Origin of the sequence: Tannerella sp., from assembly GCF_052170195.1 — a bacterium.
GTDB lineage: Bacteria > Bacteroidota > Bacteroidia > Bacteroidales > Tannerellaceae > Tannerella.
The window spans coordinates 57,672-115,342 of record NZ_JBQNAZ010000001.1 but is presented as its reverse complement, the minus strand read 5'-3'; the positions used below and the strand labels follow the sequence as shown (position 1 = coordinate 115,342).

The following is a 57,671-nucleotide window of genomic DNA, read 5'->3' as shown; positions in this document are numbered from 1 at the left end:
TTACCCCCTTATCTACAAACCCGCATGGATGAATCAGGGAAAAATAAGACAAATCGGTCAGAATATTCAGGGCGAACCCGTGCATGGTCACAAAACGACTGCTTCTGACTCCTACGGCACAAATCTTGCGAGCTTTCGGTGTATCAGCATCAAGCCACACCCCGGAAGCACCGGCCACACGTCCGCCTTTCAATCCGTAGAGTGATAAAAAACGAATGATCGTTTCCTCCAAACGATCAATATATGCTTTCAATCCCAAACCGAACTGCTCCAGATCGAACACAGGATAGCCGGTAATCTGCCCCGGTCCATGATACGTGATATCCCCTCCCCGATTCGTGTGATAAAAAGAAATGCCGCGCTGATTCAACCTCTCTTCAGAAACAAGCAAATTCGTCTCCTTGCCATGCTTCCCCAGCGTAAAAACCGGTTCGTGTTCGCAGAAAAAAAGTACATTTTCTCCGCTTGCACCCCGTATTTTTTCCGTAATTAAGCGATTAAATGTATTTGTTTGAACGATTAAGGCTTTTTCGTACGAGATACGCCCCAAATCGCAGAATGTAAATGAAGGGGCGATCATTCGGTAAGTATTTCGGTTGACTCACGGCTCACTGTATCCGTAGGCTGAGGAGAGTTCGTTTCTTCTTGTCCTGCAATTCCTTCGGAAAAAGGTGTTTTTTTCTGTCCTTGATCCGTCTTTTTTCCGTTCATCTCCTCCGCTTCGGCTTTTATCGGACGCCGATATCCCAACGGTACATTTTCAACTTTACGCATCAGGGACAATATCTCACCTTGCCGCTGTAACATATAACCGGACGGACTACCCGGATTCCGTTTCCGCGGATTAGGCAATGAGGCCGCAATAAGCGCAGCCTCACCCCGTGTCAACTCGATAGCTGACTTAGAAAAATATGCTCTTGAAGCGGCTTCGATCCCATAAATCCCTTTCCCCATTTCAATCGAGTTGAGATACACCTCCATGATACGCTCCTTTCCCCATATCAGTTCGATCAGCACCGTAAAATACGCTTCAAGTCCCTTCCGAAAATAGGTCTTGCCCGGCCACAGAAACACATTCTTGGCCGTCTGTTGTGAAATCGTACTGGCTCCTCGCCGGCGACGTCCTTTCTCGGCTTCGTTCATGGCCTTGCGGATTTGCTCCCTGTCAAAGCCGTGATGTGTCATAAAAAGATTATCCTCGGAAGCTACTACTGCCAAAGGCACGGACTGCGATATTTTTTCGATCGGTACCCACTGATGTTTACGTGGAGGAGCCGCCTGTTCACTCGAACGAATAAACATCAGCGGTGTATAATAAATCGGCACCCATTTGTAGAGAACGACAAGGAAGATGCTAAATAAGAACAGGAACAACAGCGTATTCCTGCCCCAAACCAGCAGGCGTTTGACAGCTTTCATCGGAGAAAGACGCTTACCGTAACCGATCGAGCGAACGTACCAATGCTTCGTCGGCCCCGATTTCGCGAATAGCTAAATAATTCAGAATTAGACTTACTAAAGGAAAAGCAACAGCAATCCGCATGCTGAAATGAAAAGGTTCGGATACATCTGCGATCTTCCAAAGAGAAAAGGCAAACAGCGCGTAAAAACCAATAATCAGCAAGGTGTTGAAAACACAAAGACGGATTTGCAAGATCCGTTTCTTATAGAGAAATACCGTGACCAGTGCAAGTAAGGAGATAATGGCCGACAACGCCATTAAAGCCCATGTCGGATAAACCAACTCCTGAGGGGCTACGGTCGTGCTCATTCCCGAAGCATCAAAGGTATAAAACATTCCCCCCGACTGAATAACGGCCAACGGCAAAAACACGACAGCCAAATTCAATGCGGCGACAATCAACAGATAGACGGTTTGAATACGCTGAATCATCAGAAATTATTTTTTTCTCTTGCCGGATTCCTGTGATATACCTTATCTTCAGTATATTCTTGAGTAGCAATAAGCGTAGGTTTTGGCAATTTTTCGTAGTAACGAGAGATTTCGATCTGCTCACGATTCTCGAACACTTCTTCCAGATTGTCGTTGAACGATGCGAACTCCTGCAGCTTTTTTTCTAAGTCCTGCTTCATTTCGGCAGCAATCTGGTTCGAACGTTTAGCGATAACCATAACCGTTTCGTACACATTATCTTCATTACCGTGACATAATTTAATCATGTCGCGAGTGACGGTTGTCGTCGGAGCGTTTGTCTTGCGATAATCCATAATTTTATCCTATCAAAATCTATTTAAATTAATAACTTGTCGTAATTTGAGAGTTAGCATGGTCGAAGAACTTCTGTACCTGCTTCATATATTTTCCTTCCGGAAATTCATTCTTGTAATTGTAATACTCGTCGACCACGTCGCGGTAACGACCTTGCAAACGGTCTTCCACACTGACGACTGCCAATTCATACTTGGATTTAATTTTAAGAAATATCAAATCCTCTCGATATTTGGAATAAGGATAGTCACGCAAAGCATTATCAGCCGTGATGACACACGAACGATAGTTGTTCCCCATATACGTCCCCAAGTCATAATACAACTGTGCGGCAAGTAACTCTTTATATGCGAGTTTCTCCTGCAATTCGAACAAAATTTCCTGAGCCTGTTTGGCGCGTTCGCTCTGTGGATAATACTCCATATAGAGTTGCATCTGTGAGATCGCTTCATACGTTTGCGACTGATCGAGGCGCGGATCGGGTGAGTCAAGATATAACCCGTACCCCGAATAGAAACGCGACAATTCTGCAAACTCTCCTTTGGGATAGGTGTTATAATATGTCTTAAAATATTCGGAAGCTGTCTGATAATCTTTTTGTCCGTAATAAGTCTGTGCCAAAAGATACAATGACTCTTCAGCATAGGCAGATCCTTTAAATATCGGTACGACCTCTTCGAGCAGGGTAGCCGCCTTAGCATATTTCTTTTCGTTGAAATATTTCTTGGCATACGAATACTTCAACTCATAGTCCGTACTTTTCAACAATTTATTGTACTCTCCACACGAAGCGCACAACAAACCCGTTATCATTAGATAGATAATCTTTTTCATCTTCCTGCATTTAGCCTGCAAAGATAATGTATCTTCCCGAAACTCCCCTCTTTTCGAACGTTAATATTTACAACTCGTACAAGTCGCTGATAGACGTCAGTTGAGATTTGTGTTCCATCAAAACCTCGGCGCATTCTTCAAGATTATCCGGACGAATAATCACATATCCTGAAGGGCCTTCCGAAAAAGCATACATGTATTCGATAAAAATTCCTGCCAGCGTAATGACATCCATCAAACGTCCGAGTGCCCCCGGTTGATTCGGACAACGAAGTCGAAGAACATCCACCTCCGTAACTGCATACTTATGACGACGAAGTATATCAAGCGCCCGATCCGTTTCATCGACGATCAGGCGCAAAATACCGAAGTCCGCATTCTCGGACACGGAAAATGCCGTCATATTAATTCCTTCCTGCCCCAATAATTTGGCGACTTGCGTAAAACGCCCCTGTTTATTTTCCAGAAAAACAGATAATTGCCCGATTAACATAATAAAATCTATTTTAGTTCGACTATCGTTCGTTTCGTTCTCAAAAAAACCACACATCAAAAGTTTCCGGACAAAAAAAGCTCAATCCCTTTCCGTATGGATTCCAATCCAAAGTCACTTTCCTTCAATTCATTTCGTGGTATCCAAAGTAACTCCGATGCATCATCGCGTGCAATCGGGAGAGACGAAACGGATACCTCACAACGGAAGAACAGATCGGTAGTATGTACCCAAAACCCCGAATAAAGATAACGATTGGGTAATGAAAATAAATAAGTAGTACGTATTACATCCAACCCTGTCTCTTCACGCACTTCACGCACAACACCTTCTTCAGCTGTCTCGGAACAATCACAAAACCCTCCCGGAAGATCGAGAGTGCCACGTGCCGGCTCTTGCGCACGCCGACAAACCAACAACTCATCACACCCATTCAGGATAATGGCCGCCGTCGATGCCGCAGAATTATAATAATACACAAAGCCACAGCCTTTACAACACTTTGACTTACCATCGTGCACTACGAAGTCTGATGTCCCACATTGAGGGCAATATCTAAAATCTTCCAGTGGATGAACATTCATTTCCGTCATTTTTGTTACAAACTTACAGAAATTTTCTCTCATCCGGTAATTTTTGCAAAGAATATAGCTGTAAAATTTATAAAACAAGTATTTATTCTCATTCTGACATCTTCTCCAACGCAGTTTATCGCAATCACACTTCTCTCGCAATTACATAATAATTAAAAACCTACACACACAACTTTCCCAAAATTCTCCAATATATTATTTTAAGATTCTAAAATGAATATCCGTGTTTGTACCTAAAAGCTCCATTAAACTATTTAATAACAATAATTTGGATGTATGGATTGAAGCAGGAAATAAGTTTCTGTATATCAGCAATATATAATTAATTTTGAGCATATATACGGACATTCATTTATTCTAAAAACGAAGCAGTCATTATATTTAACCTTAAACAAACTTATCTCATTCATGTAGATGAAGACATTTAAGATTGCATAAAATTACAGATTAATCCAAGACAAACTCTTTCTCCGCATTCGTTGTATTATTCTAAAATTCCAAAACAAAACAACACAGATTTACATATTTATCATCAATCAATTAGAGATAAAAATCATACTATAAGGAGGATAATTACAATATAAAAAACACCCTTAAAGCACATGAAAAGATAAAAAAACCAAAAAACAAAACGATAACCAAAAACAACAAAACACAAAAACAATGTTAAAAAACAGATAAGACAAAGCGTATCTATAAAACAAACATTAAAAAACAAGACAAAAAGTCGTTTTTTACGTCTTTTATTTGGCAATGCAAAGGTTTTTTTCTGACATTTACGAAAACTTTTTATAAAGACATGCGATCTAATCCATCACAAGAAAGCACTATATACACGCTCTTTATAAATAGAAAGCGTGCGGATTTAGCAAGCTTATGTTCGCTACCTTATTCCTATGTATTAATCAATGACCTGTTAATATAAGAAATATATGAATCTAAAACCGACCAGACCAATGAAAAAGTATGTATTTATCATTTGCCTTTTGATGTGCTTTTGCCATATCAAAGCACAGGAAACAGAAAAAGAGTCCAAATTCAAACTGTCTTTTTCCGAACGTGTCCGCCTGACGACTATTGACAAAGCCATTACATTGGACAAAGACAAAGATGTTTTAACATTCACACGATGGCGGACATATCTGGGTGCGGAATATACTCCGAATGCACATTTGGGAATGAAACTTGAGTTGGGTAATGAGGCCCGTATCTGGATGTCTCCTTCATCCAAGAAAACAACATTGGACGAAATCTTTATCAATCAATTGTATGTTAATTATCAAAACGTTGCCAACTTACCGCTTGATATCCGTCTCGGACGGCAAAACATCATGCTGGACGAAGGGTTTATCTGTATCGACGGCAATCCGTTGGTGGGTTCACGTTCAAATTATTTTAATGCGCTGAAAACGGTCTATCGCTTCAATGATCGGAATAAACTAACAGCATTTTTCACCTATAACACCAGGAAAGAAGAATTTCTTCCTATTCTCCACGAGAAAGATCCATATCAGCTTCTGGAAGAACAAACAAACAGTGGATTAGGAGTACACCACAATTCGAAGATCAAGCAGCTTGACTGGTCAACTTATTATTTTTATAAGAATTATCTCAAGTACGATGCACTGCCGGAAGCTCATACTCATACGGTGGGTACCAGATTATCTTTGCCGTTTCTGAATAGTTTCTCTTTCACCACAGAATTTGCTTACCAGTTAGGGAAAGTTGATCAGTTCAACAGACAGTCTTACGGAGGATATTCTCGTTTGGATTATAAATTTGAAGAATCTATTCCTCTGCTTGACTGTATATCGGCTGGCGCATTCTATCTGAGTGGAGACGACCCCAAAACAGAGAGAATAGAAGGATGGGATCCTCTCTGGAGCCGTTGGCCGAAATGGAGTGAATCGTACGTGTATACGCTGATCGCTGAAAATAAAGGGAAGGCAGGCTATTGGTCGAATATCAATGCAGTTAATCTCGGCTTTGGCGCTACACTCGCCCCGAATGTAAAGTTTAATGCCGACTATTTGTATTTATCAGCACCCAAACCTAACGAAACGGCTTTTTGTTCGGGTGGAGGGAAAACACGAGGCAATTTATTCATCATGAAACTCAGTTACCAGATTCATAAGAATTGGGCAGGACATTTTCTCTTCGAACACTTTACTCCCGGAAATTTTTATTTCAATGGTGCCGATCCATATAACTGGGCTCGATTTGAGTTGAAGTACACATTATAATTCAATTATTTGTTTCGATAGTTAAAAAATTACGTGGTTATGAAAGTAGGATTATTTATTCCCTGTTATGTTAATGCCGTCTATCCACACGTTGGTATTGCGTGTTACAAACTGCTTACAAGTCTTGGAATAGACGTTGATTACCCCCTCGGACAAACCTGCTGCGGACAGCCGATGGCTAACGCCGGATTCGAAGGAGATTCGTTAACGTTAGTCAAACGCTTCGAGCAATTGTTTAAAGACTATACCTATGTCGTAGGTCCTTCGGCCAGTTGTGTGGCTTTCGTGAAAGAAAACCATCCCCGTATTCTGTCCGAGCACGGTGAACACGTCTGCGAAACGAGCAAACACATCTACGACATCACGGAATTTCTCCACGATGTCGTGAAGCCCGAGCGTTTCGCTTCCCATTTTCCGCATAAGGTCAGTCTGCACAACAGTTGCCACGGAGTACGAGAGCTACACCTCTCTTCCGCTTCGGAGCTGACAGTTCCCTATTATAATAAGATTCGCTCTCTACTCGAGAGAGTGCCGGGCATTACTGTCTTAGAGCCCGAACGCGTGGATGAATGTTGTGGCTTCGGCGGAATGTTTGCAGCCGAAGAACCCGAAGTATCCGCCTGTATGGGACGCGACAAAGTAAAAGATCACATGGCAACCGGAGCCGAATACATCACCGGCGCCGACAGCTCCTGTCTGATGCACATGAAAGGTGTTATCGAGCGCGAACACTATCCGATCCGTACTATCCATTATTTAGAAATTTTATCCGCACAGCTATGAGTACTACACATGCCAAGGCTGCCAAAGCCTTTTTATCCGACAAAGTGAATGCCGAATGGCACGACAAAACGTTATATATGGTGCGTACAAAACGCGACCGCCTCTCACATGCAATCCCTGAATGGGAAGATCTCAGACACGCCGTACGCGATCTCAAACTTTACAGCAACTCGCATCTGCCGGAGTTGATCGAGGAATTCGAAAAGAATGCGACAGCCAACGGCTGTCACGTACATTACGCCAAAGACGCCGAAGAGTATCGCTCAATCATCGAAGGGATTCTTCGTGACCATGGGGCACACAAGCTGGTAAAAAGTAAATCGATGCTTTCGGAAGAATGTCACTTAAACCCATACTTGATCGAAAAAGGATACGAAGTCATCGAAAGCGATTTGGGAGAACGGATTCTTCAACTTCTGGATGCCAATCCGAGCCATATCGTGATGCCGGCTATCCACCTTAAACGCGAAATTGTCGGTAAATTGTTTGAAGAAAAATTAGGCAGCGAAAAAGGGAATTTCGATCCCACCTACCTGACCCATCAGGCGCGCAAAGCGCTTCGTCAAGATTTTCTGAATGCCGATGCCGGTATGACCGGCGGCAATTTCGCCGTAGCCTCGACAGGTGAAGTGGTTGTTTGTACAAACGAAGGAAATGCCGATATGGGAATGTCGTGCCAGAAGCTGAATATCTGCGCTTTCGGAATTGACAAGATTATCCCCGACCTGGAATCACTGGGCATCTTCACGCGCCTGCTTGCACGTTCGGCAACGGGACAACCCATCACGACATACACCTCACATTTCGGACGCCCCCATACAGGAGGTGAACAGCATTTTATCATTGTAGATAACGGACGCAGCAAGATTTTGGGCATGCCTCAACATCGCAAGAGTATGAATTGTATCCGCTGCGGAGCATGTATGAATACTTGTCCGGTATACCGTCGGAGCGGAGGATATTCCTATTCGTATTTTATTCCGGGTCCGATAGGTATCAATCTCGGTATGCTTCATGACCCGCAGAAACACAGTGGCAACGTCTCTGCCTGTTCGCTTTGTCTCTCATGCTCATACGTTTGCCCAGCCATGGTAGACCTCGGCGAACAGATTTACATATGGCGGCAGAAGCTGGATGGATTCGGACAAGCCAATTCACAGAAGAAGATGATGAGTAAAGGAATGCAATTCCTGATGGAACGTCCGTCTCTGTTCCACTCTACTCTGAAAATGGCTCCTATCGCCAATAAAATGCCACGCTTTGTTCTGTACAACGGGTTGAACGCTTGGGGAAAAGAAAGAGAACTGCCGCGCTTTGCCAAGCAGTCGTTCGAAGCATGGTGGAAACAGAATCATCAAAAGAGAAACACTAAAAAAGAATCGAAATGAACAGCAAAGATTTTATAATTAATAGCTTGAGGGAAAATATTAAGGAACGTTTCCCACGTCCTGAAGTGAACATTTCACATGTTGTTTACCCTGATAAGCTCAAACAGTTTATGGAGATTTCGGCCGGAGTAGGCGGTCGTGCCGAAGTGCTCGGCGAAGGCGAATCGATTGACGATGCCGTGCGGCGTTTGTTCCCTGATGCAGGGCGTATCGCATGCAATCTTCCGGAAGTCACTTGCGCCACGTACAACCCCGATGATATCGATACGCCGGCGGAATTAAACGGAACCGATCTCGTAATCTGCCGAGGAATCTTCGGTGTATGTGAAAATGCTGCCGTATATTTTGAACAGGAATACTTACAACGCGGCATCTATTTCATTTCCGAATCCTTGCTGATGCTTCTTCCGAAGGATCAACTGGTCGATACCATGCATGATGCTTACCAACGTGTTCCGAAGGAACATCCCCGAGAATTCAGGGGCTTTATGTCCGGTCCCTCGAAAACAGCCGACATCGAACAATCGCTCGTTATGGGAGCACACGGACCGCGTCAGGTTACGGTATTACTTATTTAATCTGCTCATTTATAAACCCAATTAAATAAATATGTCATGAACATTTTATTATCTGTTTTCCCGATTCTGCTCTTGTTCGTACTGATGCTCGGCGTGAAGATGGCCGGACACAAGAGTGCATTCCTTACCCTTGTCGCGACATTGCTGATCGCATGGCTGGCCGCTCCCGCTCTTGGATTCGCTCCGGAAAATTATACTCAAGGCGGAGTAATGTGGGCTTTTGTCGAAGGCATCCTGAAAGCGACTTTTCCGATCTTGATCATCATTCTGATGGCTATTTACAGCTACAACACACTGCTTGAAAGCGGAGAGATAGAAGTCATCAAAAAGCAGTTCACCTCACTCACGAATGATCGAGGAATCATCGTGCTTCTGCTCGTATGGGGGTTCGGAGGACTTTTGGAAGGAATGGCCGGATTCGGAACAGCCGTTGCAATCCCTGCTGCCATCCTGATTGGCTTGGGATTCAAACCAGGATTCAGCGCATTGGTATCGCTGATTGCCAACAGTGTGCCGACAGGGTTTGGTGCGGTAGGCGTACCGGTGATCACATTGGCCAACGAGGTAGCCCCTTCGGGCAGTGCTACACCGGAAGCTATTTGCGACATTGCCTCGAAAGTGGTCATACAACTATCGCCTTTGATGCTCCTTATTCCATTCGTAATCCTTACGCTCACTGACAGTTCGCCCAAAAAGATCCTCAAACACATCCTGCTTTCTCTATGGGTAGGCGGTATTTCGCTGGTAGTGCAATATATCTGCGCACGATATTTGGGCGCAGAGACGCCGGCCATCCTCGGAAGCGTGGCAGCTATTTTGGCGATTGTCATCTATGCGCGTATTTTTGCCGGAGGACACGAACCTACCTCAGCTTCGACAGACGAAAAACCTATTACCTTGTCGCGGGCTTTACGAGCATGGAGCGTTTACGGCTTCATTCTGTTCTTTATTGTCATCAGCGGACCTTTGGTGAAGCCGATCAATGAGTTTCTCCGTACACACCTTGTAAGTCATGTTCATCTACCCATCTATGCCGAAGGAAAATATTTTTCGTTCGGATGGATATCGAATGCGGGGTTAATGCTTTTCCTCGGTACGTTTATCGGAGGAATGATCCAAGGCGTTTCGGCAAAAAAACTACTTGTCGTGTTAGCGCGTACCGTGAAAAATCTGAATAAGACAGTGATTACGATTATGAGCCTCGTTTCCATCGCATCGGTAATGAACTATGCGGGCATGATCGGAGTAATTGCTTCGGCGCTTGTCTCCGCTACGGGTGCTTACTATCCGTTGTTTGTTCCGCTGATTGGAGCCATCGGTACATTTGTTACAGGTAGCGACACATCGTCGAATATTCTGTTCGGCAAACTGCAAGCCAATGTAGCTTCTCAACTGTCGTATCCCGACCCCAACTGGTTGGTCAGCGCTAATACGGCAGGAGCAACGGGTGGAAAGATCATTTCACCGCAAAGTATTGCTATCGCAACGGCTTCGTGCAATATGCCGGGACGCGACGGAGAGATTCTTCGCAGTGCACTTCCGTATGCCATCGGCTATATTGTTCTGGCCGGACTGATGGTTTATTTTGCCTGTTGAACGAAGGGATTTCACTTATTAAAGAATTTTCTTTCTAATTAGGCGATGTATCTTCGGAAAAAAGTATTTACTTTGCAGCAGTATGATATGCAATATTTAACAGACTGAACAAAAAAGATTTAATGAACGATGTAAAAGAATTGGTTTTCGTCGCTTCTCATTTGAAAATGCGGCGAAAACCAATCAAATAATAAGGTATAAGAGCAAACTAATTATAAAAACGAATCTCATTCAAAAAACCGATTAATCATGAAGCAGAAACTTTTAATCAGAGACTTAACATTGAGAGACGGACAACAGTCGGCTTTCGCAACACGTATGAATCAGTCGCAAGTCGACAGAGTGTTGCCCTACTACAAAGATGCCAATTTCTACGCCATGGAAGTATGGGGAGGAGCCGTGCCAGACTCGGTCATGCGATATCTGGGAGAGAACCCGTGGGACAGACTTGAAAAAATTAAAGCCTCCGTTGGTAACGCCTCGAAACTGACAGCTTTGTCGCGTGGACGTAACCTTTACGGTTATGCACCCTATCCCGACGAAATCATCGACGGTTTCTTCCGTAACGCAGTTGCATCCGGGTTGGATGTGATGCGTATCTTCGACGCACTGAACGACGTAGATAACGTAAAATCGAGTGTAAAATCCATTAAAAAATATGGCGGCATGGCCGATTGCGCCGTGTGCTACACCGTAGATCCCAAGTATGACGATGAGCCAAAGGCCGAAACGAAAAAAGGAGGTTTCTTCAGCGGTCTGTTTGGGAAGAAAGAAGATGAAGCTCCGAAACGTGAGCTGGTGTTCACCGATACATACTTTGTGAACAAAGCGAAAGAGATGCTGGCTCTCGGCGCCGATATGATCACGATCAAGGACATGAGCGGTCTGATCCCGCCTTCGCGCGTAGCTACGCTGATCCCGCTGTTCAAAAAACACCTGAATGTTCCGATCGATTTCCATACGCACTGTACACCCGGATTTGGTTTGGGCGCTGTTCTGACAGCGATCTATCACGGTGTCGATATTGTGGATACGAATATCTGGAATTTTGCAGGTGGACCAGCTGCCCCCGCTATCGAGCTGATCTACATCTTCTGCAAGAAACTCGACATCGAACTCGATGTAAACATGGAAGCTGTGGCAAAGATCAATCAGGAATTGCTGGGTATCCGCAAAGAACTCGATGCGTTCGATGCCGTAAAACAATTCCCGAAACCGTTTAACCCGCTGACCGATACGCTTCCGGCAGAAATCGACCGTGAGTTTGACAAAGCCATCGAAGCTGTACGCAGCAACGACGAGCCGGCCTTGCTGGCAGCTTGTCATGCCATCGAGGCTTACTTTAACTTTCCGAAACCGAATAATTTGGTGAAGGATGCCGAAATCCCCGGCGGAATGTACACGAACATGGTGGCACAGCTCAAACAGTTCAACTCGCTCGACCTGCTCGAAGAAGCTATGAAGCTGATTCCGAGCGTACGCCTCGATGCCGGTCTGCCGCCGCTCGTTACCCCCACCAGCCAGATTGTGGGTGCGCAAGCCGTTGTATCGGCCTTGAACATCAAGAACGGTCGGCCGAAATATGCCAACCCGTCCAATCAGTTCATTGCATTGGTGAAAGGGGAATACGGAAAAACTCCCGTTCCGGTCGATCCTGCATTCCGCGAACAAATCACCGGCTCTCCGGTAGAAACACCCTACGATACGTCAAACTATAAACGTCAAGACAATCCCGTTCTCGAAGAATTCGGAGGCGTGCAATTGGCCAAAGACGAAAAAGACGGTCTGTTGATGGAGTTGTTCCCTGCCGTAGCCAGCGGATTCCTCCGCAAAAAACGCGAAGAAGAATTCAATGCTCAGCCTAAACAGGCTGCCCCTGCCGAAGAAGCGAAATGCGAGACGAAGCAGGCAGCCGCGCCGACAACCGAAAAAGTGGTGAAAGGACATGTAATGGAATGCCCGATGCCGGGGAATATCTTGCGGATCATAGTAAAAGAGGGAGATGTGGTGAAAAAGAACGACAGTCTGCTCGTCCTCGAATCAATGAAGATGGAGAACGACATCACTTCCGACTATAACGGAACGGTACTTCGCATCTACGTGAAACAAGGCGACGCGATACAGGCCGGCGCCCCCATGATCGAAATCGGATAGGATAAGCAACACGTCTCTGCAAATTATTTTAATTGATTAACAAAGGCGGGAAAGTCAATTGAATGGCTTATCCCGCTTTTTATTTCTGCCTGATCAGTCTTCTCCGGCTCAGTCCGACTTGCATCCTCTATAATACCAACATCTTAAGCCCCCCATAATTTCTGTGTAGTACAAGATAATAGTGATATGAAAATCATTGCTTCACGCATGGATCTTTTTAAGAAGGAAAGAAGAAAAAGGAAAAATAATGTCATTTTGTCAGCTTAATTACTTTTCGTTACGTATTCGTTGCTTCTTCGTTCAACATACCAAGTAGAAGACGTGCTTTTCTACCGATAAATTGTCAAGGATATCGATAGAACAAATTATAATCTTATCGCGGGCAATTTCGAAGTTAGTCATGGTGACAGTCTTATTTGTTTATTGAACTATAAGAGTGCCCTATGATTCAATCACATTGCACCGTCTTTTAAATATTTATACAGCATCTATGCTCAATTCATTTGAAGCAGTCGATTCAGTTCTTCGGCGTGAGTACGGCAATAATACATTACGTAAACGATATAGGGGACAAAAAACAGGATACTCCATAGCAATCCTTTCGCGAAGGATTTATAATCTTCCGTTTTGAACAGCACATAAAGCGCCCATAATATGTTTAGCGTCATTGTAATGTGCGAGAGTTGAGCAAAAATATTGGCTCCGCTCCAAGTGAAGGTAAACATGCCCATGGTGCCGAAATAATACATCGGCAAGAGGGCCACAGGAAGCCATATCACTTTCTTTTGCCGCAAAAACAGCAGGAAACAGAGCAAATACATCAAACCCGATGGCGAACAGGCGTTAAACATCGCCCATTGCAGGAGGGTTACGTTCAATTCCGATAAAAAGTACCAAGTGCCGCTAAGTGTCAGCAACAGCAACAGCGACGCCAACACGATTCCGATTGTTTTTTCTGTTTTGCTAAGTATCATAACGAAAATCATCTATTGTTTTGCATTTCTTGCAAATAGTTTGTTCTTTCCTCTTCGTTCAGGTATTTGATTTGCCAATCGTTTACAGGCGAGTAGGTTTCGGAGATATAAACGGGATTTTCATTCGGACAGGTTACCGAAGGGTTGCTTTTCAGATACTTCCTCAGCTCGCCGGTATTCCGAAAGATGCGAAAACGTTTGTCGCCCCGTTTATAGGTAAGAGCATAGATGCCGCACAATCCGCCGCTTATAATCTCTGCGGCCTTTAAATACAGCATAGCCGTTTCGAATGAAGCGAAAGGCATAAAACATCTCGCGCGCTTCTCTCCCGCCACATCGACGCAAACAATACGTCCGCAAGAGGAACAAACGTATTGTCTGTGTCGTTTTAAACAATCTTCCGCAGCTTTGAGCGGTGTAATACGCGGCAGCGGGCTGTAACATTCTCTACATCGTGTTGTGTTCATACGAGGTTCAAAACAGGGTTATTTTACAGGGATATAAATTTCCGTTTTCAGTTTTTCAGGAGATGTTTTCCGGCAATCGTTGAGGTATTTCTCGAAGGTGAAGGTATTGCGAAGTTCATAACCGCTTCCGGTCAGCCACTTGTCGAAAATCGTGTCGTACACATCGCTCAGATGGTCGTACGAACCCTGATAGGTGAATACGGCGTACTTTCCGCCCTCGATCTCCTTAACCCCCACCTCGCCGAAAGGCTTGGCAGGTTTGTGGACGGTAAGGCATATATCGGAACGTTGTTTATCGCTTTCGGTAACGTTCGGGGTGTCGTGCGAAATGCAAATAGCCTCTATGCCTGCTGTAAAAAGCTTGTTTTCTTTCACAAAAGCCCAAAGTTTGGCGTAAGCCTCGTCGTAATTGAGCGTTCCGTAAGCTCCCGTAAGAGCTACATAAATAATCTGCTTTGGAGGCAAATCAATGATTTTGGGAGCCTTCAATTTCATTTCGGTAAAAGGATTTTCTCGTGCCATAAGATGTAAATTTTTATTGTTTCGATATTCGCTGGGGCTTACGCCGTAAAATTTCCGGAACGATTTAGACAAGGACGAAGGCATTTCGTAACCTACATTTTCGGCTATTTGCTCAATCGGCAAATCGGAATAACGAAGCAAAACGGCCGAAGACTCCACCCTAAGGCGGGTGACATAAGCGGCAAGCGATTCTTTTTTAAACGCTTTGAAGATACGATGAAAATGAAATTCCGAGAAATTGGAGATCCCTGCCAGGGTCTTCAGATCTATTTTTTCGTCCAAATGGCTGTTGATATACTCGACCACCTTGTTGATACGTCTGATGTAATCTTGTCGAATCGTTTCCGCTTGCATTCGCTGTCGTTTTTATTCTATGGCAAAAATACAACCGGTTTTTAAAATGTTGCTTTTCCTGTCTTGCTAATTTGTTTTCTTTGAGAGGGTACAACAGAGTTCTATTTATCGGGCTATGTTGGGCGTGGTTGTTGTACGGACACAATGAATTGGGCCTGTACGGGATGATATGCTCTTTATGTTGTTCATATGAGAGCACATAGTTGTTTTATTGTTTTTTTCGGAAAGCGGAATGCTTTGTGGATATTAATTCTGTTTGTTTTTCCCTTTTCACACATTGCGAAAATCACAGTCGACCAGATGGTCATTGACCATTCCGACGGCTTGCATAAATGAGTGGTAATTTTGATGCTACTTGCTTTTAATTTTATCAATCCATTCTTTAAAGTGTAGATTTTTTTCGCAAATATTATATAATCCAATGCTTTCTACGAGCAGGTTTCCATAAACTATTTTATCGTAACCGGATATAATCTTCTCTAATCGATGAGAAGGACTTGTCAATGGCGAATCATTAATCATTTCTGGGTCTGGGAATTGTTGTAATATTTTTTGAATTTTATTTTTTTTACATTCGTCATCAACAAAGTTACTATCAAAAACTTCATAATTATTAAACAACATGGCTTCAAATTCGTGTAATTGCAAATAAGGAATAAACCTGTCTCTCAATGAGGAGTCAATAGCATCTTTCATTGCTTGTTCGCAAAAATCTACTTTTTGGCGAATATTGTTTATTACATTGGCTTCCGTTTGTTTTGGAAAAGTATTCTCCTTGCGACCATAATAATCTATCATTGTTGTTACAAAGGCGTATTGATTCGATTTAAGTGATTTTTCCACAAGACTCTTCACTCTTTCCCAGTTACAATTGCCGCCCAAATTTCTGGCTTCTATTCTATATTCATTATAACCTAAATAAGTGTTTAGCAGCTTGCAAAACTCGACTTCGGTTTCCCCTTCACAAATGATAATAATTACTTTCATTCTTCATTCCGATTTAAAAGGGTTGCCCAGAGTTAATGATATTTTGTTTCCACATATCACCGACAGCATATTCATCTAACCAAACAGAAAGGTCTTCTTCTTTCAGCCTTTCAAAATGGCTTTCGCCATCTACACTGTCTACAGTAATAATATCTTCAGCCCGAAAGTGATTGATAAGCTCTACTGATTGAGTGGCCATAATAACTTGGCAATCTTTATGGGAGGCTGATTTAACCAGTCCGGCTAATTTTGCAATAGCAAAAGGATGCAGACCTAATTCAGGTTCATCGATAATTAATGTTTTTGGCAGTCGTGGTTGCAACAACAAAGTTGCCAAGGCAATAAACCGTATCGTTCCGTCCGATAAATCATAGGAACTATAAAGTTGCTCACTGTGCTTATTCTTCCACAATAAACGAATATTGCCGTTATTTTCATTGGGGATTAGTTGGAAATCTGAAAAATAAGGTGCAACAGATTCTATCGTTTTAACGATTCGATGATATACGATGGGTTGTTCTTGTTTGATTTTATACAACAGAGCTGCTAAATTACTTCCATCGCTATATAAAGAGTAAATATCCTTGTTAATGTTCGACTCCTTATGAAAAGGCGAATCTTTTCCTGTGTCGTGAAAGTGGTATTTCTTTACTTCAGAGAGGTAGTTTTTTATAAATTCCGCTCTCGGAGCAGTTTCTCTCTGTAGGTTTGTTTCTGAATTATAGTTGGAGATATCCATTGGGTTATTATAATATGGATTGTTATCATACCACAAACCTTCTTTTTCAAAAAGAAATTGTCCCTGATTGTTTCCTAATGTAAAAGAATATCCATTTTTGTTGAATTTCAAATAACATTCAATGTTTTTTGTGATTTTAATTCCTTTATGCAGAAACTTTTCTACTCCTCCATTCAGAGCAGTGTAGCCCTGTAGGTTCTTATTGTAAATATTTTCCAGGAAAGAAAAAAAGGAAAGAAAAATTGATTTACCACTACCATTTGAACCTATTAAAATATTCAAAGGTGCTAATTCTAAATCTAATTCTTTTATAGATTTGTATCCCTTTATTTCTATTCTATCCATAGTTTATTTATCTGCTTTTATAGCGCTTAGTATTGAGATAAAACTCTTGTAATTGCATCATATATATTATGCTTTTTAAAGCATGTCGAATCACTCTGCAAAGTTAAAAGAATCTTTATAAAGGAGGTCATATTTGTTCGAAAAAACATAAACCATAATTCACTTATACATAAATTATCTTCATAATTTCCTGCTTTGTTACGTCAAATTGTCGGGGGATACTTTTTCACATATTGCGAAAATCACAGTCGAGCAGATGGTCATTGACCATTCCGACGGCTTGCATAAAGGCATATACAATGGTTGAGCCTACGAACTTAAAGCCTCTTTTCTTCAAATCCTTGCTTATCTTGTCCGAAAGTTCCGTTTTTGCGGGCACTTCGCCTATTTCCTTCCACGAATTAACAATGGGTTGATGATTGACAAACGCCCACAGATAATTGCTGAACGAACCGAAGTCCTCACAGACTTTGAAGTATGCCTTTGCATTGACGGAGACCGATTTTATCTTTAATCGGTTGCGAATGATTCCCTCGTTTTGCATCAGTTCGGCTTCTTTTCGGTCATCGTAATTAACGACAATCTCAGGACGAAAATCGTCGAAAGCTTCACAAAACGCCTCCATCTTGTTTAATACGGTTACCCAGCTTAGCCCGGCCTGCATGCCTTCCAATATCAGCATCTTGAACAGCTCTCTGTCGTCGTAGACGGGAATTCCCCATTGGTTGTCGTGGTAGGCTTGTTCTACCGGATGCTTTGTTGCCCAATCGCAACGTTTGATGTTTTCTTTATTTTTTATTTCCATGAAACAAAGGTAATCTTTTTTCCATAAATCGAGTAGATATGCAATTCATTGCGTATCTACAACAAATTTTATTCGATATGGAGATTTTCTTCCTTCACGAACCACATCTGGCAAGTTGCTCCGGAGGCGAAGGTAACAGGGCGGACAAAGCGGAAACCGTGCTTTTCGGATTTTATACCGTTGATCCAGCCCAGATCGATTCGGCAAATGAGGGGTTGAAGCTCCAATCTGTTCAGACGTTTCAATGTCTCATAAAAAAGGCATTTTTTGATGCATAAAACATAGCCGAAATCATCGTCAATGGGTCGTTCAAATTCGAAACTGTCGCCGAAATAGCTTTGTTCCCTCATTTTTGAAGATGCAACCAATGCTTTGAAGGGATTCGGGGCAGTGTCGAGCATCTTTTCCGTTCCCTCAACCATAAAAGAATAAGTGAGAGCGTTAATGCTTTCTTCTGTCCATAACAAAGACTTTTCAGGGCAAATGTCAATTTCTAAAAAGGCTTCGTAGAGCGAAGCGACCAAAAGTACAAACGAAACATGTCCACGATCCAAATCATTATTTATAAGCGATTTTACTTTCTGAGAATTAACGGAAAAACGCTTTTCAAAAATTACTTTATACTCTTCAAAGAGAGTTTCTTTCAGTTTGTTTTGGGCTTTTATATATTCAAACGCTCCGTTTTTTATCCATTCGAAAACGTCTAAAGGCGAGAGACTATACCCCTCATAATAAATATTTTTGCTTTCCATACATTCATTTTAAAATTATGGCGCAAAAATAAAAAGCCGTGGAAAATGAAAAGTTGCGAAAAGGCAAGTTATTTGGACGATTTCGCCCGGCTAATCGAATATTTGCTCATTCCGAGCATCGAAGCAAGGTCTTTTTGCTTTACTTTTTTGATGAAATCGGGATATTTGAAAAGTTCTTCGTAGCGGTCTTTGACGGAGTGGTTTTGGAACAGTTCTATCACTTTCGTCAAATTAAGAATCGTTTCTTGTTGATTATAGAACAGGAACTTAGAAAACCAATCGTACCTTTCAATCAGTAAATCTATATGATTTTTATGAATTTGCAGAATTTCGGTGGCTTCGGTGGCGATAATCTCATATTGCGAAGGCGTCCCACGTGTGAAACTCTCCAATTCGGTAAAAAAATAATCCTCAAACGCAATCCATCCTGTGCGTTCCTCGGCAGCATCGTTGAAATAATAAATTCTTAACACCCCTCTATTTACATAATAATAATGCTTGCAAACACTTCCCATCGATAGCAACACTTCGCCTTTCTTCAGGGATTTAGATATACAAAACTCCTCCAAATCCGATTTCTCTATCAGGCTGTCGGGAACGGCTGAATGTATGTAATCGATAAATTTTTGCATTTTACTTCCCCGTTAAAGGCATCAATGTCTTAATCGACTTAAAGCTTCCGATAAAGAAGTCACAAAGTTTACTTGCGTACCTTTGTTACTCTCGCAGATAAAGGCTTCGAGGCTACGGTTCGTATATTTCGACCAGTCGCCAAACATCTTCCTGGCGGTTATCTCACCCGCGTCGGCACATTGGTCTACGACGTATTGTACAAAATCAGGATTACAAGCCATAATATACAGGTTTAATGTTCTTTGTTTCCAATATTATTCCGCCTCCACTGTTCGTATGATAGCTTGGTGAAGTGTTCCGTGCGGCAGTCGTCCATCAGCGGCACGGGCTTGTTATGCTCAGTGTGGTGATAGACGAATCCGCATTTCTCCTGTGCTCGCTTTGATTTCTCGTTGCCATCGTAGTACCCGCACCAAACGGCAGTTTGCCGTAAGTCCTCAAAAGCATACCGAAGTAGTTCGTTTACGGCTTCCGGTATCAAACCCTGTCCCCAATAGGGTTCGCCAATCCAATAACCTATTTCGCACTCATTGTCTGCCATCTGTGCGCTTTTGATTTCGCTTTTTTCGGTCATTATTCCGACGCTGCCGACAGTCTCGCCCGTTTCTTTCAGTACAACGGCATAAGTTTCAGGGGCAGAAAGGACTGTCTTTATTATTTCACGACTGTTATCAACGCTTGTGTGTGGTGGCCAGCCCGCAATGGGACCTATATTTGGATTCTGTGCATACTTGTATAGTGCTTCTGCGTCGCTTTCTTGCCATGCCCGCAGTATCAGGCGTTCGGTCTGTAATATTTTGTTTTGGGTCATTTTTATTTCAATTGTTTAATTAATTCTCGATAATAGTTTCAAGGCTTCGGTCGGTGAAGAGGAGAAGTTCACCGTCTTGCCTCTGTTGCTCTCGCAGATAAAGGCTTCGAGGCTACGGCTCGTATATTTCGACCAATCGCCGACAATGACTAACCGAATGCGATAGTTGGAGAACTTCTGAAGAATCTCGCCCGCCATTTTTGTTTTGAGGTCGAAGAAATCGGGAGTTATATTTTTTTCGTAGAGTATTATCCCATCGTATCCCTGATAATATGAATCACCTAATACGTTTAATGCATCCTCGATATTGCTAATTATCAGGTTGTCCGAATTGATTTCTGCAATTTTTATATGGCCTGTATGGTGTGTATCAAATCTCATTATTGTTTCACTTTCTGTTTTCCGGGAAACAAAGGTAGGTAAAATCTCGGGGATTTTATCTAAATTTGCTTCCGTGAGTTTTTCTAAAAAGAAATCTTTCTTACAACTTTCAAATAACATGATTAAACAACAGATAAAATGAAAAAAAACATTTCTTTCCTTTCTATTACTCTTCTGATGTTACTCTCTTCGTGTTCTTTGCAGAAGAAAAGTACAAAAGAGGAAATTTACGCGCAGATTGAGCTGGGGAATCATACCCTCGCAAGAGAACAGATTGATCGTATCATGCAAAACGAGCAGCTTACCGAAGAAGAGCGAAAGGCCTACCTGTTTGCCCTTGACTCGTTGCACAGAGTGGAGCTGGATTTCCGGAAGACAAGAGCCGAGGTGGTCGATTGGATTAAAAAGAATTGCGGATTCATGCCTTCCGATTCGCTTTTGGATGCATGGGAACAATCGAATGTGTTGGAGTTTCGGACAATTGACGGAGAAAAGCGTTATTTCCGTAATGCTGCGCCCAATATTTTCAGAGTAGATTCCGCGGCACGGGAACTCTCGAAAAACGCCGCCCCCCGGTCGGATACACCTCGCGATTCGCTCCTGATCGATGCTTTTACAAATAAAACGGCAACCGATACGAAAGGGAAATACCTGCTTCCGAAGAGAACCATCCGTCTGCGTTATACTCTCACGGTCGAACCTAATGCGGTGACCGACGGTGAAACGCTGAAAGTATGGCTTCCCTTTCCCCGAAAAGATATAGAACGGCAGACAGACGTTAAACTGTTGTCGACGACACAAGGAGAGTACACCTTGTCGGACGACCGTACCGTCCATACAAGTCTGTATATGGAACAACAGGCAGAGAAAGATCAACCGGCCGTCTTCGGTTTCGAGGCCGAAGTGACGTCGCGTGGCGAATGGTTCGATCTGTCGGAAATTACGGTGAAGCCCTATAATGAAAGGAATGAACTATTCATGACCTACACGGCCGAACGGGTTCCACATATCCGTTTTTCGGCGGATATTCGCCAATTAACCGACAGCATCACGCGCGATGCCCGTACGCCGGTCGAGACTTTACAGGCCGTCTACGCCTATATCACGGCTCATTACCCGTGGGCGAGCGCGCTGGAATATTCGACGATTGCCGATATACCTGCCTATGTGATCAAGAACCGCAAGGGCGATTGCGGGCAGGTCGCCTTGCTGCTAATTACGATGTTGCGTTATAAGGGAATCCCGGCTCGCTGGCAGAGCGGATGGATGACGCATCCGGGAGAAGTGAATCTGCACGACTGGGCGGAAGTCTATTTCGAAGGTACGGGATGGGTACCGGTCGATGTGTCGTTTGGACGTGGCGGACCTGTAGCGATCACTCCCGGACGATTCTTTTTTATGAGCGGTATCGACTCGTATCGGCTGTATATCAATTCGGACTATTCGGGCGCGTTCTATCCCCCGAAAGAGTTTCCGCGAAGCGAAACGGTCGATTTTCAACGAGGCGAAGTGGAATCCCGCCATGGAAATCTTTATTTCGACCGATGGGAGTATGATATGGAAATCACGTATCGGTAAAAAAAGGTTGGTTAGACATACTGCGACTAAAAAAAGGACGCGAGGAGCGCGGGGAGGCGTTTCAAAAAAACGTATCTTTGCGATGTGGAATTAAAAAACAACAGGAACTATGAATAGAATCAACAGAAGAACAGCCATCAGGACAGTATTGGTCGGCGGTGCGGCTCTTGCAGCCGGCAGTGTGGAAACGATGGCGCAGACAAAGCGGAAAGACCGGACAGCGGCAAAAAAAGAGCCCCTCAAAGGAAATATCCGTCACTCCGTAAGCAAATGGTGCTTCGGCGATTATCCGCTCGATGAGTTTTGCGTGATATGCAAAGACCTTGGCATCGAATCCATCGAACTGTTAGACCCGAAGGACTGGCCGGTCGTTCAACGTCACGGTCTGACGGTCGCCATGGCGCAAGGAGCCGGATTGGGAATAGACCGCGGATTTAACGATCCGTCGCTGCACGACGAACTTGTGGCGAGCTACGAGAAAGTGATCCCAATGGTGGCCGATGCGGGATTGAAAAACCTGATCTGTTTCTCCGGACGGCGCAACGGCGCGACCGATCTGCAAGGATGGGAAAACTGCGCCAAAGGACTCGGGCGCATTATGCAGACAGCCGAGAAGTACGGCGTGACCGTGTCAATGGAGTTGCTTAACAGCGTAGGCCACAAAGATTATCTGTGCGACCATACGGTTTGGGGCGCGGAACTGTGCCGGCGTGTCGGGTCGCCCAATTTCAAGCTGCTTTACGATATTTATCACATGCAGATCATGGAAGGCAATATCATCGACAACATCCGCAAGTATCACGAATATATCTCCCATTTCCATACGGGAGGTAATCCGGGACGTGCCGAAATCGACGAGACGCAGGAACTTTACTATCCGGCCATTATGCGGGTGCTGTTGGAGATCGGGTATAAAGGTTTTGTCGGACAGGAGTTCGTGCCTAAACAACCGGACAAAATCGCTTCGCTCGAAAAATGTATCCGCATTTGCGACGTGTAAGAAATAGAACCGTCGGTACGTGGAGAACGTTGAGCCTCTCTCAGTGTGCCGATATATCATAAAGTGTACGATTTATATTATAAACGAATGAACATCAAATATTTTCCAATCATCATATCAGGCTGTTTGTTGTGGGTGATGACGGCCTGCACATCATTGCCGAAAAGCGGCGTACTGTTCGACGGTAAAGATGCCGACTCGTGGGAGACTGTGGGTGATGTTTCCATAGAAGAAGGAATCCTTACGTTGCGGGGCAATCAGGCACAGGCCGTACTGAAGAACGGTTGCTATCGTGATTTCGATCTTTCGATCGAAATGCGTACCCTCTCCGGCGGTAAAGGATGGGTAAAATTTCATACGCTCTCCGATGCGAGCAAAGGATATGCCGTAGCCATCCATAACGACTGTAATGATAATGTCTGGTGGCGTATGACGGGAAGCCTCATGAGTGTCCGTAACCTGACGAAGAGTTTTGTAAAAGATGACGAATGGTTTAAGATGAATATCCGCGTGCAGGGCCGATCCGTTCAGGTACGGATTAACGAGGTGCCGGTAGTCGAGTACGTGGAACCGGCTAAGCCTTACCGTGTAGCGCCGAACGAGGAAGCGTTACTCTCCGAAGGAACATTTGCGATCGTGGGTAACGGAAGTGGTGAGATACAGATTCGGCATATCGCAGTGGAGGAGACAGAAACAGATCCACGCACCTTGGAGGCACTGGCATCTGCCGCGCTCGACGAGCAGAACGATGAAATTATCCGCCTGCATCAGGAAGATTTTCCGGTGCTTGACTATCATGTGCATCTGAAAGGCGGCCTGACCAAAGAAGCTGCCGCAGCACAGTCGCGCCGGTTAGGTATCAATTACGCCATTGCTCCCAACTGTGGTATCGGGTTTCCGGTCAGTACAAACGAACAGATCTTTGCTTATATCGACACAATGCGCACTCAACCGTTTATCCTCGCCATGCAAGCCGAAGGACGCGAATGGCAAACCACGTTCTCGCAAGAGGCACGGGACCGATTCGATTATATCTTTACCGATGCGATGACGTTTACCGATGATCAAGGACATCGGACACGCAGTTGGATCAAGGAAGAAGTCTTTATCGATAACGAAGAAAAATACATGGACATGATGCTCGACCGCATGTGTGCCGTACTGGAGGAGCCGGTCGATGTTTATGTCAACCCTTGTTATCTGCCGGATCAGATGAGCGACCGGTACGATATGTTTTGGACTGAAGAGCGCATGAACCGTTTCGTCGAAGCATTGACAAAGAGCGGAAAAGCGCTTGAGATTAATGAGCTCTACCGGATTCCGAACAAGGCTATACTAATGAAGGCCAAGGCCAAAGGTGTGAAATTTACGTTCGGAAGTAATAACGTAACTCCCGATGTGAGTAAACTTTCCTATAGCTTGCAAATGAAAAAAGAGTTGCAGCTAAAAGCCGAAGACATGTATAAACCGCGAATTAAACAATAAAAGAAACGAATGAAACCGATTACATTATTTTATCTGAAGAACTGCCCGTTCTGCAAAAAAGCGGAAGCGGCGATCAGCGAACTTCAAAAGCAAGACCGATACAAGGACATTGAAATCAACCGGATCGAAGAATCCGTACATCCCGAAATTGCCGACAAGTACGATTATTACTATGTCCCGACATTTTACATCGACGGAAAGAAAGTACACGAAGGCGGTATTTTTCCCGATGAGGTGAAGGCGCTTTTAGAAAAAGCATTGGAAGCGTAGCAGCCTGTTTCGTCCGGAAACACAGTTCAAAAATACCGGTGTGAATCTTTCCGGCTATGGCCGGAAGGATTCTTGCATTGAGCTGTGCTTTCCCGTTGCGACGGAAGATTGGAAAACATTACGCTACGATTTTTCAGGAGATCATGACAGGGGTATCTCTTCTTTTTACCGACAGATAAACGTCCGTACAACTCCGTCTCCCGGTTCGACCATAGTTATGGCGAAGCCTTTCTTTTCAAGCAGCTCGATCAGCGGAACGGGTGGAAAAGGAGTGAGCAGTTCCATACATTCTCCGGCTTGTAAGCGGTTGGCTTCCTTCATTACAAGCTCTTTCGGATGTTCTCCTTTTTCGAGCACGGGGCGTACATCGAGGGTAAAAGTGATCGTTGTGGGGGCTTTTCCAGCCAACGCTACGCGAGCGTTTTCGCTTTCGATAAGCGAGTTTTCGTCCGAAATGGATTGTCCCGCCGCTTGACGCAACGTATTGACCATCTCTACGATATTTGCATTCCCTACTTTGGCTGCCTGCCGGAGCGAAGTGACTTGAGCAACCGTGCGACGCAGGACGGGATTCTTCAGTGTCGCAAAGGCGGGAGAGAACTGAAGGAGCAACTCCTCCAGTTCGGGGTAATGCGTCAGCAGCTCGCCCACCTTGGTTTCCGGTGTAATCAGCGGTTTATTTCTGTGCATAAGACAAGAGCCGTTGATCGCCTTCGAGAAGGCGAAGTTGCGTAATATCTTGCGTTACTTCCACCACCCCCAGATAGTCGCCGTTTTTGTTGCGCACGGCAGTATATTCGATGTAGATGAATCGTCCCATGAAATTCGAGAGCCAGAAGACAGCCTTGTTCTCTTTGCCATTCTTGAAATCAGTCAGAATCTGTTCGACGATGTGTACGCTTCCGGGCGGATGACACATGCGCACGTCGCGTCCGATAATGGAACGGTTACGCTCGAACACCCGGTTGGGGCTGTGCGAGAAGAAACCGACTTTATCATCCTTATCGACGAATGTAATGTCGATAGGCAGATGAATGAAGAGTGCTTCCAACTCTTCGATGCTGAATACACCGGACGAGAGGCGGATGGCATCAGCCGTGATGTATTCCTGTTTTTCGATCTGTACGCCGTCGGGTCTCCACTCGTCGGTAGGATCGAACAGACAGTAACCGAATTCGGCTGTTTCCTGATAAATCTTATACCATTCTTCGTCGGTAAACGTATCCATGGCCATGGGCAACAGGATTTCTTCTTCTTTCATGATCATGCCGGAAATCATCTCGATTGCCGGATCAAGTACGAGCTGTACGATCGAATTCAGTTCCTCGGCGCTTCGGAAAGGAGTCGCCAGCGCTTCGAAGGAGCCTTTGAGCAGTTCGCGTATCTCGTCGTGCTTACCCCACATCACCTTGGGAGGCCCCGTGATCTGATGCTTTTCCAGATACGGAAAAATAAGATATTCTTTTCGTTTATAATGCTTGTCGATGTCGGCCAGACTGTTGAAGACGGTACGCAGTTTCAAGGCTTGGTCGACCACCTGCGCGTCAGTCAGCTGCGCGGCTTCGTTCTTCAGCACCTCGTACCGGTCGAGTTGCTCGCGGATAGCGCGGTTCTCACGCTTGAACGTATCGACCGGATGTCCCGCGGGGATCGGCTTGGCGCCGTGTTGGTCGATACTTCCGTCGAGTACGGCCGTATGCAGGTCGCAAAACGCGAGAATCTCATCTTCGCTCAGTGCACCACTTTCAATCAGCTCCTGTTCTACTTCCACGACTTCGTTGTACGGAATCGAACTCAGTACTTCTACGAGACGATTACGTAAGACATCAGGGTTGTCTCCTTCATGCAACCGAAGGAGCAAATGCCGCAACATCTCTTTGCGTTGCGACGAATTATTGATGAATTCACTCATGATTTTTTTAGATATGTAAACGGATTTGTATGATTTTCTGCGTCGAAGAGCTTATTTATTCCTCGCCGCGGATCATCGTTAATAACATTTTGAAGCGTTCTATGGCCTTCAGCGCATGCGGATGATTGGCCGGCATGATGATGCAGTCGCCTTTTTTTAATACGTGCGGCACACCGTCGATGCGTATCTCGACTTCACCGTCGAGCACTTGCACAAAAGCGTCGAAGGGCGCCGTGTGTTCACTCAATCCCTGTCCTTTATCGAACGAGAAAATCGTGATGTTTCCCGCCTGGTTTTTTGTCACCTGTTTACTGATCACGCCGCCCTGCGTGTAATCGACCGAGGCCTCGAGAGCTATCACGGTCGCTTTGTCGAAAGTTGTCATCGTATTTATTTTATAATTCGTTTTACAAGCGCAAAGATAGCTCGATCCTTACTCTGAAAATGTAATCTATGTGACAGTTGGGCGGATTTTTAGGAAAAATTCGGGTTAAAAAGAAAAAAACAGATACCTTTCCGGCAAGGTCAGGCATCTGTTTTTGGGGGAAGCATCAGAATCCCGGTGTAGTCTGTTTGAGTAGTTCGTTCGAGGTCAGCTGATTCTTGGGAATCGGGAAGATCGTATTGTCACGCGTATCGACCGGCTTATCCCACCATTCGTTACCATAGCGTTTCCAACGGATCAAGTCGGTACGGCGGTGACGCTCGCCCAGAAATTCGCGTCCCAGTTCGTCGACGAACTCATCCTCCGTCAACTTGGCAGGGTTAGCCTCATAACTGTTAGCAGCCCATTTGTCGGTGGGGAAATTACGCTTCCGCACGGCGTCGAGCATTTTGGCCGCACCTGCCTTGTCGTTCTCGCGGAACATGCACTCGGCTACGATATAATACATTTCAGCCAACCGAATTTCAGCGACCCAGTTGTTTTGGAACAAGTTTTTGCTTTCGGACAACCACGGAAATTTTATCAGGCGTACCCCGGAATTTTCTTCACCCATATTTACATGTGAACCTTTCGAGGTCCCTTCGGCACCTTCCGAAAAACGACCAACCTGATCGACATAACTCAAAGGTTTGCCATTGTATTCTTCCGTTCCGTTCACTTTCTCGTCAGTAAAGCCATACCCCTTTTGAGCATCGAAGGCATACTGTTGACCGATCAGGAAGAATCCGTCGTACGTGCCGTCGGCATTCGTGCGGAACGGCTGTTTACGCCGATCGTCATTGCTGAACTTTTCGTAAGGTCTGCCCAATTTATAGGTATATGGTTTCCCCTCTAAATCGCGCGAAGGTGTCAGGTGGATGCCGTTCCAACCTCCCCACGTGTTGCCCAGCGAATAACGTGCCTGATAGTGCATCATGGCATTGTACATCCAACTGAATTCATAAACATTTCTCTTATGCGGGAATACCCACAGATTTTCGGGAGATCGTCTGTCGGTCAATCCATCGGCAAACGGTCCGCGATAATCCTCATCGAGTTTATATGTTCCATACGCCCCGTCGATAATATCCTGTGCTACCTTACGGGCATCGGCATAGCGATTCTGGCCGATCCATGCCTCGGCATTCAGGTATAACCGAGCCAGTAATGCTGCAGCTCCGGCCTGCCCGAATCGTCCTGCCATCGTTTCTTTTGGCAGTGCGGGAATACTCTCCTTTAGCTCTTTTTCAATGTAGGTAAATACTTCTTGTGGCGAGGACTGTCCTACTTTCGTCTTCGTATCCATTGGGATTGGAACGGAACGAAAATAGTCAATCAGAAAGAGATAGAACCAACTCCGCAACGTACGCAACTGAGCAATGTAATTCTGCTTGTCGGCATCAGTCAGACCATATTTGACAAAATCAAGCCCCGTAAAGTCAGCAATATAATTTGTACACTGTCCGATACCTTGATAGGGGCCTACCCATCCGCCGTTGATAATTCCTTCTTCCTCTGTCCATGTATGTCCGTGAGCACGTATCCACTGACCTCCGTCGTATCCGTGCTTGCCTTTCTGTGTCCAGACAAACTGATCGGCAGTCAACTCCTGCAGAATCCAGCGTGAGCCGTCCCAACCGCACCAGTGTCCATGTTCGAAGGGACGGACAAGAGCAGCTTCAATCGAATTTTTATCCTGATAATAGTTTTCGGAAGCAATGTTCGAAAAGATCTCTTCCTCCAGATCCGTACACGCCAGTGCAGCCAATCCCACACCTGCGATCATTAATCCTTTACTTATATATTTTTTCAACATGGTAATTCTGTTTTATAAGATTAGTATGAAATTTGAATACCGAACGAAAGATTCGTGGTAGAAGGATAAACATCCAAATTGCCGATCCCCGGCTCCAGCCCGACGATATTTACCCCTGCCGGGTCGATACCGGAATATTTCGTCAAGGTAAATACGTTCCGTGCCGTAGCATAGATACGCAGATTTGAAATGTATTTGCAATTGACTTTCGGTGTATATCCCAGTGTAATGTTATCGAGTTTAAAGTAGTCGCCGTTTTCAAGGAAATAATCGACGATCTGCTTTTCTCCCTTAATCTCAGCGTTGCGTGTATAGGCATCGCGGATAAGATTCACTTTAGGCTGAGCTGTCAAACCGTAATACATCTGATACAGATTAAGAATCTTATAGTCAAATTTCCCGCGGAAGAAGAGCGACAAGTCGAAGTTTTTATACGTAACGGTATGTCCCCAAGACACTTCCCATCGAGGCATCCCATGTCCGAGCGGTACACGATCTTTATCGTTTTTCTGTGAAGCCAGTTTCTTTTCTCCGCCTACGATACCTTCTTTCCAGATCATGATCTCACCCTTTTCGTTTACACCGGCATACCGGCCACCTCTGAATGTACCGATCTCCATTCCCTCACCGAGAATCTGTGCACGTCCGGGATTACCGGGCGAAGGTAGATCATACACGTCGCGGTCTTCTCCTTTAAATTCGTCGTTCGACCATGAGTCGATTTGCGTTTTAGCCCACGACACGTTCAAGTTCGTCGTGTAATTGAATGTCTTCGTCTGAATAGCGTTGTAGTTAAGCATTAACTCTACTCCGCGTGTACTCGTAGAAATCACGTTGGTGTACATTTTATCATGCAGATAAGGTGGTACCGATACATCATATTCATAGATCAAGTCGTTGCCTTTACGAAGGAAAAAATCAAGGCTACCCGACAGACGTTGTCCGAGCAGAGCATAGTCCACACCCAGGTTATACGAGATCTGTTTCTCCCAATGCAGGCTCGCGTTAGAGTTATTACCCGGTCCCCAAACCTGAATCCATTGTCCGTTCCGATCCAGATATTTTCCAAATCCGCTATAGAGCGAAAGCGAGCTGTACCGCGGGAAGCCCGAACGACCGGTTTCACCATACGACAGACGCAGTTTCAGATCATCCACGATCTCCATTTGCTGAAAAATGGGCAGACTGCTTAGACGCCATGCCGCCGAAAGCGCCGGGAACAATCCCCACTTATGATCTTTTCCGAACTTGCTGTTTCCTTCGTAACGTAGCGAAGCCATCAGCAAAAGAATATCTTTATAATCATAATTCAAACGTCCCAGAAAAGCAATGTTCTTTTCTTTCTCTTTTTCCGACCACATACCGAGACGGCCTTCTTTCGTGTTCCATTGGCCGGTTCCAAGGTTGTTATACTTCAACGCATCCGATGGGAAATCCATATTCTCAGCACCGTATTTTTCCCAATTAAATTCTTGATAAGAATAGCCACCCATCAGTTTGATATTATGTACATCCTGAATCGTTGTGTAATAGTTGGTGATCCATTCGAGGGTGTAATCTTCCCACCTTTCAGACTCAAGGCGTGCGCGTCCTTTACGACTGTTGGATATCGACTCCTGATGCGTAGACGGATACCATTCGTAACGTTTTAAAAAGCGTCCCTGACGTGCCACCTTTAACTCCGTATTCAAGTTCGAAAGTATATTCAAACGGGCCGTAAAATCGATCGTACTGTAATCGTTTTTGCCGAAGTTGTCGCGGTTTTTGAGCCTGTCGACGGGATTCCATGTGTCATATCCCTTCAGAAAAGTGTATTTGCCCGGATCTTTCGGATCCATCACCGGTATTGTCGGGTTGAGTTTGACAGCTTGAGAAAAAGCATTATAATCCGTATAATCTTCCTTCGTCGTACGATACGACAGGTTACCGATAATATTCAATAATCCTTCCAGCGTAGTATGATTAAAATTCGCACGTACACCGTATTCGCGTCTGGCTGAAGCAATGTCGATCGCATTCTTGTCTTTGTAATCGGCCGAGATGCGGTAGATTGCATTTTCGCCTCCTCCGCTCAATGAGATGTGATGCGTGTGTCCGAAATTATTTTTGCGGATCAGTTCGTCGTACCAATTGGTGCGAGCGCCACGGTCTTCGTCTCGCTTGTTTTGCAGAAACTCTTCGGCCGACAGGACATCGGGTTTTCGGTATACTCTATCATGTTCGATGTAAGTATCGTACGAAATAGAAGCTTTACCCGCTTTCCCCTTTTTGGTCGTAATCAGCAAGACACCATTTGCTGCACGTGAGCCGTAGATCGCTGCGGCCGAACCGTCTTTCAGCACGGTAATAGATTCGATGTCTTGATTCGCGATCTGTCTCAGGTCTGCCCCGGGCATACCGTCTACCACCACCAGCGGAGCACTTCCCCCTTTAAACGACGTAGATCCGCGCACCTGAAAGTTATCCATCGGATTACGGTTCGGGTCGGAAATAGCATAATTCGAGATTGTCACTCCCGGTATTTTCCCGTCTATCATCTGTAACGGGTTATTGGCTGCGCCTTGTAGAAAGTCTTTACTCGTCACAGTCGTTACGGCCGAAGTCAGGTTGCGGCGCTCCTGCGTACCGTAGCCTACAACGACGACCTCATGCAGCGCCGCAATATCTTCTTTCATAACAACCTCAATCACCGTACGGTTATTTACCGGTATCGTTTCGGATTGCATACCGACATACGAGACATGCAACTTTCCGTCCGATGCCACGTTGTTCAATGTAAAGTTTCCGTCCACATCCGTAATCGTACCCAGTGAGGTTCCCGATATCTGAACCGAAACACCGATTAACGGCTCTCCTTTTACATCTTTCACATTACCGCGAACGGTAATCTGTTGTGCAAACACACTTACGGGAAATGTCCATAACCAAATAAACATCGCCCACTTCATCAGCTTTAATGATTTTCGCTTTCTCATTCTTTCATTTTTTAGACTTGTTAAACAACTTATTATTCTCAATATATGTGCTCTTTATTTTTTATTGTTAAATACTCTTTACTTGCTTGCCGACTGCGGAAAATACGGTTCTTTTTTATAGGTGTTAAGATGATCCCCTCCGAATCGATATTTCTCAATATAATCAGAGGTTTATATGTGTATATTTCATCTTTTGGGTACGATTTAACCATTCGAACAACCATCTTTTTGTATTTATCTTGGCCAATACAAGATGTGAGAAAAACTATTCCTGCATTATACCGATGCAAAAATAAAACAAAACAAGGATATTTTGAAGAATTTTCTCATATTATAGAACATAATTTTGACAATGAGCTGTTGCCAAAGTTGTTTTAATGACAAGCCGTATAAAAAGCACACATTATTTCTCTTAAGCTTGGAAACATGTGTTAATCTTTTGTAAATAAGGGATTACTTCTTCTTTTTCCGTTTCGGATTGGCAGGGAACCAGCCTTTTTCCACACGTCGAGCTTGTTCGAAAATCTCGATAATAGACCAGAAGCACGAAAAAGCGACAACTCCCGCCAAGGTCGATAAGAAAAGATGGTCGAGCAAAACCGATACTCCCGTCAGTGCGAGTCCGGCGACTAAAAACGCCCACCAGCACCCCGTACCGAAATAATATTCAGCTTTGATGACAATCGGATGAAAAAGTCCGATGATAAGAAACGTTGAAATACCCGTTGTTAACCCCCAAAGGTTGTATGCAGTAAGAAATTCCATGAAGATTTCCGATTTTAAAACGCGATGTTAAGTTTTACGCCGAACTGCAAAGGTCTGCCCCTTTGCATGAACGACTTGCCGAATGATTTGAAATAGAAAGCCGAATAGTCCGTACCCGTCAGGTTCTTTCCCCATACCTCGAACGAAACGATGCCTTTGCGTATGCCGGCTTGTGCGTGCACGGTCGCATAAAACTTCTGTGAGATATCATTCTGTTCCGTCCAGTAAATATCTCCCGCGCCGTTACATTGTGCCGCTGCGAAGCATTGGTCTATCCAGCGATGCTTCAACGATTGAGCGTATTGCAGACCGATGCCGAACGTGTGACGTGGTGTATATGGGATATAACGGCCGGCGAAATCGGTACGTCCGTCGTGATAATCGCGAAACGTAGCATGCGTGTAGCCGTAGTTCAGGTCGGCTGTGAGCGTGTGCGTCAGAACGGCGCGTAACGATCCTTCTGCGCCATAACTCCGGGCTTTTCCGGCATTCGTCAGGATACGTCCGTTTCCGCTGGCCACGAATTTCGTAACCTGCAGGTCTTCGATATCCATATAGAAAAAGGTGAGCTCGGCATGAAGATGATCGCGTATCAGCTCGCTTTTTACTCCCAGTTCGTAATTCCAGCTCGTCTCAGGACGGTATGTGATCACATCCTTAACAGGCATCAGCTCGGTTTTCGGAATCGACGGCATAAAATTTCGGAACATGTTCATCATATCATACTGCATCCGGGCTTGCATGATGTCTGCCGACATCTGTACATTGTATCCGCCCGTTTTATATCCTTTCGATGCCGAGAGGTAGGTCACCGTGCGTGGAGAGCACTCGTATTTTATCGATACCTTCGGCAATACCTGCCATAAGTCCGACGATATCGATTCGTCGACTACCGAAGCCGGATAAAGGCTGCTGATATCTTTCGGTTCGGGGATTCCGGGTGGCTTTTGCATCGTCAGGTGCATTTTGGATTTGGCGTTGTAATGCAGTTTTTGCTTTTCATAATCGATCCGGATTCCTGCTGTCAACGAAAGTCCTTCGACGAACAGGTTCTTATACGTCGATTGATGATACAGTGCCGCGCCGCACGAGGGCATGTCGAACGTGCTGGGCATATCGATGGATCTGTCCGTAATAACGAGCGAGGGCATCTCCGGGTTCATCGTTTTCAACCGGTCGAAAACAGATTGCAGATTTCTCTTGATGCCGTCTTCTTTAAATTCGACCGGTGCTTCCGTACGCAGGCCGGTATAAAATCCATATACTCCGATCGACCACTGATAATGCTTGCCGCTACGGCTCTTGAGAGAAAATTCCTGACTGACGGCATGCTGTTTCTGTAGCTGATTCAATACAAAAATCGAAGCCGGCGAAAAGTCCTGATCCATCTTCATATCGTCGTCGAAATACTGATAACCGGTCGTCGAAGCGAAGAGGATTTTTTCCGTTTCATGCGTTAGCGAAAGGCTTTGGTTGAGCATTGTCCGGCGATACGATGAAGGGTCATTGATATTTACCGATGCCACGTTTCCTGTCTTTTCGTCGTACAGTCCGTAAGGGAAAGCACCTTGATCGGCATATTCGCCCGAGAGCGAATAAAGGGCTTTCAGACGGGGATTGATCTGCCAGTGCAGTTTCAGATGTCCGCCGGCTGTTTTCTCGTCGTCGGCTTTTTTTCCTGTGTAAACATTTTCAAAAAAGCCATCCCTCCGACTGTAATATGCTCCTATCGATAATCCGAACGAATGTCCCGGCTTCATATAGTGCGATCCTTTAACACGAAGCTCTCCGTAATTCCCATACGAAACCGAAAGCTTCGTGCCCTGATAGTGGAGGGGCGAAAGCGTATGTATGTTGATAATCCCTCCCATGGCATTGCGGCCGTAGAGGGTGCCTTGCGGACCTCGCAATACCTCGATGCGCTGGATATCCGGCAACTCAAAATCGAATGTGCTCTTATCCGGATAAGGAGCATGATCGACATATAAACCAACTGTTTGCCCGCTACTTCGTGCACCAACCCCTCGAATATAAATGGCCGATGTCAGTTTGGCCCCATAGTCGGGAATATATAGATTCGGAACAAATGTGCGAATATCTTTCAACGATTGCATTTGACGACCTTTAATCTGTTGGGGGGTAAAGATAGAAACGGCACCCGGTAACGTACGCAGATCATTCGTTTCTTTCATCGATGAAGTGATGACTATTTCATCGATATTATACGTTTTCAGCGTATCGGGTTGAACATTCTCCTTCTCTGCCCATACCGACTCCACCGACATCCCCATACACGCAAGCCACACCAGCCAATAAAATTTCTTCATCCTTAAACTTTTTTGACTTGCAAAGAAATATAATAATATCTGTTACGACAATCACTACATGTAGTGATTTTTTACTTTTTGTCTGGTCGTATTTTTTTATACAGTTGTCTGTTTGCATGTTAAGGATTTAATGAGAGAACACGAAAAACCTCATGCTATCCTTACATGCTTCTCTTTATTTTTCAGTCGGGTAATTAATTGGGGTAAGTTGATTTTTTTCAGCTTCAAAAAAAACAGTTCATATTTTGTCGCATTCCTCATCTCGATTCTTTCCGACATTCTTTGTCTTATCGTCGGCAACAAAGATGTTTTATTACTTACAGACAACGGGATAGTTCCCTGAGCGAAAGAGGATTTTCTGATTGCTTCCATCCAATGACATTATCACGATGCCGAAGTCCATCATATCAGTTCTTCTCGAAGAAAATAAAATAGACTGTCCGTCCGGTGTTATTTCAGGATTCTCATCTCGATATTCCGCCTTTGTCAACCGAGTCTGTTTGCTACCATCCACATTCATAATAAAGATTTCAGGTTTGGCATTTTCCCATGACACATAGACGATTTTACGCCCGTCCGGTGTCCATTGTGGATTCTGATTTCCATGGGGGGGCCAACCCGGCCACCTTCGTGGCGAGACCGTAAAAGTAAGTTGTTTCTGATTTCGTCCATCACTATCGGCTATAAACAGTTGCGCTTCTCCCTCGCTCCCTTGAGCAGAATATACGATTTTATCTCCTTGTGGAGACCATTTCGGAGAAGAACCATTATGAATAATCAATTGACTGTTGCCCCCGCTGATATCCATTTTATAAATAGAATGACAGGCTTCCGTCGAAGCGCAATAAGCCATATATTTTCCATCCGGAGAAAAACTCATCGTGCATATATCGCCTTTTGTTTTCAATGATTGTCGCGTATTTTCCGTCATATTGTACAAGATCAAATCGTGCTTTCTAAAGCCTTCACCCGAATACTTGACATACGCGATCTGCTTGTCATCAGGCGACCAGGCAAGATGGCCGAATTGTGCTGCTTCGGTTGGACCTATATGATCGATTAAAGAGAGGCCTGTACCGTCCGTATTGACGATATACAATCCGTATTCACTACTCATTCCAACGGAATTGTCCGGATTAGTCCACGTTTTGAAATTGACGGAAGTGAACAGTAATTTTGTCCTGCTGTGAGAACACACGGGCTTTTGACATGCCACTGTTTTATCAACTATTTTTCGCAATCCTCCTCCTGATTTATCCATAGTACAGAGACTCCATACCGAACTACCGTCAGTGATTCGGGCAAGGAATGCTATTTTTGCATAATCCGAGGAAGGAACGATAGGAGTTTCGTCGTTCGGATTTTCAACCATGTCGCATTGGGAAAAGGTAAAAAGGCATCCCATGCAGATTAAAAAAGATGTAATTTTATTCATAACCTTTTGTTGTTTAAGTCTGTATTAATATTTAATTTCTTTTTACGGATTTCAGTTATCCCTCAAATATACGCGTTTGGTTTGTTTTATACAAATATTTTTTTTGCTTGATATTGTTAAAGTGTTGTATGATTAAGTTTTATATGCGTAAAAACAGAGAGAGAAAATGTTGGAACTATTGGAGGAAACGGTCATTATTTTGCAGGTTTTTGGAAAACTTGGTCGAAGGGGAAAAAAGTAAAAGCAACTTTTTTACAAAAGTTGCTTTTACTAAGATTTTAATAGGTATTAGTTTCTAAGGCAAAAAGATTGTTTAGGTTATCACACGCAAAATAACGGCGAATCACACTAATTCACAAATAAATTATTATATTATAAAACATGTTTTGGGACTTGTTTATTTCCCAAACCCTTTTTCATTACTCGTATTTCAGTGGAATCTGACAGCCATTCCCCGTACTGAATCAATGATTTGTCCATTGCAGTAAGCCAAAACCCCGTTGACAAAGGTCTTTTGAACGGCATGATGAAATATTTGCCCTTCCATGGGCGACCACCCGCAATGATACAGGCTGTTTTCGGGTAAAACAGTCCACGTCGTGTGCGGATCGACTAATACAAGGTCGGCATAGTATCCGGGACGAATGTATCCGCGGCGGTCGATACCGAAGAGGCTCGCCGGATGATGAGACATCTTTTCCACAATTTTTTCGGGTGTGAAGACACCTTGATAGGCCAATTCGAGCATGGCTGTCAGCGAGTGTTGTACCATCGGTCCTCCCGATGCCGCCACAAGGCACGAACCCGCTTTTTCAGATAACAGATGTGGAGCGTGATCGGTTGCTACAATATCAATCGTGTCGTCCGCTACAGCCGCACGTAAGGCTGTGCGATCGGCCATGGTTTTGACGGATGGATTCCATTTGATGCGATTACCGTAGGCCGCATAATCTTCGTCGGAGAACCATAAATGATGGATGCAGGCTTCGGCCGTGATCTTTTTTTCTTCCAGTGGTTTGCTGTTATCGAACAGCTTAAGTTCTTTCGCTGTCGACAGATGCAATACATGCAGACGTGTCCCCAATTTATCGGCTAACTCTACAGCCTCTGACGACGAAGCATAGCACGATTCTTCGTCACGTATTTTGGAGTGGAAAGAGGCTTCCAATTCCTCACCACACCGGTTGATGTAAAACGATTTGTTGCGCCGGATGATCTCTTCTTTTTCTGCATGGACAGCAATCAGCAGGTCTGTTTCTCCGAAAAAACGACGTAGCGTATCCGGACGATCTACTAACATATTACCGGTCGAGGAGCCTAAGAATAACTTCAACCCGGGGAGCCTTGTTTGATCAAGCTTGTGAATTTCTGTAAAATTATCGTTTGTGCCTCCGAAGAAAAACGCATAATTAGCTACAGAAGTCTCAGCCGCACGTTGCATCTTCCATTCCCATTCGGACAAGGTGACTGTCTGAGGCTGCGTATTGGGCATGTCCATGTAGGTCGTTACTCCTCCGGCTACGGCCGCACGGCTTTCGCTGGCAATGCAGCCTTTGTGTGTCAGTCCCGGTTCGCGAAAATGTACCTGATCGTCAATCACGCCGGGCAACAACCATTGCCCCGAAGCATCCATGATCATCGCTCCTTTCATGTCTGCCTCCGAAGGGAGGCTCTCTCCTTTGTAAATTGCTGAAATAAAACCTCCTTCAATCAGCACCGAACCGATGTATGAGCGCCCCTCGTTGATGATTGTGGCATTCCGGATCAAGGTTTTCATGATGCTTCTGTCTTTTTTCCGTGATCGATAGCTGCATGATTCTTCTTCTGCGGATATTTGCGAAAGAAACCTCGCCACTTCAGTTTCAATACTCCGAATAAGGCTTCTCCGAAGATGGATGTGTTCATTTTCGAGGTGCCTAACACACGATTTACAAAGATAATCGGCACTTCTATAATTTTGAAGCCGCACCGGTAGGCCGTATACTTCATCTCGATCTGGAAAGCATAGCCTTTAAAACGTATCTTGTCCAATTCGATGGTTTCGAGCACTTCCCGACGATAGCATTTAAAGCCGGCTGTTGTGTCACGCACTTTCATACCGGTCACGATACGCACATAAGTAGAAGCATAATATGACATGAGCACCCGTCCGAGCGGCCAGTTCACGACATTGACCCCATTGCAATAGCGCGAACCGACTGCTACATCGGCTCCCTGTTCCGTACAGGCTGCATACAGCCTCGGCAGATCATTCGGATTGTGGCTGAAATCGGCATCCATCTCGAAAATGAAATCGTAACGATGTTCTATCGACCATTTGAAGCCGCATATATATGCTGTTCCCAAACCTTGTTTGCCGGATCGCTCAACGAGATGCAACTGCTCCGGAAACTCGTTCTGAAGTCGTTTAATAATCGCGGCCGTGCCATCCGGCGAGCCGTCGTCGATAATCAGGATATGAAATGCTTTCTCGAGGCCGAAAACGGCCCGGATGATGTTCTCGATATTTTCCTTCTCGTTGTACGTCGGAATAATGACAATGCTATCCGTTTTCATACATTATATTTATATATGCTGCGAAATCTGATGCCTGAACTTTTTCAGAGGAGGCGTTGTTTTTATTTGCTTCACAAAGGTAGAAAATAATTTTTGAAGGCCTACGGATTGGAAGATATTTGTTAAAATTTTATTTTCTTACTCGGCTTACTCTCGTTATGAAACCGGTCGAGGGCTGTCACAACGTACGTATATCTACCCGTAAGGTCTGATATAATACGGTAGGATGGCTCGCTCGTCACGGCAAGAATGGCAGAGGCTCGCCCGGTGTCGCACTTTGCATTTTGAGCAAAACGGTAAACGACGTAACGGAAGACTTGTTCCGGATGACCGGAATGTTGGGGAGCATCCCATCGCAGTATGATCCCGTCGGTAGCACGTTCGATCCGTACATTACGCACGGCATTGGGGGCTTGGGCGTGCATGTGTGTATAAGGAGGGATCAACGCCGGATAGCGGTGCCAGATACGTTTCAGGCTGTCTACCACTCCACCGTTGTTCCAAAGCAGTTCATTGGCTGGCCAGAGCACATGCCCCTGTACGTGTTTCGACTCGCGTTCTTCGAGCATCTTGGGGGTAAGCTGTCGGGCTTCCATTGTGCGCTTCACGCTTTGTCCGATATAAAGCGGGACATGGGTTTTCCGATTATCCCACCAGCGAATTAAGGTTGTATAATCGGCCGATTTATGTCCGATCTCCCAATAGAGTTGCGGTGCACAATAATCGACCCAGCCTTTTTTCATCCAGAGCAGGACATCGGCATACAGATCGTCATAATTTTGCAGTCCGCGCGTGTCGCTTCCGTGTTTGTCCGAGCTTTTGTTGCGATAAATTCCGAAAGGACTGACTCCGAACCGTACCCATGGTTTTGTTGCAGTGATGGTCTGCTTCAGTTCTTGAATGAGACGGTTCACATTGTCGCGCCGCCAGTCGTTCCGGTTACTGAGGGTATAACCTGCCGGTTTGCCGTAGCGTTCGAAGCTCTCGGCATCGGGAAATTCTTCGCCTGCTACCGGATACGGATAGAAATAATCGTCGATATGAATCGCGTCTACGTCATAGCGATATACGATATCTCTTACCACTTGTCGGATAAATCTTCGGCAATCCGGAATCCCGGGGTCGAAGAGTGTCAATCGGTTGTACTTTACAAACCACTCGGGATGAGTGTTGCAGATGTGCGTATCGGCAAAATCCGTAAAGTCGGTGGTTCCGGCACGATACGGGTTCAGCCACGCATGAAACTCCATTCCACGGCGATGACAGGCGTCAATGAGGAACGCCATCGGATCAAAATCCGGCTCGTCCGGGGCAACCCCTTGCGTACCGGTCAGAAAACGGCTCCATGGTTCGTATTCGGAAATATAAAACGCATCGGCTTCAGGACGTACCTGAAAAAGGATCGCATTGATGCCGTAATCTTTCAATCGGTCAAGCCGTTCATTCATCAGTTCGCGGAAGGCTTGGGCCGAGAGGGTACGGTAGTCGTTCTGATGGACTGTCTGAATCCATGCTCCGCGAAATTCCCGTTTGGGATACAGCAGCTTCTCCTGCTTTATCATCCGTGAAGTACCGCATGATGAACAGAGGACAAGCAAGCCGAACAGAAGAGGGGAGAGAGAAAGTTTGATATTCGATAGACGACAGTTATTTTTCATTGTTTGCATGTTTTTGTATTCGATGATCCGAGGGTGATTTTTTAACGATAAATCATGTTTTTTGTTTTGTTTCCGATGGATTCCGATTCGATCGTTTCGATGGGATGAAATCCGCTTGAATCACTTCTTCCAGCCCCTTACGCAAGTTGTATGACGGTTCAAAACCGAGCGCTTCGTGTAACGGTTGCACGTCACAAATCCAATTGCGCTGTTTTAGAATATTATACTTGTCGGTATTGAGGGTCGACGGACGGTTTCGCAAACGGCTGATTCTTTCGGAGCAGAAACATACGAGATACGCGAGTCTTAATGGAATACGCGCATGAAAAACATGTTTCTTCCGAAGCAGTTCCTGTATCAATCCGGCAAATTGCGTATCGGTATGGACATCGCCGTCGGCAACAAAGAAGTGGCGGTCTACGATCTCCTTATTTTCCAATGCGAGAAAAACGGCTTTGGCCAAGTCTTTCACATAAATAAATGTGAGCCGCTGAGGGATTTTTCCAACTTTAAAGTCGAATCCCGAGCGGATACTTGCGATGGCCATTCCGTAATCTTTGTCGCCCGGCCCATAGACGCCGGTAGGTCGGAGAATGATATAGGGGAATGCTTTCTGTTTTCGCACATAACTTTCGGCCAGCAATTTACTTTTTCCGTAAATGGTATCCGGTCTCTGCGGATCGTCCAGCGAGATGGGGCGGAATGTTTGCTCATCACCTTTGCCATAGACACTGAGACTGCTCATCAGCAAGAATTTTTTCGGATGTTCACCGGTTGCAGCCAAGGCTTCGAGCAGGCGGCGTGTGTTTTCGGCGTTGACCTCGAAAAAATCGGCCGGATGCACGGCTTTGGTCAGCCCCGCGTTATGCACGACAAAATCCCATGCTCCGTACACCGAGATATGCTCCTGCAGTTGTTTGGTCAGCATGTCGACATCGTTGTAGCAAAGATCAATACAATGTATTTGGTTTTTCGGCAAACGGTCCAGCGAGCTGCTTTTACGCACACCGGCCCACACTTCGTAGCCTCGTGCGAGGGCTTCCTGAACGAGAAAACTCCCGATGAATCCGCTTGCTCCTGTAATCAATATTTTCATCGGTACAAAGATAAGCACTTTTAGCCTACAGAAACAAGATAGGCTATGAATATTTTGCGGTGGTCTGCCACTCCGGTATATCGGCTGGTGCGGCTTTGATGGGTTTCACAAATGATCATATCGTTTAAAAACAATGGTCGGAAAACATCGTATATTTTCGTTTTAATTCATATATTCGCCGTCAGATTAAAAAATATATGCCGCGAAAACAAAAATACCAGCGTATCAAACGCCGCGATAACTATTCAGTATCGCATTAATTTTCTGCGATAAAACATAACGAAAGCCACTTGGTATCGCTTTCTTTTTGACGATGTGGCTTTCCTCTGATTTTTTACTTGTCTTTCTAATCTAAAACTTTTAAATATTTCAAACGAATATGGAACTTCCTTTTTCAGAGTCCTACCGTATTAAAATGGTAGAAACCATCAGAAAAAGTTCGCGTCCGGAGCGTGAACGATGGATTAAAGAGGCGAAATATAACCTCTTTATGTTAAAAAGTGATCAGGTGTTTATCGATCTGCTTACCGATTCGGGTACGGGAGCGATGAGCGACAGGCAATGGTCGGCCATCATGTTGGGCGACGAGAGTTATGCCGGAGCCCGCTCTTACTATCAGATGAAGAGTGCGATCAAGGACATTCTCGGGTTCGACTTCTTTTTCCCTACCCACCAGGGTCGTGCAGCTGAGAATGTGCTGTACTCGGCAATTATCAAAGAAGGTGACGTGTTGCCCGGCAATTCGCACTTCGACACCACCAAAGGACATATCGAGTATCGTAAAGCGACGGCGCTCGACTGCACCATTGACGAAGCGGTCGATACCCAGCTCGAGATACCTTTTAAGGGGAATGTAGATGTAAGAAAGCTTGAAAAAGCACTTCAGGCAACTCCGAAAGAAAAAATTCCGTGCGTAGTACTTACGGTGACAAACAATACAGCCGGAGGACAGCCTGTTTCGATGGAAAACATTCGTGATGTGTCGATGCTCTGTAAAAAATACGGTATACTGCTGCAAATCGACGCGGCGCGCTTTGCCGAAAATGCATACTTTATCAAGACGCGCGAAAAGGGTTACGAAAATAAAACGATTAAAGAGATTGTGAAAGAGATGTTTTCATACGCAGACATCATGACGATGTCATCAAAAAAAGATGCGATTGTTAATATGGGCGGTTTTGTGGCATTCAAGTCCGAAGAGTTATGGAGACGATGTCAGATGTTCTGCATCATGAACGAAGGATTTATTACCTATGGCGGCATGAGTGGCCGTGATATGAATGCATTAGCTGTTGGTTTAGACGAAGGCACCGAGTACGATTATCTTGAAACACGCATCAAGCAGGTGGAATACCTCGGCTGCAAGTTCGACGAATACGGTATTCCGTATCAGCGACCGGCCGGTGGACATGCTATCTTCATCGATGCGAAGAAAATCCTGACCCATGTTCCGAAGGAAGAGTTTATTGCACAAACGCTCGGTATTGAGCTTTATCTCGAAGCAGGCATCCGAGGGGTCGAAATCGGTGCAATCCTTGCCGATCGCGATCCGGTGACACACGAAAATCGCTATCCGGGATTGGAACTGTTGCGTCTTGCGATTCCTCGTCGTACTTATACGAATAATCACATGGATGTGATTGCCGTAGCATTGAAAAACGTATATGACCGTCGCGAAGAAATCAAACACGGGTATCGCATCATCAAAGAAAACCCGATTATGCGCCATTTCACCGTCGAACTGGAGAAAGTGGAGTCGTGAAAATGAATATTTATATTCATACTGAATAGACGTAATTCAAGGAGACGGTGTGTCGTAACGGTCGAACGGATTCGTTGCTTGCGAAATGTAAACTCGGTTATATACTTTAGCACGCCCCATCACTCTCATCCTTAATATCTTGTGTTTCAAGCATGCTTACACACCTAAAGAGGGTGTGCCCAAACATTGCGTTTTGACACACCCTCTCTCTCAAAATACAAGTTAATAAAGCTATTCGTTTTTTTGATTACAAAAAATAAGATCAATACCCGGGATTTTGTTTGAGAGTTCCTCTCGACAAATCGATTTCACTAAGTGGTATTGCCCACAGATAGTCTCGTTCAGGGTTAAATTTCCGCTTCTCAATAAGCATTGGTTCCCTGTCCGTACTTCTTTTTCCGTATACCGGCTTAGTTACGGCAGCTTCGGTCGTTTTCCAGCTTCGGGTGTCGAACAAGTACATTCCTTCAAAGGTAAATTCCAGACGACGTTCCAAACGGATCGCTTCGCGCATCTGATCTTTTGTCAATCCGTCAGGTAAAGTCGGAAGTTTTACGCGTTGCCGCACTTTGTTTACCGCATCGTACACTGTCTCATCAGGAGTGCCCAGTTGTTCGTTGCGTGCTTCAGCATATGTTAGCAGTACTTCAGCATAGCGGATAAAGATGAAGTTCGTCCATCCGTATTCGTTTTGCCCGTCGTTTTTGGGGTTGATGTATTTACGCATCGTATATCCCGTTCGAGAATGTCCATCTTTCTTCTCAGCCACATACTTTTTATCGACGATCTCTTGTCCGTCCCAAAGAATCGAAACAGTCAGACGCGGATCACGATTTTCGAAGGGTTTTTCCGGATTATATAGCGGTGATTCCTTGATTGATTTTCCATCGGTACACGGATATGCATCTACCAGATCTTGAGTAGGTGATAAAGCTTCCCATCCTCCCATCACGACAGGAGCAAAGAACTGGTCAATCAAACTGCCGAGGTTACGGTCAGGGGCCTTTTCCATATACTGTCGGTCGAAGATAACTTCGGCATTGTTTTCATGCTCCGGCAGGAACAAGTTTTCATAGTTATCATATAGCTTATATGCATTTAAATCAATCACCTCTTTGCACGCTTTCTCGGCTTCAGCATAGTCGTGGAAATAATAAGCGGTGCGTGCTTTCAGTGCCAGTGCAGCACCTTTGGTAGGACGTCCATAGGCCGATTTGTCACGCTTGATCGGTAGTACGGCTGCTGCTTCGTCGAGTAACCGGGAGATATAAGCATATACTTCCTTCTCTGTTTTACGTTCGGGAACAGCTTCGTTCAGTTGTAGCGGATGATCCAGTATCGGTACGCCGCCCATGTATTTTACGAGTGTAGCGTAGAAAAACGCTTCAAGGAACTTTATTTCGCCTGTCAGTGACTGCTTAACATCGGCCGACATCGTAACTCTGTCGATGTTCTCTTTATATATCAGACAACGTCGGATGCCCGAATAGGCATCATTCCATAATTGCAGGAAATGCGCATTACTTGCAGTAGCTGTACCTGCCGAGAGAGCTCCTTGTTCAGCAAAAACGTGTACAGGAACGGCATTATCCGTATAGCAGTCTGTCATGATCGTATGGTTCTCCGTTTGTACGAGATAACGGAATGTACCAATCAGGAATTTGGTCGCGTCTTCTTCCGTTTTCCAGAAAGAAGCATCCGACTGGGCATCACGGGGCGCCCGTTCCAGAAAACTGTCGTTACATGCCGACAAACCAAGTGTCAGGCACAATGCAAGAGATATACTCTTGTAGTTTATATGTATTTTTTTCATTAGTTAATTCCTCCTTTTTAATTAGAATGAGACATTCAGTCCAAATGAATAGCTGCGCGTCATCGGGTAGTATGTACCGCTTTCGCCTGTATCTCCCGCCGGTGACTCGGGGTCGGCACCTTCGAATCGGGTCAATGTAAAGACATTATCAATGCTGCAATATAACCTGACTTTGGAAACACCTTGTTTTATCAGCCAATGATTCGGTAATGTGTAACCCAGTTGAATATTACGCATCTTCAGATACGATGCATCTTGTACCCAGAACGAAGAAAGTTCGTTTTTCGGCTGGTTTTTTTCAGAGTTTTTAATACTCAGACGAGGGAAAGAACCGTTCGGATTCTGCGGTGTCCAGCGATCAAGATGTTTGTCTGTTACCTTTCCACTGTTATAGAAAGCATAACGTACCTCTTTTTTTACCAGTCCGTCTACAGCAGCGGCACCTTGTAAGAGAGTTGAGAAGTCGATACTTTTATATTCGAAGCCTAACCGCAGACCGTAATTGATTTTTGGGAAGTAGCTGCCGATAAGTTTCCGGTCGTTTGCATTGATTACGTTATCGGGCTTTCCGTCTTTTCCGCTGATGTCACGGTATTTCAGATCGCCCGGAACAGGAGTTCCCATCGTTTGGCGTGCATGATTTTTAATTTCTTCTTCGGTACGGAATATGCCGTCGGATACATAGCCATAGTATGCCCATACAGGGTCACCTACTGATCGGCCTCCTTTGATATCTCCGCCTTGCAGGTCAGTGATTTCGTTATGCACGTAGCTAAAGTTGAAGTTCGCATAATATTTGAAATCTTTATTTGCTTGCCCATTATATCCCAATTGTGTTTCAAATCCGATATTACGCACTTTTCCGGCATTCTGCATCGGCGGGTTTACTCCGGCAATTCTCGGGATAGGCAGGTTCAGCAGAATGTCTCGCGTATCTTTGACAAAGAAATCGCTCGAGAACGTCAGCTGGCCGTTCAGGAATCCGGCATCGACTCCCACATTAATTTGGCTTGTCTTTTCCCATGTGATGTTTTTGTTGGCCATGGTACGGGAGATGGAGATACCCGGTGCCAGCATATTACCGAAGCTGTAAGTAGGCGAGAGGCTGGAACGACTCTCGGCATACACGTATTTCTCGTAAAATGCGTAGCTTCCGATTTCCTGGTTGCCGAGTAATCCCCATGAGGCTCGTAACTTCAAGTTGTCGACCCAGTCGGCACGGAAGAATTCTTCTTCCGAAAGACGCCATCCGAGCGATACGGACGGAAAAGCTCCGAAGCGTTTGTCTTTTGGGAAGCGTGAAGTGCCGTCGTATCGTAGATTAGCCTCGATCAGGTAGCGGTTGTCGTAATTGTAATTGATACGTCCGAACACAGACCGCAGTGCATATTCCGTTTCATAACCAGCTGTTTGTTGTGTTGTGGCATCACCGGCGTTGATTTGATCGAGTTGGTTGGACGAAGGCAGATTTTTTCGCGATGCTCTCAACACGCGCCAGTTATTGTATAGCTGCGAATAACCCAGTAATCCGCTCAGAGTGTGCTTGCCGAAAGTCTTGTTATAATCGAGATAGGCTTGTAGGTTGACCTCGAAATTTTTATGATCTTCGTTTGTGAGCGAATTCTGCTTCGACTGAATCGGCTTATCCGAGTCAGCCGTATAATATTGCATGGCATGTTCGAAGTCATGCATATCAATCAGGTAAGAGGTTACGGCTGCATTTCCTCTGAGCGTAAGTCCATCAATGAGTTGGTAATTGAGAGAGACGTTTCCATGCATATTCGTGCGGTAAGCCGTTGAAGTTCCGCCTTTTCGTGCATAAGCTACTGAGTTGTGCTCGTTCTTGAACAGGCCGTAGTTCCCGTTTTTAAACTGGATAGGGGTCACCGGTGTTTCACGGAAAGCATAATGCATAATCGTCTGCATGCCGGCAGCCGGCTCAATAGATCGACTGCGATAAGCCGAGAGATTCAGACCGAGCGATAGTCGCTGTGTTAGGTCGGCATGAAGGTTGGCACGTACATCGTACTTATTGTACGAGGTGTTTGGGATCAGCCCTTTCTTGTCGTGATATCCGAACGAGGTGGAATAACGCACACTTTCGCTTCCTCCCGAAATCGATATGTAATGATTATGAAACATTCCGTTTTCGCTCAGTAGTGTGCCCAGCCAATCACTGTCGGCATAGTGGTCAGGGTCGGATCCATCTCTGAATTTCTTGAGTTGTTCGTCTGTATAAGGGGCAGCAGCGCCGTCGTTCGTATTCGCTTCGTTAAAAAGCACAGCAAAATCATACGCATTCAGGAACTTCGGTAATCGCAATGCTTTTTGCCAGCCAACGTAGTTGTCGTATGATATCTTGGCTTTGCCTTGCGCTCCTCGCCGTGTGGTAATCAGGATCACGCCGTTGGCAGCACGTACTCCATAGATCGACGAGGCGGCGGCATCTTTAAGTACGGAGATGCTTTCAATATCATTCGGGTTGACACTGTTCATGGATGATTCCACTCCATCGACAATGACCATTGCTGAAGCTGCCGCATCGTCGTAACTGTCGCGGATAGTACCGATACCGCGTACGCGCAGCAGGCCTGCATCGGCACCGGGTTGTCCGGTATTTTGTACGATCGTTACCCCAGTCATCTGACCGGCCAGCATGTTGGCCACGTTCGGAGTCGTACGATTTTGCAGCACGTCGGAGTTGACCGAAGATACAGCGCCGGTCAGGTTGACTTTCTTTTGGGCGCCGTATCCTACGACAACGACTTCTTCCAGCAGTTTCGTGTCGTTTTGCATTACGACATCGATCACTTGACGACCGTTCACTGCTACGCTTTGTGGCTGCATTCCCACATAACTAAATTGCAGAGTGGCATTTGCAGGTACATCATTGAGCACATAATTTCCCTCCAGGTCAGTGACAGTCCCGTTCGACGTTTGGTTTTGTACAATGACTGTGGCCCCGATCACCGGCTCACGATTGGCATCGGTGACCGTGCCCCGCACCGTCGCCGTTTGCGCATAGATACTCGAGGAAAGTGCCCACAGACCGCAAAGCAGCCATCCTCGCCATAAACACATTACGTTTTTTTTCTTCATTACGATTTTAATTGTTAAATAATACGTTTGGTTTAAAAAAATACTGTTATTGTTTTACGTTGCAAAAAAATATGCGGATAAGAAGATGATTTCTTTCCGCATATTTACTACTACTTATTCCGTTCTCATGGCTGTAAACCTTCTTGATCTCCGTCGCCTCCTTCTTTCTTCAAGGTGCGGTTGCTTTGCCGCGCCTCTTTGATGAGCTCGTTCAGATCGTGATAAAGGTCTCTCCATTCCGGCACATTCTCCATGGCCGAAACGAGTGAGAACAGATCACGCAAAGACCGTTCCAGATTGCGGCGGATGCCCGATGCCGAAGCCTGCTGCCGCAAGGCCGAATTAGCATCCGTCTGCTCGGCGCTGATTTTCTCGAACGCCATCTGTGCGTTTTTCAATGCCGTGTACTCGTCCAATAGCCCGAGTATGTTCAGATGAACCGTGTTCTCGGGCCGATCCATTCGTTTGAGCAGGGTCTGCATAACGATATTCTGATCGGCATACGAGAGATTGTTGACATCGCCCGACTCCTCAAAAATCGTCAGCAATGCCCGTGCAGCCTGTCCGCGTGCCGTATCGGAAAACACCGTCAGTCCCTGGAGCATCCGGCGGAAAGCACGATAAAGCCGGTCGCGCACTAAATCTGCTTGTGCCACCGGATCGCCCAACCCGCTGTAGATGTTCTTGACCAGCACTTGCTGATAATGGTCATTGTTCGTTTTCAATACTTCCAGCAGTGGATTATCTTTGAGCAGTGTGGCAGCGTAGACCGACGACACGGCGATAACCCGATTGCTCAGATTGCCTAATACTTTGGTAGATAGCCTGCCGTAATTGATACGTAACATCGTTTCAATGGATTAAGTGAATAAATAAACATTGTATATGACATCCGTTCCGATCGGAATGGATGCGTCCGTAAAGTTCGCGGAAACTTCCGTTGGCAGCCGGAAGTTTGGGCGAGAGGAGCGGAAACCTTCGACGAGAATCGAACATCCCGGCGACCTTCGCGGAGACCGTTCGACGAAAATCGAACATTCCGGCGACCTTCGCGGCGACTTTCGACGGAAATCGAACGTCTCCGAGACTTTCGCGGCGACTTTCGACGAAAATCAGATGTCTTGGCAACCTTCGCGGCGACTTTCGACGAGAATCGGAGCCATTCGGCGGAGTTCCGATATCACTTGAAGGTTTCATTATCATCGTTTCTTTTAAAAGTAAAATACTTGCGCAATTGCCTGTAAAGGCGGTGTTCTGCATGAGTTTATTTTTTGTTATCCCAGCACATCGTGCATCTCTTCGAGGAAAGTTTTGTAGTCGTTGAGGCAGTACCGGATGACTTCGTAAGCTTCCTCGCACCCGTAGGTATGCGTAATTTCGACTCTTCTCTTTTCGCCGGGCATATCTTTATACGTCAGGAAGTAGTGTTTGAGCCGCTCGGTAACGATGCTGGGCAGTTCGCTGATGTCGTTGTAATTGCTGTACGTAGCGTCGTTTTTAAGTACGGCGATGATTTTATCGTCGGCTTCCGAGCCGTCCAACATCCTCAGTCCGCCAATGGGACGTGCCGAGGCGATGATATCGCCGTGCGCGATATCTTTTTCGGTCAGGATGCAGATGTCGAGCGGATCGCGGTCGCCGGAGATATTCTCGCGTTTAATCTGTTCCATACAATGCTGGGCAAACGAATCGCCACAATAGCTTTGCGGGATGAATCCGTAGAGCGCCGGCACCACGCTTGAATAACGCTGTGGGCGGTCGATGCAGAGAAACCCGTTCACTTTGTCCAACTCATACTTGACGGTGTCGGTCGGTACCATTTCGATAAATGCCGTGACAATTTGCGGCGCTTCCTTTCCCACTTCGATGCCGTGCCATGGGTGTGACCGGTAGCGCAGTCCCATTAGACGTGTGATGGTATCGTTCAGTTTATTATACATAGCATTTGAATGTTTGTTAACGCAAAGATAACGTTTTTTTTTATCCCTGCGCATTTTTCTTGTTTTTTTGTGGGGAGTTGTTTTTTTGTGGGGAAACGGCATAGTTTTTCAATGGTAGCCGCCTCCCTCACATGCAATGATTCACTACGTACGTTAGCGATCCGATATATCGCTACAGCCAGGCTCGATTCTGTTTATCTGTAGAAGCATATTATTTTACAACTATTTTTTGTGATATACTTTTTCCTTCTGATCGGACAGTTACGATATATACACCGGCGGGAATCGCAGGTAGCGCAAGGGTTGTGGTATAAGGCACAACAGTTTGCCGGAAAACTTCCGTTCCATGCATGGAATATACCCTCACCGAACGATTTGTTCCTTCGTCCCCGATATGTAGAGTACGCCCATCGGGCAATACGAATACCTGCGTATCGTTCCTGATCAGTTTGTTTCCGACTGTTTCCCAGATAAAAACCCTGTCGTATTTCGGTGATTGATAAATCAGCTTATCGTCCTGATAGAAAGCCAACAATTCCTCGCCGGGAGAGCCAGGCAAATACACGTATAGACTGAAAAGCCCATTCGTACTGCCGATTCCTTCTATCCATACGTTTTCAAATGATCGATGATACGAGCCTGATGGAGTGATAAGAGTTGATTCGAGGGTTATTCGCCGATGATCCTTATGACTGATTTTAACCGTATCCACCTTTTTTACAATGTGGCGGATGGAGTCGTAATTCCAATCCATTGTATTAGGAGTTTTCGGTGAATAGAATATTCTTCCCATCGTATAAAAAGTATCTTTTTCAGTTACATCGAAATGGTACAGTAGTCCATCCCGATCTCCCCATGCCGGGCGGTACCATACTTTTTTTTGTCCGATATCTTCGTACAAATATCCTCGTTTATGCCAATTTTTCGCTTGTTTATCAACTGTATGATAAAGTTTTCGGTATTTCCGTCCGTCAATAAGCGTATCGCCTTCCAATTGGTATATGTATGTCCACTTTCCTTCTTCGTGTCGTTCTTTCAAGTTGTTCCATCGGTTTGTTTCGTTCAGCAGAGGGAAATAGAACCCCTCTATCTCCGTCGGATCTTCGGGGATACGTGGAGTCCCTAATTTTGTAATCAGTGGTACGATATTTTTAAAACGGGATGTAATCATCCGGTCGAATGGCATAGAGTATTTGTTTTTTTTCTGATTGTCAGAGTGCAATCCGTCACTTTCCATATAGACGCTATCACATTTTATTTGGTAGACATCCCTCAGCCAGTCTGTTACTGCATCGGGGAAGGCTTGCTCGAAGGCCGTCGGATAATAGCGATTGATTGCTGCGGCAAAGTCCGGATGTTTGTCTGACTTTAGGATGAAGACGAAACCGAAAGCCGTTGGTACCGTAACGCCAACCGGAATATTCTGTTTATTGGGAATATACATATAGTATTTCGCATTGTGGGCATCTGCTGATATTCCATTCAACATCAAGGTTGCCCATATAAATAAAACATTCCATTTCTTTTTCATTATTTTTCAATTTAGATTGTGTTTATACTGTGTATCTTTTTCTTTTTTCATTTCTCTCCGACTTAAATCGTGTTCGGAGGATTCTGTGCTTTTTATGAACGCATAACCAATTTTTAAGCATCCGTGTCCAGCACTTACCAGAAGACTGCGGGCAACCAAATATTCAGGATATCGATCGCCTTTCGGAACAAAGGCGCAATTTCTTCGGCTGTGAATCCTGCGATACCGCATCCGACAGGTGTCACAAGAAAAGTCAGTTCCGGGTGCGCTTGGGCAAAAGTGACAAATTCATCAACATACGGTTGGATGGTCTCCACACCTCCCTGCATGGTTGGGATGGCGTAGCTTTGACCTTGTAATCCGACGCCTTGTCCCCGGATGGCACCGAACTTCTCCGTGGCAATACGTGCCGCACCACCGGCATGTATACCCTGCAGGTTGCTGCCAAATACAAAGATTTCGCTTTCTTTCAAAGAATGAATCCATTCGGGTGTTATTCTTTCTTTTCTGTCTTTCTTCATCCGTTTATTTTTTGATGGGTAAATCTGCGTAATGATAGCGGGGAAGACGGGTGAGCAGGCGTTTGATCCATACAACGAGAAGCGCGAAGACCATGCGCGTCAGCATGACCCATAGAAACGGGGCACCGATTGCTGCGAAGATCAGGGTGTCTTCAAGCTGAGAGTGTGAAATAGCCAGATGATAGTTAAGCAGGTTACCATCACGGCGCGAAATCTTATTCGCCTCTAACTGCTCCATCATAATAGCGCTGCCATAGCTTAACCCCACGATGTTACCTACGAGCCACAGAAACGAACAGTTGCGTGGAAGCCCGAAAAACATCATTACAGGAGTCATTGCTTTCGACAGGCTTTTCAGCAACCGGAACTCTTCGAGGAGGTAATGCAAGATCATCAATGCCGAGACAATCACGAAGCATAAGAGGGTGATCGAAAGCGAACTTTTGAGCCAGAGTATGAACACGTCGGCCAATGAGGTACATACATCGGTATCGGCAGCTGAGCCGACGATCGTGTCATATCCTTCATACGGCATGATGCGATGTACGGCGAATGCGATGACAAAGCTCATCACCACACGCAGCGCAAACATCCCCACGAACGATGATCCGGTCTTACCTTGTACGGCGCATTCGACCAAAAGATTGTGTGAAACAAGGCACATCAGTGCAATCAGGGTAACTTCGCGGACGGTCAAAGGCATGGAAGCAATCAGGGTCATCGGTGCGTATAACGGAGTGAAAACACTTGTCAGGAAGATGATGGCCGTTTCGCCCGGCAGGCCGATAAAAGAAAAAGCCGGTTCAAGGAAGACCGATACTTGTGCCAGTATACCCGAATATTGGAGCAGCCGCACAAGCAGAGATACGGGCAGAATGATTTTCAGCAGCCAGAAGCAGGTTCGGCACGCTTTGGGCACGGCCGACCTGATGCACCTCCCTATTCTTTGCCCGACCGTTTCCATACATTACTTCATAAACACCCGGCTCATCTCGCGTTTATCGTCGCGCTCCTTGATGGATTGGCGCTTGTCGTATTCCTTTTTTCCCTTAGCAATGGCGATGACCACCTTGGCCAGCCCCCGGTCGTTGATAAAAAGCCGGGTAGGGATGATCGTAAAGCCGTTATCTTTTGCGGCTGCTTGAATCTTGCGAATCTCTTTCTTGTTCAGCAGCAGCTTGCGATCGCGACGAGCCACGTGGTTATTGTACGTGCCGTAGAAGTATTCCGTGATATTCATGTTCTTGACCCATACTTCGCCTCGTTCGACGTAGCAATACGTGTCGACCAGACTCGCTTTTCCCAGACGGAGAGATTTGATCTCCGTGCCGGTCAGTACGATGCCGGCCGTAAATGTTTCGAGCAGTTCGTAATCGAACGTTGCCCGTTTGTTTTTGATCAGTATGTTGTTACTTAACTTTTCCTTGGCCATGGTATGTCATGTTTAAAACCGGAGCCCCGGCATAAGCAGAAACAGCAGTCGGTCAATTAGAAACGGTGTTCCAACAATGATGACCGAAGCCAGTATTGTAAATTTCATTTGTTCTTCTTCTTTCACTTTCATATATGGGTGTGCTCCCATCCACACGATATAGAAAGTGTAGAGGATAAACATCCACAAAAAGATAAATTCCGGCAAGAGTGCCAGTAGGATAAGGAGAACAAACATCAGCGAAGACGAATAACCGACAAATCGTTGGATGAGTTTCATGTCGCGCGGCTGCTTGAAGACTGAGCGCCACAGTTCGTTCAGCAAATAAGCGCCGAGGAAGAAACCTCCCATCGAAGCGACCAGTATTTTAATCGATGATTTCAGGGCGATCTGGAAATCGAATTCTTTGCGTGTGAATAATACGCCCAGAAAGGCTGAAAGCGCGATCAGTCCGAACAAAGGATACACAAAGCGCGAGAGAAAAGTCTCAGAGCTTTCCTCTTTCCGGCTTAGCGCCTCCCATGCTTCCGAAGGTTTGAAGATAACGGCGATCAGCCGATTGAATATTTCTTTAAACATATGGTCTCTTTTTCCGAATTGAATGGGCAAAGGTAGAAAAAAATGACTATTCTCTTTGCGCTCGCCCCGATAAAAATACAAAATCCCGCCACAGACGTATCCGTGACGGGACTTCCTCAAAGTTACAAAAACAATATTGATCAGCTTCTCTGTTTATCCAGAATCAATTTCACTTCAAACGGCCCTACTTTTTCACCTTTCGCCCATGTCAACTTACCGTCTTTGACAGACGACGCATAGTTGAAACGAAGATAAAAGCGAGTGTTACCTTTGCTCTGTTCCTCACGGGCTGCCGTCTCCAAATAGTCTTTGATCTGATAAGCGTTGGCTACCATCATATCTTTTTCCGATTTGGTACCCGGCGTCTTGACCTTGGCACGCACGAAAACATCGTAGATTCGTTCACCGCTCTCTTCCTTTACCATGTTGTCCGCATTGTATGTCAGAAACCAGTAATTTCTTTGATCTTCAGGCTGTTTTAGCGCATGCCCAACGAATAGATAACCTTTTACATAGCCCAGTATCTGATAGTTCGGGTTTGCGAGCGCTACTTCTTTTTCCAGCATCTTGGCCGTGTCCGGCGCTCCGGTATCTGTAAATTTCATGATCATGTATTGGTCAAGTTCAGCCTTCTCTCTGACGACTACGGTATAGTATCCGTTTGTTTTAACGACGTTCGACGCATTTTCCGGAGCATCATAGTTTAAGTCGAAACTCGCAATAATACATGCTCCTTCTTTCACATTTTTAAAAGACGGCGAATAAAACGGCCCGATAGGCGTAGAGTTATCCAATACATGTTTCATCGTTTTCGTATCAAGCCGTACGACTCCCACAGTTGTACCCGACTGACTGTTACTTCCTCCATCCAGACAGGATGTTAACATCACTGTCGCTGCCAAAGCCGCAGCGCACCAACTAAATTGTCTCATCTTTCTTTTTGTTCTCATCTGATTAATAAAACATTGTATTTATTACACTTATTCTTCTTTCTCTCTTTAGAATCCTATCCGAACTCCGGCTTGCAAAGATACGTAAAAAGGTTTCTCCGAACGAATCGTCTCTATCGCACTTCCGTTATCGAAGTAATAATTCGCATTGCCTTCGACGTAGGCGCTCAGATAGCGGAGTAAAGGATAACTTGCTCCCGTACGCGCATTGACCGACCATTGCCATTCTTTCATCCGAACCGAGGCATGTAGTGTATTAACCATCTCGTTTCCGTAATAATAATCGGTATCAATGCTACCGGCCACGTTCCACTCGACCATGGCGCCGGCACCCGCATAAAAGCGTACACGCTGCCATTCGGCAATCTTATAATTTACGCCCAGAGGAAGCCCGACAAAGTGCAGCCTTTGTTTGGCCTTCCCTTGCCGAATGGCTTCTGTGCGCCAAGTCGATGTCATGTATGTGTAGGTCACGCCGCTTTGCAGCGCCCACCGGTCGGAGAGTCGGTAGCTGACACCCACTCCGAACGAGAGCGGCCGCTTATGCGACACATCGATCTTGTTCATCTTCTCGGCGTGATCAAAGGATTTTAGTTCCGAATAAGCAGGCAGATCACGATTCATGATACTATTCGCGAAAAAATTTGCTCCGTCAGCGGTGGCATAACTACCGGTCGAAAAACTTCCGCCTCCCATCCCGAATCCCCAACGGCGTTTTGCGGCTGTGCGGTGTGATGGCCGGGGAGAAGCATCCGCGATTAACGGCCGTTCATTGTCACTCTGTCGGTTTTCGGATGCGGCATTCTGTGCCGGTGTATCCTCCGGTCGATGATCCTGTACGGTATTCGGTCGCTCTTCTTCTGCATATTCCTCTGTCGATTCTGTCGATGTCGTTTCGGGGGCTTTTTCATTTTTTTCAGGTGTGGGATAGAGGCTTGGGGAGTTTTCTTGGGGCGCGGTATACGTTGTTCGTGCGGTCAGGTCTTTGTCTTTACGCACAGGTGATGGCCGGTGGGCGGCCGTCGACACCGGATTTTCATCCGTCCTCTCTGTCGCGGCCTGCCCATCGGCCTTGTCTGTTTGCGGCTTTTCCTGCGATGCGGCTATGTCCCGAACATCACTTTCCTGAACCTCTGCGATCACCGCGTCCTGCTTTCCCTGAAACCACAACCGGTAGCCACCGCCAAGTAGCAGCAGTGATACGACAGCGGCGGCAGCCCGGTAAACCCACCGTCGCTTTTTCATCCTGACAACCGGAGCTTTATCCGACAGACGGTTGGCAATGGCCTCCCAGTCGCCCGGATCCGGCTTTGTCTCAAAGTGCTCCAGTTTCGCACGGATCGCTTCTTCCCATTTATCCCGCTTTTCCATCTATTTATTTCTCCTCTTTTTCCTATTTTATTCTGTTCTGTAACCAACGCCGTGCCCGCATATATTGCGAACGCGACGTACTCTCTTCAATGTGTAACATCCCGGCTATTTCTCTATGCGAATATCCTTCGATAGCAAAAAGGTTGAATACCGCACGCAGACTGTCCGGGAGGCTTTGGATCAAGTGCATCAGGTCGTCGGCCGAGAGTTTTGAAACAGCCGTTTCTTCGTTCGTCGAATAGTCTGCGATGCTTTCGATATCGACCGTGTTGCGGTGAATGTTCGTTCTGCGCAGATGTTCCAGCGATTCGTTGACGAATATCCGGCGTATCCATGCTCCCAAAGGGCCTTCTCCCTTATATCCCCCGAAAGATGAAAAGACTTTGACAAAACCGTCCTGCAATACATCGCGTGCCGTCTCCCTGTCGCCGATGTAGCGCAGACAGACACCCAGCATTCGGGGGGAATATAATTCATACAGCTCTTTCTGAGCCGTCCGATCTCCTTTTCTACAACCTGTAATCAGTTGTTCTTCGTTCATCATTCTGTTCTCGGTACAACGTTTGCAACCGTTATCCATCTTCCATGATGCAATTCCGGGAAGAAACGTTGCACGGCCGTCCTCATTTTTTTTTGCAAAAATAATATAAACCGTGAAAGTCGAGTAAGTTGATGGAGCGATTGTCGTTGTTTTTTTGCTTGGCAGTTTGTTTT

General features: G+C 45.4%; 54 protein-coding genes and 1 pseudogene (1 of these 55 only partly in view). 12 read left to right on the top strand and 43 right to left on the bottom strand.

Going from position 1 to position 57,671, the window contains the following annotated elements; translation table 11 throughout:
* The 7 genes from lipB to ACTTKA_RS00480 form a co-directional block, all read right to left on the bottom strand.
* Positions 1–580: the 5' portion of a lipoyl(octanoyl) transferase LipB gene (gene lipB / locus ACTTKA_RS00510; RefSeq protein WP_442723563.1), read on the bottom strand. It extends 98 nt beyond the left edge of the window; 580 of the gene's 678 nt are visible here — the first part of the coding sequence; its start codon is at positions 578–580; the stop codon falls past the left edge of the window.
* Entirely contained in the window at positions 577–1,419 is an 843-nt protein-coding gene (gene mtgA / locus ACTTKA_RS00505; RefSeq protein ID WP_442723562.1) for a monofunctional biosynthetic peptidoglycan transglycosylase, read from the bottom strand. The genes lipB and mtgA overlap by 4 nt, the downstream gene beginning before the upstream one ends.
* 13 nt (positions 1,420–1,432) lie before the next feature.
* The gene (locus tag ACTTKA_RS00500) at positions 1,433–1,894 is read right to left on the bottom strand and encodes a DUF4293 domain-containing protein (RefSeq protein WP_442714808.1); all 462 of its coding nucleotides are present in this window, start codon (positions 1,892–1,894) and stop codon (positions 1,433–1,435) included.
* Entirely contained in the window at positions 1,894–2,229 is a 336-nt protein-coding gene (locus tag ACTTKA_RS00495; protein WP_442714809.1) for a DNA-directed RNA polymerase subunit omega, read from the bottom strand. Before ACTTKA_RS00495 ends, ACTTKA_RS00500 begins: the two co-directional genes overlap by 1 nt.
* A gap of 28 nt (positions 2,230–2,257) precedes the next feature.
* The gene (locus ACTTKA_RS00490; protein ID WP_442714810.1) at positions 2,258–3,064 is read right to left on the bottom strand and encodes an outer membrane protein assembly factor BamD; all 807 of its coding nucleotides are present in this window, start codon (positions 3,062–3,064) and stop codon (positions 2,258–2,260) included.
* Between the two features lie 67 nt (positions 3,065–3,131).
* A complete protein-coding gene (locus ACTTKA_RS00485) occupies positions 3,132–3,557 on the bottom strand; it encodes an amino acid-binding protein (RefSeq protein ID WP_442723561.1) in 426 nt (141 codons plus the stop codon).
* Between the two features lie 56 nt (positions 3,558–3,613).
* On the bottom strand, positions 3,614–4,150 hold the full coding sequence (locus ACTTKA_RS00480) for an NUDIX hydrolase (RefSeq protein ID WP_442723590.1): 537 nt from the start codon (positions 4,148–4,150) through the stop codon (positions 3,614–3,616).
* A gap of 956 nt (positions 4,151–5,106) precedes the next feature.
* Here ACTTKA_RS00480 and ACTTKA_RS00475 point away from each other — a divergent pair.
* The 6 genes from ACTTKA_RS00475 to ACTTKA_RS00450 all read left to right on the top strand — a co-directional run bounded on the left by ACTTKA_RS00475 (position 5,107) and on the right by ACTTKA_RS00450 (position 12,892).
* Positions 5,107–6,393, top strand: coding sequence for an alginate export family protein (locus tag ACTTKA_RS00475; protein WP_442723560.1), 1,287 nt, complete (start codon positions 5,107–5,109; stop codon positions 6,391–6,393).
* A gap of 39 nt (positions 6,394–6,432) precedes the next feature.
* Positions 6,433–7,176: a (Fe-S)-binding protein gene (locus ACTTKA_RS00470; RefSeq protein ID WP_442723559.1), complete on the top strand. Its 744-nt coding sequence runs from the start codon at positions 6,433–6,435 to the stop codon at positions 7,174–7,176.
* On the top strand, positions 7,173–8,564 hold the full coding sequence (locus tag ACTTKA_RS00465) for a lactate utilization protein B (protein WP_442723558.1): 1,392 nt from the start codon (positions 7,173–7,175) through the stop codon (positions 8,562–8,564). The genes ACTTKA_RS00470 and ACTTKA_RS00465 overlap by 4 nt, the downstream gene beginning before the upstream one ends.
* Complete coding sequence (locus ACTTKA_RS00460; protein ID WP_442723557.1) at positions 8,561–9,142, top strand: LutC/YkgG family protein; 582 nt, start codon at positions 8,561–8,563, stop codon at positions 9,140–9,142. Before ACTTKA_RS00465 ends, ACTTKA_RS00460 begins: the two co-directional genes overlap by 4 nt.
* A gap of 36 nt (positions 9,143–9,178) precedes the next feature.
* Positions 9,179–10,738: an L-lactate permease gene (locus ACTTKA_RS00455; RefSeq protein WP_442723556.1), complete on the top strand. Its 1,560-nt coding sequence runs from the start codon at positions 9,179–9,181 to the stop codon at positions 10,736–10,738.
* Between the two features lie 249 nt (positions 10,739–10,987).
* Positions 10,988–12,892, top strand: a complete 1,905-nt coding sequence (locus ACTTKA_RS00450) for a biotin/lipoyl-containing protein (protein ID WP_442723555.1) — start codon at positions 10,988–10,990, stop codon at positions 12,890–12,892.
* 494 nt (positions 12,893–13,386) lie between these two features.
* Here ACTTKA_RS00450 and ACTTKA_RS00445 read toward each other — a convergent pair whose 3' ends face one another.
* The 12 genes and pseudogenes from ACTTKA_RS00445 to ACTTKA_RS00390 form a co-directional block, all read right to left on the bottom strand.
* Positions 13,387–13,878 (bottom strand): hypothetical protein, encoded by a 492-nt coding sequence (locus ACTTKA_RS00445; RefSeq protein ID WP_442723554.1) that lies wholly within the window; start codon positions 13,876–13,878, stop codon positions 13,387–13,389.
* The gene (locus ACTTKA_RS00440) at positions 13,875–14,144 is read right to left on the bottom strand and encodes a hypothetical protein (RefSeq protein WP_442713161.1); all 270 of its coding nucleotides are present in this window, start codon (positions 14,142–14,144) and stop codon (positions 13,875–13,877) included. Before ACTTKA_RS00440 ends, ACTTKA_RS00445 begins: the two co-directional genes overlap by 4 nt.
* Positions 14,145–14,351: 207 nt before the next feature.
* The gene (locus ACTTKA_RS00435) at positions 14,352–15,209 is read right to left on the bottom strand and encodes an AraC family transcriptional regulator (protein WP_442713162.1); all 858 of its coding nucleotides are present in this window, start codon (positions 15,207–15,209) and stop codon (positions 14,352–14,354) included.
* A gap of 270 nt (positions 15,210–15,479) precedes the next feature.
* Positions 15,480–15,548: pseudogene (locus tag ACTTKA_RS00430) on the bottom strand (DNA-3-methyladenine glycosylase I); the annotation flags it as partial.
* A gap of 12 nt (positions 15,549–15,560) precedes the next feature.
* Positions 15,561–16,196 (bottom strand): DUF4276 family protein, encoded by a 636-nt coding sequence (locus ACTTKA_RS00425; RefSeq protein WP_442713163.1) that lies wholly within the window; start codon positions 16,194–16,196, stop codon positions 15,561–15,563.
* Positions 16,197–16,209: 13 nt separating this feature from the next.
* Positions 16,210–17,280: an AAA family ATPase gene (locus ACTTKA_RS00420; RefSeq protein ID WP_442723553.1), complete on the bottom strand. Its 1,071-nt coding sequence runs from the start codon at positions 17,278–17,280 to the stop codon at positions 16,210–16,212.
* Between the two features lie 226 nt (positions 17,281–17,506).
* Entirely contained in the window at positions 17,507–18,085 is a 579-nt protein-coding gene (locus ACTTKA_RS00415; protein WP_442723552.1) for a DNA-3-methyladenine glycosylase I, read from the bottom strand.
* Between the two features lie 68 nt (positions 18,086–18,153).
* Positions 18,154–18,639 carry an L-2-amino-thiazoline-4-carboxylic acid hydrolase gene (locus tag ACTTKA_RS00410; protein ID WP_442723551.1) on the bottom strand — a complete coding sequence of 162 codons (486 nt, stop codon included), beginning with the start codon at positions 18,637–18,639 and terminating at the stop codon, positions 18,154–18,156.
* A 266-nt stretch (positions 18,640–18,905) separates the two neighbouring features.
* Positions 18,906–19,469: a Crp/Fnr family transcriptional regulator gene (locus ACTTKA_RS00405; RefSeq protein WP_442723550.1), complete on the bottom strand. Its 564-nt coding sequence runs from the start codon at positions 19,467–19,469 to the stop codon at positions 18,906–18,908.
* Positions 19,470–19,490: 21 nt separating this feature from the next.
* The gene (locus ACTTKA_RS00400) at positions 19,491–19,691 is read right to left on the bottom strand and encodes a DUF4180 domain-containing protein (protein WP_442723549.1); all 201 of its coding nucleotides are present in this window, start codon (positions 19,689–19,691) and stop codon (positions 19,491–19,493) included.
* Between the two features lie 11 nt (positions 19,692–19,702).
* Positions 19,703–20,281 (bottom strand): GNAT family N-acetyltransferase, encoded by a 579-nt coding sequence (locus tag ACTTKA_RS00395; protein ID WP_442723548.1) that lies wholly within the window; start codon positions 20,279–20,281, stop codon positions 19,703–19,705.
* A 15-nt stretch (positions 20,282–20,296) separates the two neighbouring features.
* Positions 20,297–20,662 carry a DUF4180 domain-containing protein gene (locus tag ACTTKA_RS00390; protein WP_442723547.1) on the bottom strand — a complete coding sequence of 122 codons (366 nt, stop codon included), beginning with the start codon at positions 20,660–20,662 and terminating at the stop codon, positions 20,297–20,299.
* Positions 20,663–20,800: 138 nt separating this feature from the next.
* Between ACTTKA_RS00390 and ACTTKA_RS00385 the strand changes: the two genes are divergently transcribed.
* The 4 genes from ACTTKA_RS00385 to ACTTKA_RS00370 all read left to right on the top strand — a co-directional run bounded on the left by ACTTKA_RS00385 (position 20,801) and on the right by ACTTKA_RS00370 (position 24,995).
* Positions 20,801–22,240, top strand: coding sequence for a transglutaminase-like domain-containing protein (locus tag ACTTKA_RS00385; RefSeq protein WP_442723546.1), 1,440 nt, complete (start codon positions 20,801–20,803; stop codon positions 22,238–22,240).
* A 109-nt stretch (positions 22,241–22,349) separates the two neighbouring features.
* Positions 22,350–23,240, top strand: coding sequence for a hydroxypyruvate isomerase family protein (locus ACTTKA_RS00380; RefSeq protein ID WP_442723545.1), 891 nt, complete (start codon positions 22,350–22,352; stop codon positions 23,238–23,240).
* 87 nt (positions 23,241–23,327) lie between these two features.
* Complete coding sequence (locus ACTTKA_RS00375; protein WP_442723544.1) at positions 23,328–24,725, top strand: family 16 glycoside hydrolase; 1,398 nt, start codon at positions 23,328–23,330, stop codon at positions 24,723–24,725.
* Between the two features lie 9 nt (positions 24,726–24,734).
* The gene (locus ACTTKA_RS00370) at positions 24,735–24,995 is read left to right on the top strand and encodes a glutaredoxin family protein (RefSeq protein ID WP_442713172.1); all 261 of its coding nucleotides are present in this window, start codon (positions 24,735–24,737) and stop codon (positions 24,993–24,995) included.
* 165 nt (positions 24,996–25,160) lie between these two features.
* On the opposite strand, the gene ACTTKA_RS00365 is transcribed toward ACTTKA_RS00370, so the two are convergent.
* From ACTTKA_RS00365 to ACTTKA_RS00310, 12 genes are all read right to left on the bottom strand, one after another.
* Complete coding sequence (locus tag ACTTKA_RS00365; RefSeq protein ID WP_442713173.1) at positions 25,161–25,685, bottom strand: DUF1858 domain-containing protein; 525 nt, start codon at positions 25,683–25,685, stop codon at positions 25,161–25,163.
* Positions 25,672–26,907 (bottom strand): DUF438 domain-containing protein, encoded by a 1,236-nt coding sequence (locus ACTTKA_RS00360; RefSeq protein WP_442723543.1) that lies wholly within the window; start codon positions 26,905–26,907, stop codon positions 25,672–25,674. The genes ACTTKA_RS00365 and ACTTKA_RS00360 overlap by 14 nt, the downstream gene beginning before the upstream one ends.
* A gap of 55 nt (positions 26,908–26,962) precedes the next feature.
* Complete coding sequence (locus ACTTKA_RS00355; RefSeq protein WP_442723542.1) at positions 26,963–27,292, bottom strand: cupin domain-containing protein; 330 nt, start codon at positions 27,290–27,292, stop codon at positions 26,963–26,965.
* 166 nt (positions 27,293–27,458) lie between these two features.
* Positions 27,459–29,147, bottom strand: a complete 1,689-nt coding sequence (locus ACTTKA_RS00350; RefSeq protein ID WP_442723541.1) for a RagB/SusD family nutrient uptake outer membrane protein — start codon at positions 29,145–29,147, stop codon at positions 27,459–27,461.
* Positions 29,148–29,167: 20 nt separating this feature from the next.
* Complete coding sequence (locus ACTTKA_RS00345) at positions 29,168–32,122, bottom strand: SusC/RagA family TonB-linked outer membrane protein (protein ID WP_442723540.1); 2,955 nt, start codon at positions 32,120–32,122, stop codon at positions 29,168–29,170.
* 453 nt (positions 32,123–32,575) lie between these two features.
* Positions 32,576–32,887, bottom strand: coding sequence for a DUF4491 family protein (locus tag ACTTKA_RS00340; protein ID WP_442713178.1), 312 nt, complete (start codon positions 32,885–32,887; stop codon positions 32,576–32,578).
* Positions 32,888–32,901: 14 nt separating this feature from the next.
* On the bottom strand, positions 32,902–35,214 hold the full coding sequence (locus ACTTKA_RS00335) for a TonB-dependent receptor (protein ID WP_442723539.1): 2,313 nt from the start codon (positions 35,212–35,214) through the stop codon (positions 32,902–32,904).
* Between the two features lie 313 nt (positions 35,215–35,527).
* Entirely contained in the window at positions 35,528–36,649 is a 1,122-nt protein-coding gene (locus tag ACTTKA_RS00330) for a TolB family protein (RefSeq protein ID WP_442723538.1), read from the bottom strand.
* A 430-nt stretch (positions 36,650–37,079) separates the two neighbouring features.
* Positions 37,080–38,426 (bottom strand): dihydroorotase, encoded by a 1,347-nt coding sequence (locus ACTTKA_RS00325; RefSeq protein ID WP_442723537.1) that lies wholly within the window; start codon positions 38,424–38,426, stop codon positions 37,080–37,082.
* Positions 38,423–39,205, bottom strand: coding sequence for a polyprenol monophosphomannose synthase (locus tag ACTTKA_RS00320; RefSeq protein WP_097560370.1), 783 nt, complete (start codon positions 39,203–39,205; stop codon positions 38,423–38,425). The genes ACTTKA_RS00325 and ACTTKA_RS00320 overlap by 4 nt, the downstream gene beginning before the upstream one ends.
* Before the next feature lie 122 nt (positions 39,206–39,327).
* Positions 39,328–40,863 carry a glycoside hydrolase family 10 protein gene (locus tag ACTTKA_RS00315; RefSeq protein WP_442723536.1) on the bottom strand — a complete coding sequence of 512 codons (1,536 nt, stop codon included), beginning with the start codon at positions 40,861–40,863 and terminating at the stop codon, positions 39,328–39,330.
* 52 nt (positions 40,864–40,915) lie between these two features.
* A complete protein-coding gene (locus ACTTKA_RS00310; RefSeq protein WP_442723535.1) occupies positions 40,916–41,959 on the bottom strand; it encodes an NAD-dependent epimerase/dehydratase family protein in 1,044 nt (347 codons plus the stop codon).
* Positions 41,960–42,338: 379 nt separating this feature from the next.
* Between ACTTKA_RS00310 and ACTTKA_RS00305 the strand changes: the two genes are divergently transcribed.
* Positions 42,339–43,721 (top strand): tryptophanase, encoded by a 1,383-nt coding sequence (locus tag ACTTKA_RS00305; RefSeq protein ID WP_442723534.1) that lies wholly within the window; start codon positions 42,339–42,341, stop codon positions 43,719–43,721.
* Positions 43,722–43,983: 262 nt separating this feature from the next.
* Here the strand turns inward: ACTTKA_RS00305 and ACTTKA_RS00300 are convergent, their stop codons facing one another.
* From ACTTKA_RS00300 to ACTTKA_RS00290, 3 genes are all read right to left on the bottom strand, one after another.
* Positions 43,984–45,525, bottom strand: coding sequence for a RagB/SusD family nutrient uptake outer membrane protein (locus ACTTKA_RS00300; RefSeq protein WP_442723589.1), 1,542 nt, complete (start codon positions 45,523–45,525; stop codon positions 43,984–43,986).
* A gap of 30 nt (positions 45,526–45,555) precedes the next feature.
* Entirely contained in the window at positions 45,556–48,633 is a 3,078-nt protein-coding gene (locus tag ACTTKA_RS00295) for a SusC/RagA family TonB-linked outer membrane protein (RefSeq protein WP_442723533.1), read from the bottom strand.
* A 125-nt stretch (positions 48,634–48,758) separates the two neighbouring features.
* Positions 48,759–49,481 (bottom strand): DUF6261 family protein, encoded by a 723-nt coding sequence (locus ACTTKA_RS00290; RefSeq protein ID WP_442723532.1) that lies wholly within the window; start codon positions 49,479–49,481, stop codon positions 48,759–48,761.
* A gap of 37 nt (positions 49,482–49,518) precedes the next feature.
* Between ACTTKA_RS00290 and ACTTKA_RS00285 the strand changes: the two genes are divergently transcribed.
* Entirely contained in the window at positions 49,519–49,821 is a 303-nt protein-coding gene (locus ACTTKA_RS00285; RefSeq protein WP_442723531.1) for a hypothetical protein, read from the top strand.
* Between the two features lie 86 nt (positions 49,822–49,907).
* Here ACTTKA_RS00285 and ACTTKA_RS00280 read toward each other — a convergent pair whose 3' ends face one another.
* From ACTTKA_RS00280 to ACTTKA_RS00240, 9 genes are all read right to left on the bottom strand, one after another.
* A complete protein-coding gene (locus ACTTKA_RS00280; RefSeq protein WP_442713187.1) occupies positions 49,908–50,573 on the bottom strand; it encodes an inorganic pyrophosphatase in 666 nt (221 codons plus the stop codon).
* Positions 50,574–50,784: 211 nt separating this feature from the next.
* On the bottom strand, positions 50,785–52,104 hold the full coding sequence (locus tag ACTTKA_RS00275; RefSeq protein ID WP_442723530.1) for a T9SS type A sorting domain-containing protein: 1,320 nt from the start codon (positions 52,102–52,104) through the stop codon (positions 50,785–50,787).
* A gap of 134 nt (positions 52,105–52,238) precedes the next feature.
* Positions 52,239–52,625, bottom strand: coding sequence for an A1S_2505 family phage non-structural protein (locus ACTTKA_RS00270; protein WP_442723529.1), 387 nt, complete (start codon positions 52,623–52,625; stop codon positions 52,239–52,241).
* A 4-nt stretch (positions 52,626–52,629) separates the two neighbouring features.
* Positions 52,630–53,589: a nucleoside recognition domain-containing protein gene (locus tag ACTTKA_RS00265; RefSeq protein WP_442723528.1), complete on the bottom strand. Its 960-nt coding sequence runs from the start codon at positions 53,587–53,589 to the stop codon at positions 52,630–52,632.
* Between the two features lie 3 nt (positions 53,590–53,592).
* Positions 53,593–54,057: an SsrA-binding protein SmpB gene (gene smpB, locus ACTTKA_RS00260; RefSeq protein ID WP_303184771.1), complete on the bottom strand. Its 465-nt coding sequence runs from the start codon at positions 54,055–54,057 to the stop codon at positions 53,593–53,595.
* A 12-nt stretch (positions 54,058–54,069) separates the two neighbouring features.
* Positions 54,070–54,636 carry a YIP1 family protein gene (locus ACTTKA_RS00255; RefSeq protein WP_442723527.1) on the bottom strand — a complete coding sequence of 189 codons (567 nt, stop codon included), beginning with the start codon at positions 54,634–54,636 and terminating at the stop codon, positions 54,070–54,072.
* Positions 54,637–54,776: 140 nt separating this feature from the next.
* The gene (locus ACTTKA_RS00250; protein WP_442723526.1) at positions 54,777–55,568 is read right to left on the bottom strand and encodes a hypothetical protein; all 792 of its coding nucleotides are present in this window, start codon (positions 55,566–55,568) and stop codon (positions 54,777–54,779) included.
* 66 nt (positions 55,569–55,634) lie between these two features.
* A complete protein-coding gene (locus ACTTKA_RS00245; RefSeq protein ID WP_442723525.1) occupies positions 55,635–56,957 on the bottom strand; it encodes a porin family protein in 1,323 nt (440 codons plus the stop codon).
* Between the two features lie 22 nt (positions 56,958–56,979).
* Positions 56,980–57,498 carry an RNA polymerase sigma factor gene (locus ACTTKA_RS00240; RefSeq protein WP_442723588.1) on the bottom strand — a complete coding sequence of 173 codons (519 nt, stop codon included), beginning with the start codon at positions 57,496–57,498 and terminating at the stop codon, positions 56,980–56,982.
* Positions 57,499–57,671: the final 173 nt, after the last annotated feature.

Excerpts from the sequence above, each read along its gene's own strand:
- ACTTKA_RS00465 (WP_442723558.1), top strand. The coding sequence starts at position 7,173 with ATGAGTACTACACATGCCAAGGCTGCCAAAGCCTTTTTATCCGACAAA.
- mtgA (WP_442723562.1), bottom strand. The coding sequence starts at position 1,419 with ATGAAAGCTGTCAAACGCCTGCTGGTTTGGGGCAGGAATACGCTGTTG.
- ACTTKA_RS00280 (WP_442713187.1), bottom strand. The coding sequence starts at position 50,573 with ATGTATAATAAACTGAACGATACCATCACACGTCTAATGGGACTGCGC.
- ACTTKA_RS00360 (WP_442723543.1), bottom strand. The coding sequence starts at position 26,907 with ATGAGTGAATTCATCAATAATTCGTCGCAACGCAAAGAGATGTTGCGG.
- ACTTKA_RS00415 (WP_442723552.1), bottom strand. The coding sequence starts at position 18,085 with ATGGAAATAAAAAATAAAGAAAACATCAAACGTTGCGATTGGGCAACA.
- ACTTKA_RS00320 (WP_097560370.1), bottom strand. The coding sequence starts at position 39,205 with ATGAAAACGGATAGCATTGTCATTATTCCGACGTACAACGAGAAGGAA.
- ACTTKA_RS00500 (WP_442714808.1), bottom strand. The coding sequence starts at position 1,894 with ATGATTCAGCGTATTCAAACCGTCTATCTGTTGATTGTCGCCGCATTG.
- ACTTKA_RS00295 (WP_442723533.1), bottom strand. The coding sequence starts at position 48,633 with ATGAAGAAAAAAAACGTAATGTGTTTATGGCGAGGATGGCTGCTTTGC.
- ACTTKA_RS00480 (WP_442723590.1), bottom strand. The coding sequence starts at position 4,150 with ATGACGGAAATGAATGTTCATCCACTGGAAGATTTTAGATATTGCCCT.
- ACTTKA_RS00325 (WP_442723537.1), bottom strand. The coding sequence starts at position 38,426 with ATGAAAACCTTGATCCGGAATGCCACAATCATCAACGAGGGGCGCTCA.
- ACTTKA_RS00400 (WP_442723549.1), bottom strand. The coding sequence starts at position 19,691 with ATGGCTTGTAATCCTGATTTTGTACAATACGTCGTAGACCAATGTGCC.
- ACTTKA_RS00355 (WP_442723542.1), bottom strand. The coding sequence starts at position 27,292 with ATGACAACTTTCGACAAAGCGACCGTGATAGCTCTCGAGGCCTCGGTC.
- ACTTKA_RS00435 (WP_442713162.1), bottom strand. The coding sequence starts at position 15,209 with ATGCAAGCGGAAACGATTCGACAAGATTACATCAGACGTATCAACAAG.
- ACTTKA_RS00335 (WP_442723539.1), bottom strand. The coding sequence starts at position 35,214 with ATGAAGAAATTTTATTGGCTGGTGTGGCTTGCGTGTATGGGGATGTCG.
- ACTTKA_RS00270 (WP_442723529.1), bottom strand. The coding sequence starts at position 52,625 with ATGAAGAAAGACAGAAAAGAAAGAATAACACCCGAATGGATTCATTCT.
- ACTTKA_RS00495 (WP_442714809.1), bottom strand. The coding sequence starts at position 2,229 with ATGGATTATCGCAAGACAAACGCTCCGACGACAACCGTCACTCGCGAC.
- ACTTKA_RS00470 (WP_442723559.1), top strand. The coding sequence starts at position 6,433 with ATGAAAGTAGGATTATTTATTCCCTGTTATGTTAATGCCGTCTATCCA.
- ACTTKA_RS00310 (WP_442723535.1), bottom strand. The coding sequence starts at position 41,959 with ATGAAAATATTGATTACAGGAGCAAGCGGATTCATCGGGAGTTTTCTC.
- ACTTKA_RS00245 (WP_442723525.1), bottom strand. The coding sequence starts at position 56,957 with ATGGAAAAGCGGGATAAATGGGAAGAAGCGATCCGTGCGAAACTGGAG.
- ACTTKA_RS00485 (WP_442723561.1), bottom strand. The coding sequence starts at position 3,557 with ATGTTAATCGGGCAATTATCTGTTTTTCTGGAAAATAAACAGGGGCGT.
- ACTTKA_RS00425 (WP_442713163.1), bottom strand. The coding sequence starts at position 16,196 with ATGAAAGTAATTATTATCATTTGTGAAGGGGAAACCGAAGTCGAGTTT.
- ACTTKA_RS00420 (WP_442723553.1), bottom strand. The coding sequence starts at position 17,280 with ATGGATAGAATAGAAATAAAGGGATACAAATCTATAAAAGAATTAGAT.
- ACTTKA_RS00375 (WP_442723544.1), top strand. The coding sequence starts at position 23,328 with ATGAACATCAAATATTTTCCAATCATCATATCAGGCTGTTTGTTGTGG.
- ACTTKA_RS00450 (WP_442723555.1), top strand. The coding sequence starts at position 10,988 with ATGAAGCAGAAACTTTTAATCAGAGACTTAACATTGAGAGACGGACAA.
- ACTTKA_RS00315 (WP_442723536.1), bottom strand. The coding sequence starts at position 40,863 with ATGAAAAATAACTGTCGTCTATCGAATATCAAACTTTCTCTCTCCCCT.
- ACTTKA_RS00340 (WP_442713178.1), bottom strand. The coding sequence starts at position 32,887 with ATGGAATTTCTTACTGCATACAACCTTTGGGGGTTAACAACGGGTATT.
- ACTTKA_RS00330 (WP_442723538.1), bottom strand. The coding sequence starts at position 36,649 with ATGAATAAAATTACATCTTTTTTAATCTGCATGGGATGCCTTTTTACC.
- ACTTKA_RS00255 (WP_442723527.1), bottom strand. The coding sequence starts at position 54,636 with ATGTTTAAAGAAATATTCAATCGGCTGATCGCCGTTATCTTCAAACCT.
- ACTTKA_RS00395 (WP_442723548.1), bottom strand. The coding sequence starts at position 20,281 with ATGACCCAAAACAAAATATTACAGACCGAACGCCTGATACTGCGGGCA.
- ACTTKA_RS00475 (WP_442723560.1), top strand. The coding sequence starts at position 5,107 with ATGAAAAAGTATGTATTTATCATTTGCCTTTTGATGTGCTTTTGCCAT.
- ACTTKA_RS00240 (WP_442723588.1), bottom strand. The coding sequence starts at position 57,498 with ATGAACGAAGAACAACTGATTACAGGTTGTAGAAAAGGAGATCGGACG.
- ACTTKA_RS00345 (WP_442723540.1), bottom strand. The coding sequence starts at position 32,122 with ATGAGAAAGCGAAAATCATTAAAGCTGATGAAGTGGGCGATGTTTATT.
- ACTTKA_RS00285 (WP_442723531.1), top strand. The coding sequence starts at position 49,519 with ATGACATCCGTTCCGATCGGAATGGATGCGTCCGTAAAGTTCGCGGAA.
- ACTTKA_RS00380 (WP_442723545.1), top strand. The coding sequence starts at position 22,350 with ATGAATAGAATCAACAGAAGAACAGCCATCAGGACAGTATTGGTCGGC.
- ACTTKA_RS00490 (WP_442714810.1), bottom strand. The coding sequence starts at position 3,064 with ATGAAAAAGATTATCTATCTAATGATAACGGGTTTGTTGTGCGCTTCG.
- ACTTKA_RS00365 (WP_442713173.1), bottom strand. The coding sequence starts at position 25,685 with ATGCACAGAAATAAACCGCTGATTACACCGGAAACCAAGGTGGGCGAG.
- ACTTKA_RS00440 (WP_442713161.1), bottom strand. The coding sequence starts at position 14,144 with ATGCTGTATTTAAAGGCCGCAGAGATTATAAGCGGCGGATTGTGCGGC.
- smpB (WP_303184771.1), bottom strand. The coding sequence starts at position 54,057 with ATGGCCAAGGAAAAGTTAAGTAACAACATACTGATCAAAAACAAACGG.
- ACTTKA_RS00265 (WP_442723528.1), bottom strand. The coding sequence starts at position 53,589 with ATGGAAACGGTCGGGCAAAGAATAGGGAGGTGCATCAGGTCGGCCGTG.
- ACTTKA_RS00305 (WP_442723534.1), top strand. The coding sequence starts at position 42,339 with ATGGAACTTCCTTTTTCAGAGTCCTACCGTATTAAAATGGTAGAAACC.
- ACTTKA_RS00460 (WP_442723557.1), top strand. The coding sequence starts at position 8,561 with ATGAACAGCAAAGATTTTATAATTAATAGCTTGAGGGAAAATATTAAG.
- ACTTKA_RS00370 (WP_442713172.1), top strand. The coding sequence starts at position 24,735 with ATGAAACCGATTACATTATTTTATCTGAAGAACTGCCCGTTCTGCAAA.
- ACTTKA_RS00405 (WP_442723550.1), bottom strand. The coding sequence starts at position 19,469 with ATGCAAAAATTTATCGATTACATACATTCAGCCGTTCCCGACAGCCTG.
- ACTTKA_RS00390 (WP_442723547.1), bottom strand. The coding sequence starts at position 20,662 with ATGAGATTTGATACACACCATACAGGCCATATAAAAATTGCAGAAATC.
- ACTTKA_RS00385 (WP_442723546.1), top strand. The coding sequence starts at position 20,801 with ATGAAAAAAAACATTTCTTTCCTTTCTATTACTCTTCTGATGTTACTC.
- ACTTKA_RS00455 (WP_442723556.1), top strand. The coding sequence starts at position 9,179 with ATGAACATTTTATTATCTGTTTTCCCGATTCTGCTCTTGTTCGTACTG.
- ACTTKA_RS00250 (WP_442723526.1), bottom strand. The coding sequence starts at position 55,568 with ATGAGACAATTTAGTTGGTGCGCTGCGGCTTTGGCAGCGACAGTGATG.
- ACTTKA_RS00290 (WP_442723532.1), bottom strand. The coding sequence starts at position 49,481 with ATGTTACGTATCAATTACGGCAGGCTATCTACCAAAGTATTAGGCAAT.
- ACTTKA_RS00275 (WP_442723530.1), bottom strand. The coding sequence starts at position 52,104 with ATGAAAAAGAAATGGAATGTTTTATTTATATGGGCAACCTTGATGTTG.
- ACTTKA_RS00445 (WP_442723554.1), bottom strand. The coding sequence starts at position 13,878 with ATGATTTTCGTTATGATACTTAGCAAAACAGAAAAAACAATCGGAATC.
- ACTTKA_RS00350 (WP_442723541.1), bottom strand. The coding sequence starts at position 29,147 with ATGTTGAAAAAATATATAAGTAAAGGATTAATGATCGCAGGTGTGGGA.